Origin of the sequence: Corallococcus sp. AB018, from assembly GCF_003986945.1 — a bacterium.
GTDB lineage: Bacteria > Myxococcota > Myxococcia > Myxococcales > Myxococcaceae > Corallococcus > Corallococcus exiguus.
Window position 1 is genome coordinate 1 of the sequence record NZ_RAWR01000066.1, and the last position, 43959, is coordinate 43959.

At 70.0% G+C, this 43959-nt stretch carries 37 protein-coding genes; 25 read left to right on the forward strand and 12 right to left on the reverse strand.

Annotated features, from left to right (window positions below; all coding sequences use genetic code 11):
* Positions 1 to 137: 137 nt before the first annotated feature.
* The 3 genes from D7Y11_RS15880 to D7Y11_RS15890 are packed head-to-tail and all read left to right on the forward strand — an operon-like array spanning position 138 to position 2733.
* Positions 138 to 1655 carry an acetyl/propionyl/methylcrotonyl-CoA carboxylase subunit alpha gene (locus tag D7Y11_RS15880; RefSeq protein ID WP_126934121.1) on the forward strand — a complete coding sequence of 506 codons (1518 nt, stop codon included), beginning with the start codon at positions 138 to 140 and terminating at the stop codon, positions 1653 to 1655.
* 39 nt (positions 1656 to 1694) lie between these two features.
* Positions 1695 to 2204: a biotin/lipoyl-containing protein gene (locus D7Y11_RS15885; protein WP_120580372.1), complete on the forward strand. Its 510-nt coding sequence runs from the start codon at positions 1695 to 1697 to the stop codon at positions 2202 to 2204.
* 7 nt (positions 2205 to 2211) lie between these two features.
* Positions 2212 to 2733: a YfbM family protein gene (locus D7Y11_RS15890; protein WP_121753129.1), complete on the forward strand. Its 522-nt coding sequence runs from the start codon at positions 2212 to 2214 to the stop codon at positions 2731 to 2733.
* Position 2734: 1 nt separating this feature from the next.
* Here the strand turns inward: D7Y11_RS15890 and D7Y11_RS15895 are convergent, their stop codons facing one another.
* On the reverse strand, positions 2735 to 3514 hold the full coding sequence (locus D7Y11_RS15895; protein ID WP_172811028.1) for a TSUP family transporter: 780 nt from the start codon (positions 3512 to 3514) through the stop codon (positions 2735 to 2737).
* Positions 3515 to 3582: 68 nt separating this feature from the next.
* Between D7Y11_RS15895 and D7Y11_RS15900 the strand changes: the two genes are divergently transcribed.
* From D7Y11_RS15900 to D7Y11_RS15930, 7 genes are all read left to right on the forward strand, one after another.
* Positions 3583 to 4395 carry a hypothetical protein gene (locus tag D7Y11_RS15900; RefSeq protein WP_126934123.1) on the forward strand — a complete coding sequence of 271 codons (813 nt, stop codon included), beginning with the start codon at positions 3583 to 3585 and terminating at the stop codon, positions 4393 to 4395.
* A 106-nt stretch (positions 4396 to 4501) separates the two neighbouring features.
* The gene (locus tag D7Y11_RS15905; protein WP_121753128.1) at positions 4502 to 7057 is read left to right on the forward strand and encodes a DnaJ domain-containing protein; all 2556 of its coding nucleotides are present in this window, start codon (positions 4502 to 4504) and stop codon (positions 7055 to 7057) included.
* A gap of 30 nt (positions 7058 to 7087) precedes the next feature.
* Complete coding sequence (yhbY, locus tag D7Y11_RS15910; RefSeq protein ID WP_120580376.1) at positions 7088 to 7444, forward strand: ribosome assembly RNA-binding protein YhbY; 357 nt, start codon at positions 7088 to 7090, stop codon at positions 7442 to 7444.
* A gap of 132 nt (positions 7445 to 7576) precedes the next feature.
* Positions 7577 to 7849, forward strand: a complete 273-nt coding sequence (locus D7Y11_RS15915; protein WP_233597397.1) for a hypothetical protein — start codon at positions 7577 to 7579, stop codon at positions 7847 to 7849.
* On the forward strand, positions 7846 to 8736 hold the full coding sequence (locus D7Y11_RS15920; protein WP_120580378.1) for a hypothetical protein: 891 nt from the start codon (positions 7846 to 7848) through the stop codon (positions 8734 to 8736). Before D7Y11_RS15915 ends, D7Y11_RS15920 begins: the two co-directional genes overlap by 4 nt.
* Before the next feature lie 139 nt (positions 8737 to 8875).
* Positions 8876 to 9733, forward strand: a complete 858-nt coding sequence (locus tag D7Y11_RS15925) for a hypothetical protein (protein WP_126934124.1) — start codon at positions 8876 to 8878, stop codon at positions 9731 to 9733.
* A 113-nt stretch (positions 9734 to 9846) separates the two neighbouring features.
* Entirely contained in the window at positions 9847 to 10965 is a 1119-nt protein-coding gene (locus tag D7Y11_RS15930; RefSeq protein ID WP_233607300.1) for an alpha/beta fold hydrolase, read from the forward strand.
* Here D7Y11_RS15930 and D7Y11_RS15935 read toward each other — a convergent pair.
* Complete coding sequence (locus D7Y11_RS15935; protein ID WP_199753739.1) at positions 10943 to 12112, reverse strand: metallophosphoesterase; 1170 nt, start codon at positions 12110 to 12112, stop codon at positions 10943 to 10945. The two genes, D7Y11_RS15930 and D7Y11_RS15935, sit on opposite strands and share 23 nt — an antisense overlap.
* A gap of 96 nt (positions 12113 to 12208) precedes the next feature.
* The gene (locus tag D7Y11_RS15940; RefSeq protein ID WP_120577857.1) at positions 12209 to 12766 is read right to left on the reverse strand and encodes a Uma2 family endonuclease; all 558 of its coding nucleotides are present in this window, start codon (positions 12764 to 12766) and stop codon (positions 12209 to 12211) included.
* A gap of 197 nt (positions 12767 to 12963) precedes the next feature.
* Here D7Y11_RS15940 and D7Y11_RS15945 point away from each other — a divergent pair, with 197 nt between their 5' ends.
* The gene (locus D7Y11_RS15945) at positions 12964 to 13986 is read left to right on the forward strand and encodes an NADP-dependent oxidoreductase (RefSeq protein ID WP_120577834.1); all 1023 of its coding nucleotides are present in this window, start codon (positions 12964 to 12966) and stop codon (positions 13984 to 13986) included.
* 141 nt (positions 13987 to 14127) lie between these two features.
* Complete coding sequence (locus tag D7Y11_RS15950) at positions 14128 to 16242, forward strand: catalase (RefSeq protein WP_120577835.1); 2115 nt, start codon at positions 14128 to 14130, stop codon at positions 16240 to 16242.
* Positions 16243 to 16260: 18 nt separating this feature from the next.
* Here the strand turns inward: D7Y11_RS15950 and D7Y11_RS15955 are convergent, their stop codons facing one another.
* Together D7Y11_RS15955 and D7Y11_RS15960 are read right to left on the reverse strand one after the other, a co-directional pair.
* Positions 16261 to 16974, reverse strand: a complete 714-nt coding sequence (locus D7Y11_RS15955; protein ID WP_120577836.1) for a S8/S53 family peptidase — start codon at positions 16972 to 16974, stop codon at positions 16261 to 16263.
* A gap of 23 nt (positions 16975 to 16997) precedes the next feature.
* The gene (locus D7Y11_RS15960) at positions 16998 to 17189 is read right to left on the reverse strand and encodes a hypothetical protein (protein ID WP_120577837.1); all 192 of its coding nucleotides are present in this window, start codon (positions 17187 to 17189) and stop codon (positions 16998 to 17000) included.
* Positions 17190 to 17351: 162 nt separating this feature from the next.
* On the opposite strand from D7Y11_RS15960, the gene D7Y11_RS15965 reads away from it, so the two are divergent.
* On the forward strand, positions 17352 to 18629 hold the full coding sequence (locus D7Y11_RS15965) for a dicarboxylate/amino acid:cation symporter (protein WP_120577838.1): 1278 nt from the start codon (positions 17352 to 17354) through the stop codon (positions 18627 to 18629).
* 17 nt (positions 18630 to 18646) lie between these two features.
* Here the strand turns inward: D7Y11_RS15965 and D7Y11_RS15970 are convergent, their stop codons facing one another.
* Together D7Y11_RS15970 and D7Y11_RS15975 are read right to left on the reverse strand one after the other, a co-directional pair.
* Positions 18647 to 19867 carry an SO2930 family diheme c-type cytochrome gene (locus tag D7Y11_RS15970; RefSeq protein ID WP_233597115.1) on the reverse strand — a complete coding sequence of 407 codons (1221 nt, stop codon included), beginning with the start codon at positions 19865 to 19867 and terminating at the stop codon, positions 18647 to 18649.
* 39 nt (positions 19868 to 19906) lie between these two features.
* Complete coding sequence (locus D7Y11_RS15975; protein ID WP_120577840.1) at positions 19907 to 21454, reverse strand: parallel beta-helix domain-containing protein; 1548 nt, start codon at positions 21452 to 21454, stop codon at positions 19907 to 19909.
* Between the two features lie 352 nt (positions 21455 to 21806).
* Between D7Y11_RS15975 and D7Y11_RS15980 the strand changes: the two genes are divergently transcribed.
* Positions 21807 to 22256: a hypothetical protein gene (locus tag D7Y11_RS15980; protein WP_126934126.1), complete on the forward strand. Its 450-nt coding sequence runs from the start codon at positions 21807 to 21809 to the stop codon at positions 22254 to 22256.
* 14 nt (positions 22257 to 22270) lie between these two features.
* Here D7Y11_RS15980 and D7Y11_RS15985 read toward each other — a convergent pair whose 3' ends face one another.
* The gene (locus tag D7Y11_RS15985; RefSeq protein ID WP_120577842.1) at positions 22271 to 23128 is read right to left on the reverse strand and encodes a neutral zinc metallopeptidase; all 858 of its coding nucleotides are present in this window, start codon (positions 23126 to 23128) and stop codon (positions 22271 to 22273) included.
* Positions 23129 to 23257: 129 nt separating this feature from the next.
* On the reverse strand, positions 23258 to 24574 hold the full coding sequence (locus D7Y11_RS15990; protein WP_120577843.1) for a neutral/alkaline non-lysosomal ceramidase N-terminal domain-containing protein: 1317 nt from the start codon (positions 24572 to 24574) through the stop codon (positions 23258 to 23260).
* A 166-nt stretch (positions 24575 to 24740) separates the two neighbouring features.
* On the opposite strand from D7Y11_RS15990, the gene purF reads away from it, so the two are divergent.
* The 7 genes from purF to D7Y11_RS16025 all read left to right on the forward strand — a co-directional run bounded on the left by purF (position 24741) and on the right by D7Y11_RS16025 (position 35933).
* Positions 24741 to 26123, forward strand: coding sequence for an amidophosphoribosyltransferase (purF, locus tag D7Y11_RS15995; RefSeq protein WP_233597116.1), 1383 nt, complete (start codon positions 24741 to 24743; stop codon positions 26121 to 26123).
* A 1-nt stretch (position 26124) separates the two neighbouring features.
* Positions 26125 to 27759: a sensor histidine kinase gene (locus D7Y11_RS16000; protein ID WP_211486912.1), complete on the forward strand. Its 1635-nt coding sequence runs from the start codon at positions 26125 to 26127 to the stop codon at positions 27757 to 27759.
* Positions 27756 to 29123: a sigma-54 dependent transcriptional regulator gene (locus D7Y11_RS16005; protein ID WP_126934127.1), complete on the forward strand. Its 1368-nt coding sequence runs from the start codon at positions 27756 to 27758 to the stop codon at positions 29121 to 29123. Before D7Y11_RS16000 ends, D7Y11_RS16005 begins: the two co-directional genes overlap by 4 nt.
* Before the next feature lie 157 nt (positions 29124 to 29280).
* Positions 29281 to 30606, forward strand: coding sequence for a TolC family protein (locus D7Y11_RS16010; protein ID WP_120577847.1), 1326 nt, complete (start codon positions 29281 to 29283; stop codon positions 30604 to 30606).
* Between the two features lie 132 nt (positions 30607 to 30738).
* Positions 30739 to 31932 carry an efflux RND transporter periplasmic adaptor subunit gene (locus D7Y11_RS16015; protein ID WP_126934128.1) on the forward strand — a complete coding sequence of 398 codons (1194 nt, stop codon included), beginning with the start codon at positions 30739 to 30741 and terminating at the stop codon, positions 31930 to 31932.
* A gap of 28 nt (positions 31933 to 31960) precedes the next feature.
* Positions 31961 to 35095, forward strand: a complete 3135-nt coding sequence (locus D7Y11_RS16020; protein ID WP_120598893.1) for an efflux RND transporter permease subunit — start codon at positions 31961 to 31963, stop codon at positions 35093 to 35095.
* 19 nt (positions 35096 to 35114) lie between these two features.
* A complete protein-coding gene (locus D7Y11_RS16025) occupies positions 35115 to 35933 on the forward strand; it encodes an alpha/beta fold hydrolase (RefSeq protein ID WP_121753117.1) in 819 nt (272 codons plus the stop codon).
* Here the strand turns inward: D7Y11_RS16025 and D7Y11_RS16030 are convergent.
* Positions 35917 to 36894, reverse strand: coding sequence for an RluA family pseudouridine synthase (locus D7Y11_RS16030; protein ID WP_121779805.1), 978 nt, complete (start codon positions 36892 to 36894; stop codon positions 35917 to 35919). The genes D7Y11_RS16025 and D7Y11_RS16030 overlap by 17 nt on opposite strands.
* Positions 36895 to 36999: 105 nt before the next feature.
* Positions 37000 to 38121 carry a non-hydrolyzing UDP-N-acetylglucosamine 2-epimerase gene (gene wecB, locus D7Y11_RS16035; protein WP_120577852.1) on the reverse strand — a complete coding sequence of 374 codons (1122 nt, stop codon included), beginning with the start codon at positions 38119 to 38121 and terminating at the stop codon, positions 37000 to 37002.
* 105 nt (positions 38122 to 38226) lie between these two features.
* On the opposite strand from wecB, the gene kdsB reads away from it, so the two are divergent.
* Positions 38227 to 38973, forward strand: a complete 747-nt coding sequence (gene kdsB / locus D7Y11_RS16040; RefSeq protein ID WP_121753115.1) for a 3-deoxy-manno-octulosonate cytidylyltransferase — start codon at positions 38227 to 38229, stop codon at positions 38971 to 38973.
* Here kdsB and D7Y11_RS16045 read toward each other — a convergent pair.
* A complete protein-coding gene (locus D7Y11_RS16045) occupies positions 38966 to 39814 on the reverse strand; it encodes an aldo/keto reductase (protein WP_121753114.1) in 849 nt (282 codons plus the stop codon). The genes kdsB and D7Y11_RS16045 overlap by 8 nt on opposite strands.
* Positions 39815 to 39930: 116 nt before the next feature.
* Here D7Y11_RS16045 and D7Y11_RS16050 point away from each other — a divergent pair, with 116 nt between their 5' ends.
* The 3 genes from D7Y11_RS16050 to D7Y11_RS16060 form a co-directional block, all read left to right on the forward strand.
* Positions 39931 to 41700 carry an ABC transporter ATP-binding protein gene (locus D7Y11_RS16050; RefSeq protein ID WP_120577855.1) on the forward strand — a complete coding sequence of 590 codons (1770 nt, stop codon included), beginning with the start codon at positions 39931 to 39933 and terminating at the stop codon, positions 41698 to 41700.
* Positions 41701 to 42028: 328 nt separating this feature from the next.
* A complete protein-coding gene (locus D7Y11_RS16055) occupies positions 42029 to 42262 on the forward strand; it encodes a hypothetical protein (protein WP_014393887.1) in 234 nt (77 codons plus the stop codon).
* 87 nt (positions 42263 to 42349) lie between these two features.
* Positions 42350 to 43959 (forward strand): CTP synthase (locus D7Y11_RS16060; RefSeq protein ID WP_126934129.1); only part of this gene is annotated, 1610 nt, incomplete at its 3' end.

Consider the following 43959-nt stretch of genomic DNA (forward strand, 5'->3'; position numbering starts at 1 on the left):
CCGAAGGCCCGTTATCGCGGCACGCGCCGCAACCTCTTTGACCTCAGGCGACTCGCGGTCGTCCAAAACCTCGAGGTCGCCGCGCGCTATCAGCTCGCGGCGTGACCTAACCTGTTCGGCGCTCTAGACGGGCGCCCATGCCCAAGATCCGCAAAGTGCTCGTCGCCAACCGCGGCGAGATCGCCATCCGGGTAATGCGCACCTGCAAGGACCTCGGCATCGCCACCGTGGCGGTGTACTCCGAAGCAGACCGCTCCGCGCTGCACGTGCGCACCGCCGACCAGGCCTACTTCGTCGGCCCCCCGCCCTCGCGCGAGAGCTACCTCGTGCAGGAGCGCATCCTGGAGGTCGCGAAGGAGTCCGGCGCGGACGCCATCCACCCCGGCTACGGCTTCCTCTCCGAGAACGCGTCCTTCGTGCGCGCCTGCGAGAAGGCCGGCATCATCTTCATCGGCCCGCCGGCCGCCGCCATGGACGCCATGGGCGAGAAGACCCGCGCCCGCGCCAACATGATCAAGGCGGGCGTGCCCGTCGTCCCCGGCACCACCGAGCCCATCGCCACCATCGAGGAAGCGCGCGAGTACGCGCAGCAGATTGGCTTCCCCATCATGCTCAAGGCCGCCGGCGGCGGCGGTGGCAAGGGCATGCGCCGCGTGGAGGGCCTGGCCGACTTCGATTCCGCGTGGCGCTCCGCCAAGAGCGAGGCGCTCAACGCCTTCGGCAACGACGCGGTCTACATCGAGAAGTACCTGGAGAAGCCTCACCACGTCGAGATCCAGGTCTTCGCCGACCAGTACGGCAACACCATCCACCTGAACGAGCGCGAGTGCTCCGCGCAGCGCCGTCACCAGAAGGTGGTGGAGGAGACGCCCAGCCCCATCCTCACGCCGGAGATGCGCGCGAAGATGGGCGAGGTCGCGGTGAAGGCGGCCAAGGCCGTCAACTACGTGGGCGCCGGGACGGTGGAGTTCCTGGTGGACGTGCACCGCAACTTCTACTTCCTGGAGATGAACACCCGCCTCCAGGTGGAGCACCCCGTCACCGAGTGGGTCACCGGCCTGGACCTGGTGGCCATGCAGATTCGCGCCGCGGAAGGGGAGAAGCTCCCCCTCTTCGAGGCCCCCACCCCGCGCGGTCACGCCATCGAAGTGCGCGTGTACGCGGAGGACCCGGCGCGCAACTTCATGCCCAGCCCCGGCAAGATTCACGCGCTGCGCGTGCCGAGCGGCCCGAACGTGCGCGACGACTCGGGCGTGTTCGCGGGCTTCACGGTGCCCAACTACTACGACCCCATGATTTCGAAGCTGTCCGTGTGGGGCGCCACGCGCGAGGAGGCCATCGCGCGGGCGAAGCGTGCGCTGTCCGAGTACGTGGTGAAGGGCATCACCACCAACATCCGCTACCTGCACGGCATCCTGTCCCACCCGGAGTTCGTGGGCGGGGACTACGACACCAGCTTCCTCACCCGCCATCACACGGCGCTGCTGGGCGAGGAGGACACCAAGCTCAGCGAGGTGGCGCTGCTCGCGAGCACGCTGCACGCGTTCCAGCGCGACCAGAAGCGCGCGAAGACGCTGCCGTCGCGCGCCGGTGGCGGTGACGCCCCTGGCCGCATCAGCCCGTGGCGTCTGGCGTTGAAGAGCCGCCGCCGCTGACCTGCTTCCTCCCGCAAGCCTCCGGAAGGACCTTTCCTCATGCGTTACTTCACGAAGCAGCAGGGCCAGAAGGAAGCGGTGCCGGTGGACCTGGAGTCACTGGGCCAGGACCGCTACCGGCTCACGGTGAACGGCCAGACGTTCCAGGTGGACGCGCTGTCCGTGGACCAGGGCACGCTGTCGCTCCTGGTGGACGGCCAGTCCTACAACGTCGAGTTCGAGGAGAACGGCGACGAGATTGGAACGTTGGTGCGCGGACAGGTGAACCGCACCGACGTCGCGGATGAGCGCAAGCTGCGCATGCGCGCCGCGGCCGGTAGCTTCTCCGTGGAGGGCCGTCAGGTCATCCTCGCGCCCATGCCCGGCAAGGTGGTGAAGGTGCTGGTCGCGGTCGGTGAGGAAGTGAAGGAGGGCCAGGGGCTCGTGGTCGTGGAGGCCATGAAGATGGAGAACGAGCTCAAGAGCCCCAAGGCCGGCAAGGTCACGGAGGTGTTCGCCAAGGAAGGCACCGCCGTGGAGAACAACGCCAAGCTCGTCGTCGTGGAGTAGCCGCCCCATGGAGATGCTCTGCACGCTGCGCAGCACCACCGAGTCGCAGCGCCAGTCCCTGCACCAGGCGCCCGAAGCGCTGGAGCCCTTCCTGGAGGACGAGGAGGACTTCGGCGACGCGAAGGGCGCATCGTTCCTGGAGCTGGACATCGGCGAGGCGTGGCACGGCCTCCAGTACCTGCTCACCGGCACGGCCTGGGAGGGCACGCCGCCCCTGGACTTCCTGGTCCGCGGCGGCGAGGACGTGGGCGACATCCCGTCGGATGAAGGCACCGCGCGCGTGTTCGACGTGGCCGCCGTGAAGTCGCTGGCGGAGGCGCTGAAGAAGGCTTCCGTGGAGGACCTGCGCAAGCGCTTCGACCCCGCGACGCTCCAGGCGGAGGACATCTACCCCGGCACCTGGGACGAGGAGGAGCCCGCGGAGGATGTGGATCCGCTGGAGGAGCTGCTCTCCTACTTCGTGGAGCTCCAGAAGTTCACCGCCGCCGTGGCGAAGCGCGGCCTGTGCCTGCTCGTGCACATCGGCTGAGTCAGGCCGCCCAGCCCCGCCACACGTCGTACCCCAGCTTCAGCACCAGCGCGGCCACCACGCCGAGCACCACGACGCGCACCACCCGGTCGCCGCCCTTCACCGCCACGTGCGCGCCCAGCCACGCGCCGGTGAACTGCGCGGCGGCCATGGGCAGCGCCACCTTCCACAGCACCACGCCCCGGAGCGTGAAGAGCGCCACCGACGCCAGGTTGGAGGCGAAGTTCACCACCTTCGCGTCCGCGGACGCGCGCGCCAGGCCGTGGCCCAGCAGTGACGAGAACGCCACGATGAGGAAGGTGCCCGTGCCCGGACCGAAGAAGCCGTCATAGGTGCCAAGACAGAGCGCGATGAGCGCGCCGATGGCCTGCGCGCGCGGCCGGGGTGAGGGCTCCACGCCGTCCTTCTTCGGCGGCGCGCGGCGGAAGGCGAGGAACACCGCCACCGCGATGAGCAGCACCAGCACCAGCGGCTTGAGCACCTCCGGCTTGAGCAGCAGCACCAGCGCCGCGCCGCCGAACGCGCCCATCAGGCCGAAGGGGAACGTCGCCCGGGCCAGCTTCCAATCCACCAGCCCCGCGCGCGCGAAGCGCACCATCGCCGCCCCCGAGCCGAACACGGACTGCCCCTTGTTGGTGCCCAGCGCCACGTGCGCGGGCAGGCCCGCCGCCAGGAGCGCGGGCAGGCTGATGAGCCCGCCGCCCCCCGCGATGGCGTCCACGAAGCCCGCGCTCAGCGCGGCGACACACAACAGCACCAGCTGCACTGCGCTGACGTCCATGTCCACGATGGCGCCCCGCTTATCACCCTTACTTGCGCGGGGTCGAAGCTTGGGGGTCAATGGGGTCCATGCTCGCGACCCTGATGACCGTGCTGGCGCTGACGCTCGCCGCGCCGCCCTCGACGCCTGACGCGACCACCGCCACGTGCCGCTCCATCGACGGGCACGTGTCCTGTGGCTACGCGTGCAAGTCGGATGGACAGCGCGTGCGGTGCGCCCAGACGCTCCAGGGCAAATGTACCGTCATCGACGGACAGGCCACCTGTTTCGACCCGCCGGCCTACGTGGTGAAGGCGTACGGCGCCGCGCTGCCGGACTCGGAGTGCAAGACCATCGACGGGGTGGTGGGCTGCGGGTACGGGTGCGCCACGGACTTCGGCAAGGTGCAGTGCGCGAAGACGCCCGCGGGCGCGTGCCGCAGCCAGGGTGGCAACGTGATGTGCTTCGACCCGCCCGCCGCGGTGTTCGCGGTGTTCGGCCGGCAGGTGCCGCGCGCGCAGTGCGTCAGCAACGGCGTGCAGATGGCGTGCGGCTACAACTGCGTGAACGCCTCCGAAGGGGTGCGCTGCGCGAAGTCGCCCCTGGGCGTGTGCAAGGCGCAGAACGGCCACCTCACCTGCTTCGACCCGTCGCCCGCGGCGCTCTGCGCGTGGGGCAAGGGCCTGCCGGCGCCCCAGTGCAAGCTGAGCGAGGTGGGCCCGGTGTGCGGCTTCAACTGCACCACGGCGTACGGAAAGGTGGCGTGCGCGGGGACCCCGGCGGGCATCTGCAAGGTCTTCGACAGCGAGGTGTACTGCTTCGACCCGCCCGCCGAGCAGCAGGCCGACGCGGCGTGTCTGGCCAACGTGGGGCTGGCGGCGATGGAGGGCGCCACGCCCTGAAACGCCCGTCCGGCCGCTCGTGTGACGTCGTCTGCTTGGACGCGGGCACGGGCGGCGATAAAATTCCAACTTCTCGGCGATCCAGGGACTGGGAGCAGGACGGCACATGGCGGAGGGCGAGGTCCGGCAGTACTGGGTGCGGAACGATCGGGGCACCACCTGGGGGCCCCTGACGGGCGCGACCATCGAGCTGCTCATCGACAGCGGCTCCATCCAGGGCAAGATCCAGGTCTCCATCGATGGCCTGCAGTTCGCCTTCCCGTGGCGCTTCCCGGAGGTGCGGGACTCGTTCCCCCGGGAGCTGTGGGGCGACGGCGCACCCGCGTCGCTGCTGCAATCCACGCCCGCGGCCATCGCTCCGCCCCCACCCGGCCCTGCCGCGCCCGTCGCGGGTCCGGCCGCCGTGCCCATGGCGGGCCCTGGAATGGCCCCTGTCGCGGGTCCTGGCACCCGGCCGCCCATGGCGGGCCCTGGCGCGATGCGGCCCGGGCCTGGAGCCGTGCGTCCGCCCGTCGACGCGGCGGGACGCCCTGTCGCGGCCGCGCGGCCTCCGGGTCCTCCGGTCGCGGCGGCCCGTCCGGCGGGAGCACCTGGCGCGGGAGCGGCTCCGGCGGCGGCTCCGCAGGCACCGCAGAGTCCGGCGGATGACGGGACCAACACGGTGCCGCCGCAGGGGCAGCTCCAGCAGTGCTCACCCCTGCAGCTGTATGGGCGCATCGCCGCGGGCGAGCAGACGGGCCTGCTGACGTTGGGGCTTTCGGACCGCACGCTGTCCGTCCACTTCCGCAAGGGCAGCCCGGAGTACGTGGACTCGTCGCACGCGGAGGACGCGCTGGGCGTGTCGCTGATGGGCGCGAGGCTCCTGACGGCGGAGCAGCTCCAGCAGGCGGAGGGTTCCAAGGAGCGCTTCGGAGGCGACCTGCTCGCGGCGCTGTTCGGGTTGGGGCTGCTCCAGCCGGCGACGGCGTTCACGCAGCTGTCGCAGCGGGCGCTGGGCATCCTGGGCAAGGCGCTGCGTGCGGAGTCCGGCACGTTCACCTTCGAGGCGCGGGACCTGCCCGCGCAGAAGGCGATGCCGCTGGGCAACCGCTGGGCGCTGATCAGCGACCAGGTGCGGCGCATGCCGACGGCGGACCTCAAGCGGCGGCTGGCCTTCGTGCTGCCCATGCCCATCATGAAGTCCGGGGGCCGGGTGGCCTCCAGCGAGCTGCGCCTGACGCCGCACGAGGTCCGCGCGCTCTCCTTCATCGACGGGGTGCGCTCGCTGGGGCAGCTGCTCCAGGACGTGCCGCAGGACACGGATCACCTGCTGCGCGTGGCGTTCCTGCTGAAGGAGCTGAACGGCGTCTCCTTCGCGTCGGCCTCGCGCGCGCAGACGGCGGCCTCCGGCCCCACGGCGGGCCCGGGCAACCCGACCCGTCCGTCCGGCACCGTCCCCACCGTGGGTGCGGGGAATCCGACCCGTCCATCCGGCACCGTGCCCACCGTGGGACCTGGAGCCACCGGCCCGGGTGCCGCGCCCGGAGCACCTGCCGCCGCGAACACCGGAGCCAGACCCGGTGCGCCCGTCGCGGGCCCTGGAGTCGCCGGAGCCGGTGCGGCCGTCGCGAGCCCGGGTGCCGCGCCCGGAGCACCTGCCGCCGCGAGCGCTGGAGCCAGACCCGGAGCGCCCGTCGCGGGTCCGGGTGCCGCGCCCGGTGCGCCTGTCGCCGGTCCAGGTGCCGCGCCCCGCCCCGCCGGTGCCGCCCCCGTGGCGGGTCCCGGTGCCGCGCGTCCAGCCGCCGCGCCCACGGCGGGCCCGGGTGCGGCGCCCCGTCCTCCTCCGGGTGCCCCCGCCGGAGCCGCCCCTGCCGCGGGCCCGGGTGCGCGTCCCCCGGGTGCCCCTGCTGGAGCCGCTCCCATGGCGGGTCCCGGTGCCGCCCGGCCCGCTCCGCCCGTCGTCGCCGCTCCGGCGGCCCCGGCCGCCTCGGGTCCCGCGCCCGGTTCGGACGAACTGCCCGCGCTGCGCCAGCTCGCCGCGACCCTGAAGGGCCAGAACCACTTCCAGCGGCTGGGCCTCACCGAACAGACCGAAGGCAGCGCGGTGAAGATCGCCTACTTCCGCCTGGCCAAGCTCTACCACCCGGACACCCTGCCCCAGGGCGCCCCCCCGGAGCTGGAGAAGCTCAAGGCGGAGGTGTTCGCGTACATCGGTGACGCCTACCGCGCCCTCTCCGACGACAAGAGCCGCGCGGCCTACATCGAGGAGCTCAAGAGCGGCGGCGGCGACGGCGTGGACATCCAGGCCATCCTCCAGGCGGAAGAGCTCTTCCAGAAGGCCTGCATCCTGGTGAAGGCGCGCAAGTACCCGGAGGCCGTGAAGATGCTCAACGAGGCCATCTCCCTCAACGCGGAAGAGCCCGAGTTCTTCGCCTGGCGGGGCTATGCGCGCTTCCTCGTCGCCCCGGACAAGAAGGCCGCCCAGCCGGAGGCCTTCCGCGAAATCCAGGCCGCCCTTAAACGCAACGAGCGGTGCGCCCCCGCCCACTACTTCCTGGGCGTCATCGCCAAGCTGTGCGGCGACGCGGCCGGGGCCCTCAAGCACTTCAAGCGGACGGTCGAGCTGCAACCGGACCACATCGATGCGATGCGAGAGGTCCGCATGGCGTCGCAAAAGAAGTAGGGTGCGCGCCTTTTCAAGGAGACACCCCCCATGCCCCTCACCGGGAAAGAACGCCGCCACCTGCGGGCCCTCGGCCACCACCTGGAGCCGGTGGTCATCGTCGGCTCGTCCGGCGTCACCGAGGGCGTCATCGCCGCCATCGAGCAGGCGCTGAACGACCACGAGCTCATCAAGGTGAAGATCAACGAAGGCCCGGAAGGCCGCCACGAAGGCGCCGACAGCATCGCCGAGGCCACCGGCTCGGAGCTCGCACAGCTCCTGGGCCGCACCGCCCTCTTCTTCAAGCGCCGCAAGCAGAAGTCCCACTTCGAGGACATCCTCAAGGGCCCACATGAGCCCCGTCCGGCCCCCAAGGCGGACGAAGAGAAGAAGCCGCGCCGCCGTTAGCCGCACCGTTTTCCAGAGGTCGCGGGGAATCCAGACTCATCCCCGCACTTTCTGCGGGTTCGAGGGCAGTCGGACCCTCGTACCGGGTTCGAAATGTCCCTACGCTGGGGGTCTTCCCCCCGCGGAGGTGACGTGCAGACTTCCTCGTCCTCCCCTTCAGCCTCCCCCGGCTGGCACGACGTGCTGATGCATCACCTGGAGCCGCTCCTGGGTGACTTCACCGCGAAGATGGCCATCCACACCGCTGCGTTGCGGGCCCTCAAGCGTCCACCGGAGCAGGTGGGCGTTCAGGACGTGCCGCAGGTGCTGGAGGGCCTCAAGCCCATGCTCAACGTCTTCATCGGCGCGGTGCGCACGACGAACACCCTCACGGAGATTTCGAAGGCCATGGAGAAGCTGCGATGAACGCCCCCCGTTCTTCCTCGGGTCGCGCCTTCAAGCGGATGGCGCCGTGGCTGGGCGCCGTCGTGGTGCTCCAGCTGGTGCACCTGGCCGCGGTGGCCACGTCGTTCCAGGACGCGCCCCGGCTGGCGCTCGTGGGTGACGTGGCGGGCTGGACGGTGGGACTGCTCGCGGTGGCGGGAACGGCGGCGGCGGCGCTGTCGTTCGGCGCGGGGGACTACCTGCGCCGCGTGTGGGGCCTGCTGACGGCGGGAGCGGTGCTGTCGCTGGTCAGCACGGCCCTGCGCAGCTACTGGATGCACGCGGTGCCGGACGTGCCCTTCACGGAGTCACCGCTGCTGCCCGTGCGCATGGGCGTGGTGGTGCTGGCGAACGTGTGCACGACGTTCGCGCTGGTGCTGCTGTCTCGGACCTACAAGCAGTCCGGTCTGCAGCCGCCGCCCAGCTCCCGCGCGTCGCTGCTGTGGGCGGTGGCGGCGGTGGCGGCGCTGGCGGTGGGTGGGCCGGCGCTCGTCACTGCGGTGGGCCACCTGGGCCAGGGCTTCGCGGCCACGTGCACGGCGGTCATCGCGCTGGCGTCCACGCTGGCGGACATGACGACCATCCTGCTCGTCGCGCCCATCCTCCGCGTCGCGTACATGCTGCGCGGTGGGCGGCTCGCGTGGGTGTGGTGGGCCATGGGCGTGTCCGGCGCGGTGTGGCTCTTCTACGACGCGCGCGAGTGGCTGGCGCCGCTGTTGCCCGGCAATCCCGCGGAGGCGGTGGAGCTGCTGCGCACGCTGCGCACCTCGGGGCTCGCGATGCTGGGGCTCGCAGGGTGGTTGCAGCGCTCGGCGCTCATGTCGGCCCAGCGCCAGTCCAGCCCGGGCGTCGTCGTCCCCACCGCCTGACACGGCCCGTCGCGTCGAGCTGACGCACGAGGCCACCACCGGCCCGCTCCGTCTTCCGGGGCGGGCCGTCGTGTTTCCAGGGGCACGGGGCTGGAGGAGACTGGGACTTCCCGTTCTCCTCACTGGAGGCTCCCCGCCCATGCGCTCTTTCCCGACGTCCCTGCTGTTGGCCACCTGTCTTCTGGCGGGATGCCGGACGGCGAGAGAAGCACCGGCGGCACAGGCGAAGGCGGACTGCGGCCCGGTGATTCCCGGCATGGAGGCGGTGCTCAAGCCCGCGGCCTTCGTCGTGTTGGGAGAGATTCACGGTACGCAGGAGGCTCCGGCCTTCGCGGCGCGGCTGGCGTGTCACGCGGCGGCGGCGGGACAGCCGGTGCGGCTGGCGTTGGAGCTGCCGGTGGAGGAGCAGGCGCGCCTGGACGCGTTCGTCTCGGGCGAGTCCGAGGGGCCTCCCGACAGCGCCTTCTGGCGCCGCGAGGTGCAGGACGGCCGCAGCAGCGAAGCCATGCGGAGCCTGCTGGAGCGCGCGAGGGAGTTGAGGCACGCGGGGCTGCCGCTGCGGGTGGTGGCGTTCGACGCGGGTGGCAAGGACCGCGATGACACGATGGCGGCGCAGCTCCGTCAGGCGCGGAGCGAGGCGCGTGGAGACACCTTCATCGTGCTCGTGGGCAACCTGCACGCGCGCCGCGACGTGGGCGCGCCCTGGAACGAGAAGCTCCAGTTCATGACGCACCGGTTGCTCGAAGCGGAGCCCGGTCTGGTGTCGCTCGACCTGGCGAACACCGGGGGCTCCGCGTGGATCTGCCGGGGCATGACGGCGGACACCTGTGGCCAGCAGTCCCTGCGAAGCCGGGGCGAAGCGCAGGCCCCGGGCATCACGCTCCAGAAGAACGCGGAGGACCCGGACGGCTACGACGGCACCTACGCCGTGGGAGCACTGAACGCCTCACCGCCCGCGTTCGGCGCCACGAGCACCGCGACGCCCGAGCCTCGCTGAGGCTCCGAACCAGGTGTCGTCCCGCCCACGCCCGGGCCATCGAGGAGTGGCCGACCTCCCACCGGGCGCGCTACATGCGCGGCTCCATTCTTTTTGGGTACGAGGAACCTGGAATGCTCGCACGCACCTGGCGCGGGGTGACGAAGGCGGAGGACGCCGACGCCTACCTCGCCTATCTCCACCAGACGGGCCTCACGCACTACCGGCGCACGCCGGGCAACCTGGCCGCGTACTGCCTGCGCAAGGTGGCGGACGGACGCGCGGAGTTCCTCCTCGTCACGTTGTGGGAGTCCATGGACGCGGTGAAGCGCTTCGCGGGGGACTCGCCGGAGCGCGCCATCTTCTTCCCGGAGGACGACCGCTACCTCATCGACCGGGACGTGCACGTCACCCACTACGAGGTCCCCTTCGCGGAAGGCCAGGCCTTCGAGCCCCAGCGGATCCGCTTCGACGACTTCCGGGTGGCGGGGCCCGCGGGCGACCTGCGGTTGGTGGACACCGGCGGTGACGGGAAGGCATTGCCTGTCGTCTTCGTGCACGGACTCGCGGGCAACGCGTCCCACTGGCAGGCGCAGTTGGAGCACCTGGCCCGTCAGGGCCGCCGGGGCATCGCGCTGGAGCTGCGCGGCCACGGGGGCTCTACCGTGCCGGAGCCGGAGGACTACACGCTGGAGTCGCTCGCCGGGGACATCGCCGCCGTCGTGCGCGCGCTGGGGCTGCGCCGCTTCGTGCTGGTGGGGCACAGCATCAGCGGGGGCGTGACGCTGGCGTACGCGGGGGAGAACCCGCGGCAGGTGGCAGGCCTGTTCCTGGTGGATCCGATGACGGACTCGCGCCAGTACCCCGAGGAGCAGGTGGCCGCATACATCGCCTCGCTGGACGCGCCGGACGTGGCGCAGGCGGTGCGGCAGGACTGGGCGCAGATGGCGGGGCCGCGCGCGGACGTGCGCGAGCGGCTGCTGGCGGACCTGGACGCGACGCCGTTGTCCGCCGTGACGGCCGTGCAGCGCTCCAGCCTGCGCTTCGACCTGACGGCGGCGCTCGCGCGCTACCCGGGGCCAAAGTTCTCGCTCGTCGCGCCGGACAACGACGCGCCGCACAGCCTCCACCGGCTGGGGGAAGGCGTGGCGCACCAGGTGGTGGAGGGCGCCGGCCACTGGATCCAACTGGACCATCCGGACGAGGTGAACGCCGCGCTGGACGCGTTCCTCACGAAGTCAGCACCAGCTTGACGAGCTCCGGGGGGCTGCCCAGCCGCATGGGGGGCCCCCAGAAGCCGCAGCCCCGGCTGACGTAGATGTGTGAATCGCCGTGCCGGTAGTGGCCAGAGGAGTGTTCCCAGCTCAACCCGATGAGCGCTGTCATGGGGAAGAGCTGGCCGCCATGGGTGTGGCCGGAGATCTGGAGGTCCACGCCGCGCTCCGCGGCCACCTTGAAGTTGGCGGGCTGGTGCGCGAGCAGCACCGCGGCGCGCTCGGGGTCGCGGTCCGCGAGCGCCAGGTCCAGGTCATAGCCCTTCTGTCCCAGGCGCCGGCCGCCGTGCCAGTCGTCCACGCCGACCAGGTCGAACGCGCCGCCCGCGTCGCCAATGCGCACGTGCCGGTTGCGCAGCGAAGGAATGCCCATGGAGCCCAGGTGGGCCACCCAGTCCTCCGCGCCGGACGAATAGTCATGGTTGCCGGTGACGAAGAAGCTCCCGTAGCGAGCATGGAGGTTGCCGAGCGCCGCGACGAAGCCGCCCAGCCGGGCCACGGTGCCATCCACCAGGTCACCGGTGATGGCGACCAGGTCTGGCTTGAGCGCATTGGCCCGCCGCACGAGCTCATCCATGAAGCGCCGCTGGATGAAGGGGCCCACGTGCAGGTCGGTGAGCTGCACGATGCTGAAGCCGTCCAGCGAGCGGGGCAGCTTCGGAATGCGAACCACCACCTCCGTGACCTCCGGAGCAGTGAACGCGCGCCAGCTCCCATACCCCGCCAGTCCCCCACCCAGAGCGAGAGCCCCACCCGCGGTCGCCTGCGACAGGAAGCGCCGCCGTTCGGCATCCACGGAGGGAGCGGCGGGAGCAGGACGAAGCCGGCGCCCCAGAGCGAGCACGGCCCGTCCCAGGTCGACGCCCGCGAGAGCAAGCACCAGACACAGCGCCACGCCCATCCACGAATAGGACACCAGCTCCACGACGTCGCCAGGAGCCTCCGGAAGCGTGCGTTGCAGATACCGCCGCGCAATCAGCACGAGCGTCATGATGCCCAGCACGAGCGCGGCAACGAGCCGGGGCCCACGGCGGGACGTGAGGTTCCACACAAGCCGCCGGAACAGGTACAGGTGCCCGAGCGCGGCACCCAGCGCGATGAGGAGTGAGAACGGAGACAGCGGCATGGGCACAAGCCTCCCGCGCCTCGTGCCCGGGCGCACCTGAATCCGTGCTCGGCCGGCCGCCCGCCGTGAGTCGCTGCCCGGAAGCGGACGACTCCGTCAGCTGTGCTCGTCCCACAGGAAAAAGAGCTCCAGCGCCAGAACCTCGAAGGGCTCGACGTGGACGGTTGCACTTCCGGAATGGAAGCCCACCTGCCTGTAGCCTTCCGCCTCCAACCGGAGCACCTCCAACGTGCGGGGCACCGGATCCAGGAACCAGACATGGCGCACGCCTTCGCGTGCATACACTGGCAGTTTTGCCTGGCGGTCCAGCTTCCGGGTGGACGGCGACAGCACTTCGCAGACCCAATCCGGCGCGAGGCGGGAGGCAGCCCCCCGAGGCGTTTCTGGCAGCCGCTCGCGCCGCCAGCCCGCGATGTCCGGAATCAGGACATCCGTTCCAAAGTGGAGCTCGGGCTCATCCAGGATGAGCCATCCACCGGGCCCGCCGCGCCCCCGGTCGAAGGGACCCGTGAGTTCCGCGCCCAGGTGCGACGCCACGATGAGATGGGGAGCCGCAGGCCGGGGGCTCGCATACAACTCCCCCGCGACAATCTCCCCCACGACCCCCTCCGGGAGCGCCTCCAGGTCCGCATAGGTCGCGGGTTTCTTTCCCATGGATTCCCTCCAGTCCTCGCCGCCCATCACTCTATCCATGACGGGGAGAGGTAGCACGCCCGTCCGACATGACAGGGCACACGTCCGGCGCCCTACCCTACACATCTCCCACGGATTCCCCGTCCAATTCCCTGCCGCGCCTCCACGCGGTGGTTAAGAGGCCCGCGCTTCCTTCCATCTTCACGAAAGGCCCCCTCATGGCCACGCCGCTCCAGGGACGTGAAATCCGCCTGAAGTCCCGCCCGCACGGTGAGCCCACGCCGGACAACTTCGAGTTCGCCACGGTCACCGTCCCGGAACCCGCCGAGGGCCAGGTCCTCGTGCGCAACCACTTCATGTCCGTGGATCCGTACATGCGCGGCCGCATGAACGACGCGAAGTCCTACGTCCCGCCCTTCAAGCTGGGCGAAGTCATGGACGGCGGCAGCGTGGGCCAGGTGATCCGCTCGCGCTCGCCTGACTTCAAGGAAGGCGACTTCGTCGTCGCCGGCACCGGCGGCTGGCGCGAATACGCCGTCGCTCCCGCGAAGCACTACCAGAAGGCCGACCCGTCCGTGGGCCCGCTCTCCGCGTACCTCGGGGTGCTCGGCATGCCGGGCATGACCGCGTACGTGGGCCTGCTCGACATCGGCAAGCCGAAGGCCGGCGACACCGTCTTCGTGTCCGCCGCCGCAGGCGCCGTGGGCGGCGTCGTGGGCCAGATTGCCCGCATCAAAGGCTGCCGCGTGGTGGGCAGCGTCGGCTCGGACGCGAAGGTGAAGCACCTCCGCGATGACCTGAAGTTCGACGCCGCCATCAACTACAAGTCCGCGCCCATCGCCGAGTCCCTGGCCAAGGCCTGCCCGGACGGCATCGACGTCTACTTCGACAACGTGGGCGGCGACCACCTGGAGGCCGCCATCGGCCTGATGAAGAACCACGGCCGCATCGTCCTGTGCGGCGCCATCTCTGTTTACAACGCCACCGCCCCCACGCCCGGTCCGCGCAACCTGGGACTCGCCGTGGGCAAGCGCCTCACCCTCCAGGGCTACATCGTCATGGACCACGCGGACCGCCGGGCGGACTTCCTGCGCGACGTGGGTCAGTGGCTGCGCGAGGGCAAGGTCCAGGACGTCTCCACCATCGTGGACGGCCTGGACAAGGCCCCCGACGCCTTCATCGGCCTGCTGCGCGGCGACAACACCGGCAAGATGCTGGTGCGCCTGGCGAAGGACGCCTGACGCTCGCTGGCCAACGTCGCGAACGAACGCCACCGGACACAGCCGCCGTCTTGCGTCCTGCACCTCTCAGACGCGGGACACAAGACGTGCGGCCTCCGCCGCGTCCGGCACCCTGCACGCCCTTTCGCAGGAGGCAGTGCGGTGACCTCACAGAAGCATCCGGACGCGGTTCGCGTCGACGAGAAGAGCAAGGACCAGCAGCTCGCGAAGGACCGCGCGGAGCCCACGGGCAACTTCCTCACCACGGACCAGGGCATCCGCGTCGAGCACACCGACGACTCGCTCAAGATTGGCGCGCGCGGACCCACGCTCCTGGAGGACTTCCACTTCCGCGAGAAGATGACCCGCTTCGACCACGAGCGGATCCCCGAGCGCGTCGTCCACGCGCGCGGCGCGGGCGCCCACGGCTACTTCCAGGTCTACGAATCCCAGGCGAAGTACACCCGCGCGAAGTTCCTCCAGGACCCGTCCAAGAAGACGCCCGTGTTCGTGCGCTTCTCCACCGTCGCGGGCTCGCGCGGCTCCGCGGACACCGCGCGTGACGTGCGCGGCTTCGCGGTGAAGTTCTACACGGAAGAGGGCAACTGGGACCTGGTGGGCAACAACATCCCCGTCTTCTTCATCCAGGACGGCATCAAGTTCCCGGACATCATCCACGCCGCCAAGCCGGAACCCCACCACGAGATTCCCCAGGCGCAGACGGCGCATGACTCCTTCTGGGACTTCGTGTCGCTCGTCCCGGAAACGATGCACATGATCATGTGGATCATGTCCGACCGCGCCATCCCGCGCAGCTTCCGGATGATGCAGGGCTTCGGCGTCCACACCTTCCGCTTCATCGACGAAAAGAACACCGCGCGCTTCGTGAAGTTCCACTGGAAGCCGCTGCTGGGCACGCACTCGCTCGTCTGGGATGAAGCGCAGAAGCTCGGCGGCAAGGACCCGGACTTCCACCGCCGCGACCTCTTCGAGGCCATCGAGCAGGGCGACTTCCCCGAGTACGAGCTGGGCGTTCAAATCCTGGAGGAGAAGGACGCGCAGGCGCTGGGCGTGGACCTGCTGGACGCGACGAAGCTCATCCCGGAGGAGGTGGCGCCGGTGCAGCCCGTGGGCAAGCTCACGCTCAACCGCAACCCGACCAACTTCTTCGCGGAGACGGAGCAGGTCGCCTTCTGCGTGGCCAACATCGTGCCGGGCATCGACTTCACGGATGATCCGCTGATGCAGGCGCGGCTCTTCTCGTACCTCGACACGCAGCTGACGCGCCTGGGCGGGCCGAACTTCGCGGAGATCCCCATCAACCGCCCGGTGGCGCCGGTGCACAACCACCAGCAGGACGGCTTCGGCCGGCACACGAGCAACGTGGGCCGCGCCAACTACTTCCCCAACTCGCTGGGCGGTGGCTGCCCGTTCCTCGCGGCCCAGCAGCAGGGCGGCTACGTGCACCACCCGGAGCAGGTGAGCGGGAAGAAGGTGCGCGAGCGCGCCGCCTCCTTCAACGACCACTACAGCCAGGCGGCCCTCTTCTTCCGCAGCCTGTCCGAACCGGAGCAGCAGCACCTCATCGACGCGTGCCGCTTCGAGCTGGGCAAAGTCGAGACGAAGGCCATCCAGGAGCGCGTGCTGGAGCACTTCGCGAAGATCGACGCCCTCCTGGTGTCGGCCGTGGCGGAAGGACTGGGCCTGCCCGCGCCCAAGGCCACGCCCGTCACGCCCAAGGGCCCTCCCGCGTCCAAGGCCCTGAGCATGGAGGCCATGAAGCTGGCCACGCCGCCGTCCATCAAGACGCGGAAGATTGGCGTGCTCGTCGCGGACGGCGTGGACGCGGACGAACTGATGGCCCTGCGCAAGGAGTTGGAGTCCCAAGGTGCCCAGCTGAAGGTCATCGCCAAGCGCCTGGGCACGGTGAAGGCCTCCAACGGCAAGGACGTGCCGGTGGACAAGAGCGCCATGACCACCGCCTCCGTGGAGTACGACGGCGTCTTCATCCCCGGCGGCGCCGCGAGCGTGGCCACGTTGAAGAAGGACGGCGAGTCGCGCCACTTCGTGCAGGAGGCCTACCTGCACTGCAAGACGGTGGGCGCGTCCAAGGACGCGGAGGAGCTGCTCAAGGCCTGTGAAATCGACCCGGCCGCGCCCGGCGTCGTCGCGGGCTCCAAGGCAGGGGCCGGCGCGGCGCTGGCCACCGCGTTCGCGAAGGCGCTCGCGAAGCACCGGCACTGGGACCGCAAGGACAACGACCGCGTCCCGGCCTGAGGTCCACTGAGGCGAAGGTCACCGCGTCCGCTGTGACGCGGTGACGCGCCGCCACCCGGCAGGACAGCCCTCGCGCAGCACCCGCGCCGCCGCGAGGGCACAGGCATAGCTGCTCGTGATGGGGCGCTCGCACCAGGCGCCGTCCGCGTACAGCCGCACCGTGGCCGCGTCCTCGACGTGGTCCACGATGTCTCCCTTCCTCAGCGCGTGGGCCATGGCCGCGTCCGCCACCGTCACCACCGACGGCAACCCGGACGGCAGACCCGATACAGGACCCGCGGAGCAGAGCACCAGGCTGCCCTGCTCCACCGCGCGGTCCAGCAGCGCGGTGAGGGGCGCCTCGAAGGCGCGGCCCACGGTGCCCAGGCTCAGGTTGATGAGGTCCGGCCGCACGTCCTGCGTGAGCCACTCCAGCGCTTCCAGCAGGCCCAGCGAATCGCCGCGCATCCGCCCATCCAGCACGCGCGCGACGTACCACTCCACGTCGGCACCGGGACGGCCCTGCTCCATCAGGATGCTCAGCACCGCGGTGCCGTGGCCGTGCGCGTCCTCCAGGTCCTCCAACACGGAGTCGCCGCCGCGCCAGGCCGCCAGCTCCTCACGCGAGTGGACACGGGACTCCAGGCGCCGCGCCTCCCGGTCCACCGTGAAGCTCGCGGCTCCGGCGAGCGACAGCCCCGCCCCGCGAAGGAAGCCTGCCGACACTCCACTGTCCACGATGGCGACCTTCATGGGGGCAGGGCCTTGCGACACGCCTAGCAGGAGCTGCTCGAGTCCTCGCCCACCGGGTACTTGAGCACCGGGAAGTAGGTGCCCACCCACTGGGTACCGCTCCAGGTGTAGTGCTGGCCGTTGAGGTACGACGTCGCGCAGGCGTGGCCCATCAGGTCCTCGGACCCGCTGACTTCCTCCAGCAGCTTCGACACGTCCTTGCTCGTGAACTTCATGGCAACACTCCCGGCGTTGAATTGGGGGGAAAAGCGGGAAGGAGCCTAGGGGGCCAGTGAGCGGGTCGCAATGATGTGGGGCGTCCCTCGCAGGGGAACGCGGCGCCGGACTCGCGAGGGGGTTAGGGTCTGCCGGTCCACCGGTGTGAGAGGTGTCTCGCGATGAAGCTCTGGGCCCGCTGGTTCCGCATTCCCTTCTGGCAGCGAGTGCTGGGCGCCTTCGTGCTGGGAGCGCTCGCCGGATGGGCGCTGGGCGACCGCGCCGGCACGTGGCTCCAGCCGCTGGGCACACTCTACGTCCAGCTGATCCGGATGATCGCTACACCGCTGGTGTTCTTCGCCGTCATCCACGCGGTGTCCGCGCTGCGCGGCCAGAAGAGCGTGGCGGCGCTGGGCGGCCGCACCTTCCTCTGGTTCGCCGTCACCGCCGCGCTCGCCGTGGGCGTGGGCCTGGGCACCGCGGCCCTCACGAAGCCGGGCCTGGGCGTGGGCACGCTCCAGGTGGCCAGCGACTTCAAGCCGCGCCAGGTGCCCGGCCCGGTACAGGTCCTGCTGGACGTGGTGCCCACCAACCCCTTCGCCGCGCTGGCGGAGGGCAAGATGCTCCAGGTCATCTTCTTCGCGGGCCTGCTGGGCTTCGCGCTGGTGAAGCTGGGAGACCGCACCGCGCGTCTGCGGCAGCTCGTGGGCGAGGCCAGCGACGCGATGATTCAGGTCACCCGCTTCGTGCTGGAGCTGACGCCGCTGGGCACCTTCGGCCTCATCGCCGCGCTGGTGGGCACCTACGGCTTCGAGCGCCTGCTGCCCCTGGGCACCTTCGTCCTCACGCTGTACCTCGCGTGCGCGGTGCACGTCGTCTTCGTGTACGGCGGGCTGCTCGCGGCGCACGGGCTCAACCCGCTGCGCTTCTTCCGGGGCGCCGCGCCGGGCATGCAGGTGGCGTTCGTCAGCTCCTCCAGCTTCGCGTCCATGCCGGTGGCCCTGCGCAGCGTCACCCACAACCTGGGCGTCGACCGGGACTACGCGGCGTTCGCGGTGCCCCTGGGAGCATCCATCAAGATGGACGGCTGCGGCGCCATCTATCCGGCGATGACGTCGCTCTTCATCGCCCAATACTTCGGCCTGACGCTGTCCGCGCCCCAGCTCTTCATCATCCTGCTGGCGTCCGTGCTGGGCAGCTTCGGCACCGCCGGCGTGCCCGGTACGGCGGTGGTGATGACCACCGTCGTCCTCAGCTCCGCGGGGTTGCCCCTGGAGGGGCTGGGCTACCTGCTGGCCATCGACCGGGTGCTGGACATGATGCGCACCCTCACCAACGTCACCGGCCAGATGCTGGTGCCCGTCCTGGTGGCCCGCGAGGAGGGCCTCCTGGACCTGGCCGTCTACAACCGCGCGTCCAGCAACGTGGGGCTGGAGGAGCCCCCGTCGCCGGCCGCCTGAGCGCTACTTGCAGGTCGTCACTTGCAGGTCTTCGGCGGCATCGAGTCGATCCAATCCGCGACGAGCTGCGCGCCCTCCGCGTGGTGAATCGTGCGGCCAATCTGCGGCATCATCTTGCCGGACTCCTCAGTGTGCAGCCGGTACCAGAGGATGGACTCCGCGTGGTTGCCGGGGACGATGTCGAACTCGCCGCCCACGCCCGCGCCCGCTGAGCCCGGGCGCTTGCACTCGCCCAGTGAGAACAGGCTGGTGTTGTCGAAGTTGAGGAACAGCTGGCTGGTGATGCCCGCCGTCCCGTTCGGGTTGTGGCAATGCGCGCAGTTGATGTCCAGGTACGTGCGCGCCCGCGTGTCCAGGTTCGCCGACTGCGGGTCGAACGCGTCCGGCGCCTTCGGCAGCTCCGCCTGGGCGGGCAGCCCGTCCAGCTTGCCCAGCGACGCCAGGTACTCCAGCTGGTCGCGCTCCACGCCTCCGTAGGTGTTCGTGCGGTGCAGGTAGCGCGCCTTCACACCAATGGGGTGCATCACCTGGTCGCCCTTCTCATCCACCAGGTGGTGGCACTGCTGGCACTGGTTCTTCTGTGGCACCGAGTACCGGAACGACCGGGTCTCCCCCTCCAGGTCGATGAACGTCACGTCGCGCACGCGGCCGCCGGGGACCATCGTGGCCTCCGTCTGCTCCGCGTTCCAGACGTACGGCCACGCCTCCCAGCCGGAGGGCTGGCGCACCAGGACGCGCGTCTCGATGACCCGCACGTCCTGGTCCGGTTTCCGCAAGTCCGCCGGGAAGGCGAACGTCTTCGTGATGAGCGTCCCCACCGGCAGGTCCAGCGCGTCCACAGGCGCGTAGTGCGCCGTCTTGCCGGGGGGGATGTAGAGGGTGCGTGACTTGACCGCGTAGTCGGAGAACAGCGGGGTGGACAGGGTGTAGGGCACGTTGCCCTCCACCGGGATGAGCCCCCCGTCCGCCGGGCTTCCGGTGAACAGCCCGAAGCCCGACAGCACGCTGGGGATGGCCAGCGGCGGCCCCGCGTCCACGGGCCCCGCGTCCGGAACGCCCGCATCGAGCGTTCCGGCATCCATCCCCGCGTCAGGTTCACCCGCGTCCGGAACCCCCGCGTCCCCCGTTCCGGCATCCACGGTCCCCGAGTCGGGTGTGGGCCCGGGGCCTTCCGGGTCGGAGGAACCGCAGGCCGCCAGCGTCAACGCCAGCAGCACCACGGAGAGACGAGGGCTCACGAACGACGTCCACATGGGTGTCACGCTCCCTGACCTCGGTTACGGCTTGATGAAGTCGCCAATCGTCAGCGCGGGGCTGAAGCCCGAGCAGTTGAACTCCGCCTTCGTGGCCGGGTAGTGCCGCGTGAGGGCCCACCCGCCCGCGAAGTTGCCCGTGGCCGCGGCCGCACCCGCCGCCACCAGGTCCAGGTCCGCGATGGCGTTGACGGTGCCCGAGGGCAGCGTGTTGTCGGCGAAGCAGATGTTGATGGGGTTCAGCTCCGTGCGGGCATGGCCGTAGGGGTCCACGCCGTCCCACACCAGGTGCTCCACGCCCTTCGCGCCCTGCGTCTCGCCGTAGGTGTAGAGCGCCGCCAGGGCCGCGCCCAGGGGCCGCAGCTGCGGGCTCAGGTTGCCGTTGTCCACGTTGTCGCCGCTGCCACCCTGGAAGGTGTTGCCGTGGATGTAGACGTCCGAGCTCGCGAAGTTGAAGCCGCCCGCTTCCCACAGCGCGACGTCGTCCTCGATGGTGAGGCCGCTCAGCACCGCCACGTCCACCGTGTTGTTGTTGCCCCAGGTGTTGCCCGTCAGCTCCACGCGGCGCGACGCCAGCATGAACGTGCCCGTGCCCGCCGGCACCTGCGACACCGTGCTGCTGCTGGCCGCGACGGAGGCGAAGTTGTGCCGGTTGTTGCCGGTGATGATGTTGTTCTTCACCCGGATGTCCGTCCCCATGATGGGGTTGCCCGGCAGGTCGAACACCACCAGGCCCGTGGTGTTGTCCTGGGCCGTGTTGCCCAGCACGTAGGCGTACTTCGTGTTCTCGATCTCGATGCCCGCCACGTTCTGCTTCGCCACGCTGTTGCGCACGACGGCGTATTCCGTCTGGCCCACGTAGATGCCCGCGTCCGCGGCGTTGTACGCCTCGCATTCATCGATGAGGACGTACTTGGACTTCACCGGGTACAGGCCGTACTTGCCGTTGCTCTCCTTGTCGGCCTCCGCCCACTCCGTGCGCACGCGGCGCATGATGACGTCGATGGAGGACTCCACGCGGATGGCGTCCTTCTTCGCGTTCCACACCGCCAGGTCGCTCACCGTGAAGAGATTGCCCACCACGTCCAGGCCGTTGGAGTTCGCCGCGGCGTTGGTGAACACCAGCACCGTGCTGCTCGCCCCGCCGGTGCCCTCGCCCTTCGTGCCCTTGCCCGCACCCACCAGCGTGATGCCGTTCTGGCGGATGGTGATGGCGTTGTCGAAGGTGTACGTGCCCGCCGCCAGATTGATGGTGGTGCACTCGGCCATGGTGTTCACCTGGTCCTGGAGCGCCTCCTCCTGGCCCGGTGCGAAGTTCAGCGTCGCCTGGGCCTTGCCCTCGCAGGAGAAGGTCCCCGCGCTGCCGCCGTCCCAGGGGATGCCCGTGTCCACGCTTCCCGCGTCGCTGCCGGCGTCCGTGTTCGTGCCCGCGTCCGTGTTCGTACCCGCGTCCACTTTCACGCCCGAATCCGGCGTCTTGTCGTCGTCATCCGAGCAGGCGGTCAACGAGAGGGCCCCCACCAGGGCCAGAACGGTCGCGCGCGTAGCGCGGGTCCACTGCAAACGGGGCATGTCGTTCCTCCGCGAGGCCGCTCCGCATGGGCCACGGGGAAGCGCCCGCGGCCCGCGAAGCAGCGGGAAGGCGGCATGCTCGGAGCAAAGACACACTGGCGACAAGCACAAGTTTCACGTTTGTGTTTTGACGCGGCGCCCCTTCAGTCACGCTCAAAAAAGCACGCGCACGCGGTAAGCCTATCGTCCGCAATGTGTCCGGAATGCGAATGACGCACGGCCCCATGACAGGCGCGCGGTCAGGCCCGTGGGCGAGGACACCGCGCTCCCCGCAGCCGACCCGCGCGGTCATCTTGAGAAGGAGGTCGCGGCGCGGTTCCCCTCTCCCGCGACGGAAAGAACGAGGACGCCCATGCGCACTGGAACCCTGGTGACCCTGGTGGTGGCGCTCGCGTCAGGTCCGGCCCTGGCGCAGCAGGACGAAGCGATGACTGCCCCGGGAGGCAATGACTCGCAGAACCTGGATGACCGGCAATCACTGACAAGCGATTCCGGCGACGGCACCTTCTGGAACAATTACTGGTATCAGCCGCCCGCGGAGAGCGGGTTCCAGCAGCCCCTCGCCGGCTCGTATCAACTCGAGCAGCCGATGGCCGGCTCGTACCAACTGCAGCAGCCGCTCGTTGGCACGTACCAACTCCAGCAACCGCTCATCGGCACGTATCAACTCCAGCAACCGCTCAACGGGACGTACCAGCTCCAGCAGCCGCTGAATGGGACGTACCAGCTCCAGCAGCCGCTCATCGGCACGCAGCAGCAGCGCCCGCCGATGCATGGGCCGGGCGCCACGCGGGTGCGCTGAGCCCTTCGCGCCACCTACCGCCGGGCGTTGAAGGTGTCGCACGCCTCCAGCGTCCCCTGCTCCAGGCCGCGCTTGAACCAGGTCATGCGCTGCGCGGCGGAGCCATGGGTGAAGGACTCGGGGACGACGTAGCCCCGGGCGCGCTTCTGGAGGGTGTCGTCGCCCACGGCGCTGGCGGCGCCCAGGCCCTCCTCCACGTCCCCCTGCTCCAAGATGTTCCGCTCCTTCTGCGCGTGGTGGGCCCAGATGCCGGCGAAGCAGTCCGCCTGGAGTTCCGTCAGCACGGAGAGCTGGTTGGCCTGCTCCTCGCTCGTGCGGTTGCGCAGGGACTGCACCTTGCGGGAGACGCCCAGCAGGTTCTGCACGTGGTGCCCCACCTCGTGCGCGATGACGTACGCGCGGCCGAAGTCACCCGGCGCGCCGAAGCGGCTCTCCAGCTCGTCGAAGAAGCTCAGGTCCAGGTACACCTTCTGGTCGCCCGGACAATAGAAGGGCCCCACCGCGCTCTCCTGCATGCCGCACGCGGACTGCACCGCGTCCGAGAAGAGCACCAGCCGCGGCTGCACGTAGCGCACGCCCTGGGGCTCCAGCAGGCCGGGCCAGGTGTCCTCGGTGTCCGCGAGCACGACGGAGGCGAAGTCCTTCAGCTTCTCCTGCTGCGGATCCACGTTCCCGGAGCCGCCCGTGCCCGGTTGCGAATACGGGGAGGTGCGCGTGCCAATCTGCACGTCGGACGGGTCGCCGCCCAGCAGCATCACCAACAGGGCCACCACCAGTGACGCGGCGCCACCGCCCACCGCGAGCGGGCGTCCGAAGCCACCACCCCGCCGGTCCTCGATGTTCGAGCTGCGACGTCCGCCTTCCCACCTCATCCTGTTCCCCCTGTCGCGTGAAGACGCTTTCGAGGACCAAGGTAGGCAGCGGGCCCTCCGTCAGCGACGGTGCGGGCCCGGAGCAGCCAGATGCCAGGAGGTCCGCAGGGCAGGCGGGCGGACGAGCCCCTACTTGATGGGAGAGAAGCCGACCGCCCCAGAGGCCACGCGCGCGGCGGTGCCCAGGCGCTCCATCAAGGTGGGACCAAAGTACTGGCGCCGGGATTCGCCCTGCCCTTCGCGCACCTTCTCAGGCGTGTCCAGGTAGCCCACGTAGCCGTTGGCGAGCCCCAGCACGTGCGTCGCCCCGGTGAGGTCCGCCAGCGCGCGGCCCGCGCCCACGGTGGGCTCTCCCGGGATGGACAGCAGCTCCAGGGGCCCCAGCGCCAGCGCATCCACCTCCGCCTCGCGCGGTGACGAAGCGCACAGGAAGTTGTCCCCCGCCGCGCGGGTGAAGGCGGGCACCAGCCGCGAAGAGTCCGGCCGGGGCAGCGCCGTCTGGACTCGCGCGAACGCCAGCCGCACCGGCTCCGTCACGGACGCCGGGGCAGCGCCGTCCGCCAGCGCCGACAGCTTGCGAGCGAAGCCCAGGGCGCGCTCGGGGCCCTGGCCCTCGTTGAAGGCCACGGTCGCATTGCCCTCGCTGCCCTGCACGAACAGCGTGACGCCACTGCCCGCCTCCTCGCGCAGCGCGCTCAGCCGGCCCGGGAAGTCTGGATCCAACAGTGTCCGCTGCCGGCCCAAGAGCGTGGCGTGCCCGGCGAACACCAGCACCTCCGCCACGGGCCCCTCCGCTCCGCGCAACACGGCTCGCGTGAGCTGGCCGTCCGGGACATCCCCACCGGAGCGGGAATAGACGAGCTCCGCGTCCGCCGCGCCGCCCACCTCCAATGTCACGTCCTTCATGGAAGCCGCGGCCTTCTCCAGCGCCTCGCTCGCGCCTTCCACCACCGCGTTCGCGGACGCCTCCCGGTAGCGCCCCGTGCCGGAGAGCTGGGCCGCCCACCGCGCGTCGTAGCCTCCAAACGAGGAGTGCGTGTGCGTGGCCACCACCAACACCTCCTTCACCCCGGCCTTCGCCGCGCGCTCGCGCACCCGCGCCGTGATTTCCGGCGTCACCAGGAGCAGCTCCAGCGACACCACGCCCACGCGCGCGCCACCGGCCTCCAGCACCAGGGCCCTCGCATGGAGGGGGAGCTCGGCCTGGCTCGCCTCGGGCCGGGGTGGGACGTAGCCCGCCACCACCACCGGATAGGGCGGGGAGAGGGCCACCTTCGCCGCGCCCGCGCGCAGAGGACCTTCGCCACGCACCTGTGACAGCACCTCGGGCGTGCGCTCCTCCCACCTCCCACACCAGTTCCAGGAGGCGAGCGCGTAGGCGGCCCCGGCCGTTAGCAAGGCGAAGGGCAGCAAGGGGCGGAGGAAGGAGCGCCGGGAAGAGGACATGCCGGAGGCAGCGTAACCCCTCGGCGCTTCCAGGCGGCTCCTACCTTTCGGGCAACGGTGCCTTGCCTGGCCTACAAGGGCCGACGTCGGCTGATGGTGGAATACCCACCTTCAAGGCGTGCGTTCCTGTTCCGCTTCGCGGTCGAAAGGGGTAAGGCAGCGCGCCATGTGCGGCATCTTCGGAATCGTGGGTCACGGAGAGGCGTCCAACCTGACGTACCTGGGGTTGCACGCCCTGCAGCACCGCGGACAGGAGTCCGCCGGAATCGTCGCGTCCGACGGGCACGTCCTGCGCGCGCACCGGCAGATGGGCCTGGTCGCCGACATCTTCACCGCGCCGGTGATTGAAGGGCTCCCCGGCAAGGCGGCCATCGGCCACGTGCGCTACAGCACGGCGGGTGGCAGTGGCATCAAGAACGCCCAGCCCCTGTTCGTGAACTACGCGGGCGGCCAGTTCTCCATCGCGCACAACGGCAACCTCGTGAACGCGGTGGAGCTCAAGGCGGAGCTGGAGTCGGAGGGCGCGCTCTTCCAGTCGGACGCGGACACGGAGGTGGTGATGCACCTCCTCGCCCGCTCCAAGCAGCCCACCTTCGAGGCCCGCCTCGTGGAGGCGCTGCGCCGGGTGGAGGGCGCGTACAGCATCCTGCTCCTCACCGAGGACAAGCTCATCGCGGTGCGCGACCCCTACGGCTTCCGGCCGCTGGTGCTGGGCAAGATGAAGGAAGGCGCCTACGTGCTCGCCAGCGAGACGACGGCGTTGGATCTCATCGAAGCGGAGATCGTCCGCGAGCTGGAGCCGGGCGAGCTGGTCGTCATCGAGAACGGCGTGCTGCGCTCCAGCATGCCGTTCAAGCCCGCGCCCCGGCTGGGCCGCTGCATCTTCGAGCACGTCTACTTCGCCAAGCCGGACTCGGTGCTCTTCGGCAGCAGCGTCTATGAAGTCCGCAAGCGCCTGGGCGTGCAGCTGGCGCGCGAGCAGCCCGCGGAGGCGGACCTGGTCATCGCGGTGCCGGACTCCGGCGTGCCCGCGGCCATCGGCTTCTCGCAGGCGAGCGGCATCCCCTACGACGTGGGCCTCATCCGCAGCCACTACGTGGGCCGCACCTTCATCGAGCCGCAGCAGTCCATCCGCCACTTCGGCGTGAAGCTGAAGCTGTCCGCCGTGCGCCAGGTGCTCAAGGGCAAGCGCGTGGTGGTGGTGGACGACTCCATCGTGCGCGGCACCACCAGCCGCAAGATCGTGAAGATGCTCAAGGCCGCGGGCGCAGTGGAGGTGCACCTGCGCATCTCGTCGCCGCCCACGCAGTGGCCCTGCTACTACGGCATCGACACGCCCAGCCGCACGGAGCTCATCGCGGCCAGCCACACCACGGAGGAAATCGCGAAGTACGTGACGGCGGACTCCCTGGGCTACCTATCGCTGGAGGGCCTGGGCACCGCGGTGGACGACCCGAAGCGGAGCACCTACTGCACCGCGTGCTTCTCCGGGCAGTACCTCACCGACAAGCTGTCCCAGAGCGCGGGTGCCACCAAGCTCAGCGCCTGAGATGTCAGCCGCGCCTTCGGGCCGGCCCGGGCTCGCCCAGGCGGAGCGGCAGTTCGTCCGCTCCGTCGTCGCGGGCCTGGTGTTGTTGGGCGCGGTCGCCGTCGCGGGACCGCTGCTCTCCTACCGCGGTGACGTGGCCGTGGCCCGTGCGGAGTTCCAGTCCCGCATGACGCGCGAGGCCCGCGTCTACGCGGAGGCGCTGGGCCTGCACCTGAAGCTGCTCCAGACGGAGCTCCTGCGCGTGTCCGAGGGCGTGGGCCCGGACGTGAAGCGCGAGCTGCCCACGGAAGACCTCCAGGACCTCACCACGCCCCGCGCCGGCCTCTTCCACGCGGGCGTGATGGTGCTGGACGCGCAGGGCAAGCTGCGCTGGAGCGACCCGCCGCTCGACGAGGCGCAAGCCCAGGACGGCTTCGCCACGCGTCCCTGGTTCCAGCAGGTGCTCGCGCGCCAGACGTCGGTGGTGGACGCCATCGCGCCGGGCGCGTCCCTCTTCGTCGTCGCGGTGCCGGTGGTGCGCGCGGGACAGACGACCGCGGTGCTCGCGGGCCTGCTGGACACGGGGACGGCGCTGCCGGGCGGGCGGCCCCTGAGCAACGACCTGGAGCTGCTCGTCCTCAACGCCTCGGGAGACCTCTTCCTGCCGAGCGCGCCGCCCTCGTGGGCCAACGTGTCACGCGCGTCCGGAGAGCTGCGCGACTTCATCCGCGAGGGCGTCCGGCCCCCGTCGCTAGACGCGATGCCGGAGACCTTCCTCACCGCCACGCCCGTGCCCGGCACGGGGCTGCACCTGGTGCTCGCCGCGGACGAGACCGCGCTCCTGTCCGGCCTGCGCGACCGCTTCCTCGTGCAGCTGCTGGTGCTGGCGCTGCTCCAGGTAGGCACGCTGGTGCTCTTCACCGTCCACTGGCGCCGCGTCTACGGCCTGTTCCGCGAGGTGGAGACACGCTCCGCGCAGCAGGAGAAGATGGCCGCGCTGGGCAGCGCCGCCAGCCTCATCGCGCACGAGGTGAAGAACTCCCTCAACGGCCTCAAGGCCGCCACCGGCCTCGTCTCTACGGAAGGTGAGGGCGGGCTCGTGGTGCGCACGCTGCACGGGCAGATTGACCGGCTGGCGCACCTGGCCACGTCGCTGCTCAACTTCGGCAAGCCGCCCGTCGTGCGCCGCGTGGACGTGAACCTGTCCCAGTTGGTGCGTGACGTGGTGGAGGGCCTGCGCTCGCTGCCGGAGGCGGGGGAAGTGCGAGTGGACGTGGACGTGCCCCCGGACGCGGCGCCCCTGTCGTGCGACCCGTTGCTGCTCACCACCGCGCTGGACAACCTGGTGCGCAACGCGATGGAGGCCACGGTGGCGGCCAAGGACCTGGGCAAGGTGACAGAGCCCCAGGTGCGCGTGCGCGCCCACCTGGACGCGGACGCGGCGGTGGTGACGGTGGAGGACAACGGGGGCGGGCCACCGCCGGGCGTGCAGGAGCACCTCTTCGAGCCCTTCCACACCTCCAAGCCCAAGGGCATCGGCCTGGGGCTGGCCATGACGCGACAGGCGCTGGAGCATCAGGGCGGACAGCTCACCTTCGAGCGCCTTCCCGACGGCAGCCGCTTCCTCCTCCACCTTCCCCGAGTGCCCCGGCCATGAGCCTCCCCGTCCTCTTGGTGGATGACGACCGAGCCTTCTCCTCCATCGCGGCGGTGGCGCTTCAGCGCGAGGGCTTCAGCCTCACGGTGGCGCACTCGCTGCACGAGGCCCGCGCGTCGTTGGCGAAGACCACGCCCGTGCTGTTGGTGTTGGATCGCCGCCTGCCGGATGGAGACGGGCTCACGTTCCTGCCTGAGCTGAAGGCGCACGCGCCCGGCGTGGCGGTGGTGATGGTGACGGCGCACGGAGACATCGCCAGCGCGGTGGACGCGGTGCGAGCGGGCGCAGCGGACTACCTGGCCAAGCCCGTGGAGCTGGCCGACCTGGTGCTGCGAGCGCGCCGGGCCGTGGACACCAGCCGGTTGAGGGACCGGTTGGAGACGGCGGAGGCGGAGCTGTCCGGCCGCCGCCGGCTGGTGCCCCCCACGTCCGCCGCCATGCAGCGGGTGTTCGCGATGCTGGAGCGCATCGCCGCGTCGCCGCGAAGCCCGGTGCTGCTGCTGGGCGAGACGGGCGTGGGCAAGGAGCAGCTCGCGAGGCACCTGCATGCGCTCGCGTCGAAGGACGGCGGCGCGCCCTTCGTGCACATCAACTGCGCGGCCCTGCCCGAGCAGACGGTGGAGAGTGAGCTGTTCGGCCATGAGAAGGGCGCCTTCACGGACGCGCGCACCGCGAGGCGCGGGCTGGTGGAGGTGGCCCATGGAGGCGTGCTCTTCCTGGATGAAGTGGGCGAGCTGCCGCTGCCGCTCCAGGCGAAGCTGCTGACGTTCCTGGACTCGGGGAGGTTCCGCCGGCTGGGCGGCACCACGGAGCAGACGAGCACCGCGCGCATCGTGGCCGCCACCAACCGGGACCTGCCGAAGCAGATGTCGGGCGGCAACTTCCGCGAGGACCTCTGGTTCCGCCTGGGCGTGTTCCGTATCGATATCCCGCCGCTGCGAAAGCGGCGCGAGGACATCCTCCCGCTGGCGGAAGGGATGCTCGCGGACCTGGGCCGCGAGCTGGGCCGGCGCGACGTGAGCCTGGGCGTGAAGGCCCGCGCGAGGCTCGCGGCGTATGCGTTCCCGGGTAACGTGCGCGAGCTGCGCAACATCCTGGAGCGGGCGCTGGTGCTGGAGTCCGGACCGGAGCTGGAGCTGGAGGTGCTTGGCGGCACGCCCTCCGTGAGCGCCGCGGTGAAGGTGGAGGCACCCGCCGCGGTGGCGCCGGGAGCCTTCAGCGTGACGGAGCCCGTGCCCATGGAGGACCTGGAGCAGGCGTACGTGCGCTGGGTGCTGGAGCGGCTGGGCGGCCGGCGCATGGAGGCGGCGAAGGCGCTCGGGCTGTCCTATCCGACCTTCCTCAAGCGCCTGGGTGACACCTGAAGCGATTTGCAGTGCCCGCGATGAAAGGATTTTGAAGTCGCGGGCGCTGAAAGGATTTTGAAGTCGCGCGGCGTTGCATCCGCGCGGATTTGCTGGGGCCAGGCCGGGCACACGGCTTGCGATGGGGCTCCTCCGGATTCTCACCGGAGCCTGCCGCTTGCGCCGTTCCCTCCCCGCACTCATCGCCCTGGGCACCCTGCTCGGTCTCACCGCCGGTGCCGAGCAGCGCCCCACGTCCTCCTCCACGCTGCTGCTCTCCACCCTGCCGGACGACGACGGTCTGGCGGAGCTCCTCTGGGAGCACTCCGCCGACTTCGCGGACGACCGCGCCCGCCTCGCGGCGTCGCGAGCGGATCACCAGCGCACGCACCTGCTGCCCAATCCGGAGCTGGACGTGTCGATGAACACCATCCCCATCGGCGCCACGAACCCGCCGGGCCTGCGCCGCCTGGACGACGTGCCCAACTACGTCGTGGGACTGTCGGAGCTGGTGGAGCTGGGCAAGCGGGGCCCGCGTCAGGACGCGGCGAAGGCGGCGCTGTCCGCCACCACGTTGGACGTGCACGCCGCGCTGAGGGCTCGCACGTACGACGTCCTGGAGCGAGCAGCGGACGTGGCCACCCTGGAGGTGCGCATCGCGGAGCTGACGAAGCTCACCGACGACGCGCTGAAGCTCACGGACCTGCAACGCGCCAGGCAGCAGCACGGCGACGCCGCGGGTCTGGACGTGGACCGCTCCACGTTGGAGGCGCAGTCGTTGGAGACGTCGCTGGGAGAGGAGCGGGTGAAGCTCACGGACGCGCTGCTCGCCTGCGCGCAGCTCGCGGGCATTCCGTGTGAGCCGTTCGGAAACCACGAGCGGGCGATGTCCTTCCTCCAGGCAAGGCTCGACAAGGCGCCCGCCCCCGCCGCCATCGAAGCAAGGCCGGACCTGCGGGCCCTGAGCGCGCAGGAGGACTCCGCGCGGTCCTCGCTGACGTTGGCGCAGCGCCGCTGGATTCCGGATCCGACGGTGCGAGCTGGCTACACGCGAGACCAGTTCATGATCTCCGGCAACCAGAAGAACTCCCTCTTCGTGGGCCTGTCGATTCCGCTCCCCCTCTTCGACCACGGACAGGCGGACGCGCACGCCGCCAGCGCGAGCGCCCAGTCCGCCAGGACCGCGCGAGAGCTGCTCACGGCCCAGGCCTCGCGGGAGACGGACGTCCTGAACCAGCAATTGCGAGCGGTGCAGGAGCGCAGGCAGAAGCTCCACACGCAAACGCTGCCGCTGGCCGAAGGCGTGGTGCAGCGCCTGGACGCGGCGGTGAAGGCAGGAGGCGCGGCATTGCAGGACCTGCTCCTCGCGCGCCGGACCTACGGCGAGCTGGTGCTGCACGCGGCCGACCTGGATCAGACCGCCTACCGCCTCACCATCGCCATCGCGCGGACCAGCGCCGCCGGTCCGCGCGCACCGGACGCGATGACCAACCCCCGCTCCTGATGACGGCAGGCGCATTCCCCCGCTCCTGCCTCCGCTCCTCGAAGCACGAACACCGCCCTGCCCGCCCCTGACGAGCCGTCCCATTCCGCGTGAGCCCCACGCGATCCCTCCCGCTTTCCAGAAAGCCCCCGCATGAACACCCCCGACACCGCCGCTGCTCCGACGTCCAGCACCACTCCATCCCGCCGAACCACGGTCTGGATGGCCTTCGCGGGAGCGGGCCTGCTGGGCACCGGTGTGCTGCTCTACGTGCTGGCCCCCACCGACTCCATCGCGGAGAGCGAGACCGCCATCAGCGGCCCCACCGTGAAGGGCGAAACGGTGCACCTGCCGGACGGCGCACCGCAGTGGCACTACGTGCAGCTGGCCGTAGCCACCGAGGGCAGCGCCCTCACCCCACTCCCCTCACCCGCACGAGTGCAGTTCGACGAGGCGCGCACCGCGTCCGTAGGGGCCCCGCTCGCGGGCCGAGTGGAGGAAGTCCGCGTGCGTCCCGGAGACCGCGTGAAGCAGGGTGACGACCTCTTCAGCGTGCGCTCTGGAGCCTTCGCGGAGCTCGTACGCGAACAGCGCGGCGCGGAAGCCGAGCTCGCGGAGAAGCGCCGCAACGCGGACCGCCTCAAGGAGCTGGTGGCCCTGCGAGCCGCCCCGGAGAAGGAGCTCCTCGCCGCGCAGACGGAGCTGCGTCAGGCCGAACTCTCCCTGGAGGCCGCGAAGGCGAAGCAAGGCAGCCTCCGCGTGTCCTCGCGAGGCGAGAACCTCTTCTGGGTGACGGCGCCGCGCTCCGGCACGGTGGTGGACCTGGACATGGCCGCCAGCCAGGAGGTGACGCCGGACCGCGACAGGCCGCTCGTGCGCCTGTCGGACCTGGATCAAGTCATGGTCGTCGCGGACCTCCAGGAGGCGGACGCGATGGACATGTCCCCCGGCCAGGACGTCACGGTCACCACGCGAGACGGCATCGTCCGTGCCGGCAAGGTGGACCGCGTCGCCGAGGTGGTGGATCCGCTGCGCCGCACCGTGGAGGTGCGCGTGCGAGTCCCCAACAACGACCGCCGCTTCCGCCCCAACGCCTTCGTGGAGGTGACGCCCACGCCGCCCGAAGGCGTCAAGCGCGTGCGGGTCCCGGACAGCGCGGTGGTGACGGACGGAGCGCGCTCGGTGGTCTTCGTCGCCCGTGACTCGAACCGCCTGGAGCGGGTCGCCGTGACGCCGGGCCGCCGCCGCGACGGGGAGGTGGAGCTGCGCGGGGGCCTCGCCTCCGGAGACCGGTTCGTCGCCCGGGGCGCGCTGCTGCTGGAGAACCAGATCGAACTGGCGGACTGAAGTCCCCGCGACGGAACGAAAGACGCCCATGTTCGAAAAGCTCGTCGACTTCAGTCTGAAGAACCGCGCGGCGGTGGTGTTCCTCACGCTGCTCACCGCCATCTGGGGCTGGTTCTGCTTCACCGACCTCACCGTGGAAGCCTTCCCGGACCCCACCGACACCCAGGTCAACGTCATCACCCTCTACCCGGGCCAGCCGTCCGAAGAGGTGGAGCGCCAGATTGGCCTCCCGCTGGAGCGAGCCCTCAACGGCATCCCGGGCCTGACGCGCCTGCGCAACCTCTCCATGTTCGGCCTGTCGTTCGTGACGCTGAGCTTCAACGACAACACCGACGTGCTCTTCGCCCGAGCCCAGGTGCTGGAGCGCCTGCGTGACGCGGAGCTGCCGGAGGGCCTCACGCCCTCCCTGGGCCCGCTGGCCACGCCCATCGGAGAGATCTACCGCTACACGCTCAAGGGCGCGAAGGGCGACCCGATGAAGCTGCGCACGCTCCAGGACTGGGTGGTCCGGCCGGGCCTCCTGCGAGTGGACGGCGTCGCGGACGTCGTCAGCTACGGAGGCCTCCTCAAGGAGATCCACATCCAGCCGGATCCCGTGAAGCTCGCGGCGTTCGGCCTCACGTTGGATGACGTGGAGGACGCGCTGAAGGACGGCTCGGAGAACGCGAGCGGCGGCGTGCTGGAGCGAGGCTCCGAACAGTTCGTCATCCGCAGCGAGGGCCTCTTCCGCTCGCTGGACGACATCCGCGACGTGCGGGTGGCCACGCACGAAGGCACGCCCGTGTTCCTCAAGGACGTGGCGGACGTGAACGAGGGCTGGTCTCCCCGCCAGGGCGTGGTCAGCCGGGATGGCGACGGTGACGTGGTGCAGGGCATCGTGCTGATGCGCCGGGGAGAGAACCCCTCCGTGGTGCTCTCCCGCGTGCGCGACGCGGTGACCGCGGTGAACGGCCGCCTCCAGACGGACGACGCTCACATTGATCCGTTCTACGACCGCACGGACCTGGTGAACACGACGTTGCGCACGGTGGGCCACAACCTGCTGGAGGGCGCGCTGCTCGTCACGCTGGTCCTCTTCATCTTCCTCTTGGACCTGCGGGCCGCCATCGTCGTGGGCGTCCTGATTCCCCTCTCGCTGCTGGCGTCGTTCATCTACCTGAAGATGCGAGGCATGTCGGCGAACCTGCTGTCCATGGGCGCGGTGGACTTCGGCGTCATCGTGGACGGAGGCGTGGTCATCATCGAGAGCATCCTGGCGCGCATGTCCGGCCACCAGTACGAGGGGGAAACCCCGCTCGAACGCATCCAGCGCGCGACGAAGGCGGTGGTGCGCCCCACGGTGTTCTCGCTGCTCATCATCATCGCGGCGTACCTGCCCATCTTCATGTTGCAGCGGGTGGAGGGCCGCATCTTCGCGCCCATGGCGAACACGGTGGTGGCGGCGCTGCTGGGTGCGCTCGTCTTCTCCGTCACGCTCATCCCGGTGCTGGCATCGTTCGTCTACCGCAAGCCGGTGAAGCACAGGGAATCACCGGTGCTGCGAGCCGCGGACAAGGCCTATGGCCCCGTGCTGACCTGGAGCCTCAAGCACCCGGGCACCGTGGTCGCGGTGTGCACGGCGGGCCTGCTCTTCGCGGGAGCGCTCGTCCCGCGCATGGGCAGCGAGTTCCTCCCGGCGCTCAACGAAGGCAGCCTCTACCTGACCTTCACGATGCCCTCGAACATCTCCCTGTCGGAGGGCCGCAAGCTGGTGCCGCGAATCGAAGGCCTGCTGCGCGCGGCGCCGCAGGTGGACGGAGTGCTCAGCCAGTTGGGCCGCCCGGAGGACGGCACCGACGCGAAGCTCACCAACAACCTGGAGTTCTTCGTGAAGCTCAAGCCACCCGCCGAGTGGCCCAAGAGCACACCAAAGTTGGACGACGTGCTGGAGGTCCTCCAGCGCTCCGTATCTGAGGTCCCGGGCATGGAGGTGAGCTTCAGCCAGCCCATTGGCGACAACGTGAACGAGAGCATCAGCGGCCAGCAGGGCCAGCTCGCGGTGAAGCTCTTCGGCGACGACCTCCAGGTGCTCCAGGAGTATTCGCAGAAGGTGAAGCGCACGCTGTCGAAGGTGGACGGCGTCGCGGACCTGGGCATCGTGAAGAGCGGTGAGGTGCCCAGCATCCAGGTGACCCCGGACCGTGTAGCGCTGGCCCGCCACGGCATGTCACTGGGAGACTTCCAGCACGTCTTCCAGACGGCGGTGGGCGGCCGGCCGCTCAGCGAGTTCTGGGAGGGCGAGCGCCGCTTCGACGTGGTGATGCGCCTGCCCATGTCCAGCCGGGACGACGTGGAGAAGATCTCCCACCTGCGAGTGCCCGTGGAGGGAGGCGTGCTGGTGCCGCTGAACGAGCTGGCCAAGGTGAAGACGGGCTTCGGCCGGGCCTCCATCAACCGCGAGAACGGCCGGCGCTACATCGGAGTGCGCATGAACGTGCGAGGCCGGGACCTGGGCTCCTTCGTGAAGGACGCACAAGCGCTGCTCCAGAAGGAAGCCCCGCCCCCCGTGGGGATGAGCGTCGAGTGGGGCGGCGAGTTCGAGAGCAAGGAGCGCGCGATGGACCGGCTCCTCACCGTGCTGCCGGTGGCGCTGGTGCTCACGCTGCTGCTGCTCTTCAAGGCGTTCAACTCCTTCGGCCGCGCGGTGGTGACGCTGCTCAACGTGCCCTTCGCGCTGATGGGAGGCGTGTTCGGCCTGTACTGGGCGGGCATGCCACTGAGCGTGGCGGCGGCGGTGGGCTTCATCGCGCTCATCGGCCAGGCGGCGCTCAACGGAGTGTTGGTGATGAGCGCCATCGCGGAGCGGAGGGAGGCGGGAGAGTCGCTGGACGACGCCATCCTCCACGGAAGCCGCGAACGCCTGCGCCCTGTGCTGATGACGGCAGCGCTGGCGGCGCTGGGCCTCGTGCCGGCGTGCTTGAGCAACGGCATCGGCTCGGAGATGCAGAAGCCCCTGGCCATCGTCATCGTGTCCGGAACCATCTCCGCCTGCGCACTGACGCTGGTGCTGTTGCCGGTGCTCTTCCGCATCTTCGCCCGCTTCACGGAGCAGGTCGTGGACCGGATGCCCGAGCAACTGTTGCGCGTGGTGCCCGGAGCGAAGAACCTCCGCAAGGCAGGCTGATGGAGGTTCACGGAGTCCCATGACGACCTGGAAGAGTGGAGTCTGTGAAGCAAACGGCATCGACCTCCACTATCTCCGGACGGGAGGCGCCAGACCTCCCGTCGTCCTGCTCCATGGATTGATCGGGAGCGGCGCCTGCTGGACTTCCGTGGCGCGCGGGCTCGAAGGTGAATTCGATGTCGTCATGCCCGACGCCCGAGGGCACGGCGGTTCGAGCGCGCCGCGCCACGGCTACCAGTACGACGAACACGCAAGCGACGTCGTGGGACTCATCCAAGGCCTGGAGCTCTCGCGTCCGGTGCTGCTGGGCCACTCGATGGGTGGGATGACCGCCGCGGTGGTCGCAAGTCGAGGGACGGCGGGCCTCCGCGGCGTCATCCTGGTCGACCCGACGTTCTTGAGCCCCGAGCGCCAACGCGAGGTGCACGCCAGCGACGTCGCCGAACAACACCGCCGGACCCTCGGCTTCAGCAAACCTGAGCTCGTTGCCCAGGCCCGAGCCCGGCAGCCGCATCGTTCGCCCGAGCTCATCGAGCATCTCGCCGAGGCGAGACTGAAGACCCGCACGGAAGCCTTCGACGTCCTCACGCCGCCCAACCCCGAGTATCGCGAAGTGGTGAGCGCGATTGACGTCCCCATTCTCCTCGTCATCGGGGACAGCAGCCCCGTCGTCACGCTCGAGATGGCAACGGAGCTGCGGAGCCTCAACCCACGCCTGCGAATCGAACAGATACAGGACGCCGGCCACGGCCTCCCGTATGACCAACCCGAGCGCCTGGCGGAGGTGGTCGCGTCGTTCCTGCGTGAACTGGCCGGGCCGATCAACTCCCGGCGATGAAGTCCTTCAAGTCATCGGGAAGCGGCGACGCGAAGGTGACGGACTCCCCGGTGCCCGGGTGCGGGAACGTGATGCGCTCCGCGTGAAGCGCATGGCGCGGCAACCGCAGCCGGGCCCACGCCTCCGGCTCCAGCGAGTGCTTGCTGAACCGGTCGAAGTAGCCGGGGTCCGGCCCGTACATCTTGTCGCCCACCAGAGGAAAACCCGCCTCGCGCAGGTGGATGCGAATCTGATGCTGCCGTCCCGTCTCCGGAAAGCAGCGCAGCAGCGCGAACGGCGCGCCGCCATGAGTGAAGCGCTGAAGCACCTGGAAGCGCGTACGACTGGGCTTGCCCACCACCGGGTCGATGCGCACGGCGATGCGGATCAGGTCCGTGCCTTCCGCGATGGGCGCATCCACGACGAAGGTGTCCTCGGAAGGCTGGCCCTCGCACAGCGCCAGGTACTCCTTGTGCACATCGCGCGACAGGAACAGTCCACCCAGCACACGGCAGGACTCGGTGGTGCGGCCACACACCACCAGCCCGCTCGTCTCGCGGTCCAGCCGGTGCGCGGGCTCCGCGAAGCGCTCACCGAAGCGCTCACGCAGGAGCGTCACCAGCGTGCCCTTGTGGTAGCGCGCGGTGGGGTGGATGGGCAGCCCCGCCGGCTTGTCCAACACCAGCAGCCAGTCATCGGAGAAGACGACGGGCAGCTCCGTGGGCGTCACGGGCTCCTGGCTCGCGGGGCGGCGGATGCGGAAGGTGAGCCCCGGGTACACGGGCGTGGAGGGCTTGAGCCGGTACTCGTCGCACAGGACGCCGCGCAGGATGATGCCCCGCACGCGCTCCAGGTCCATGCGGCGGATCTTCTCGCAGAGGTACCGGTCCAACCGCCACCCCGCGTAGTTCGGCTCCACGACGAACGGGATGTCGACGTAGCCGTCGGGCACGGCCGGAGCGCTCTCGGAGTCTTCACGCATGGCGGACCCGACGCTCTACCACGCTTTGAAACACGAAGGCCGCCCGGCCCCCGCGCACGAAGACGCGAGCACCCGGCGGCCTGATTGCTTCACGAACGCGTCAGCTCACCCGAAGGCGCGCTTCGTCTCCACGCCCAGGAAGCGCGAGTACAGGTCCGCGATGCGCTCGCCCGTGCGGCCGTCCCACAGCTCCGGCACGCGGCCCTTCTTGTAGTCGCCGGACAGCACGCGGTTCGCGGCCTCGCGGATGCGCGCGGGGTCGGTGCCCACCACCTCGTTGGAGCCCACCTCCACGGTGATGGGGCGCTCGGTCTGCTCGCGCATGGTGAGGCACGGCACGTTCAGCGCGGTGGTCTCCTCCTGCAGACCGCCCGAGTCCGTCATCACCAGCTTCGCCTGCGACGTGACGGACAGGAACTCCAGGTAGCCCATGGGGTCCACCAGCTTGAGCCCCGGCGTCTGCTCCAGCTTGGAAGCCAGCCCCTGCTCCGAAATCATCTTCCGCGTGCGAGGGTGCACCGGGAACACGACGGGCAGCTCCTTCGCCACGTCCATCAGCACGCCCAGCAGGCCCGCCAGCAGCTTCGGGTTGTCCACGTTGGACGGCCGGTGCAGCGTCGCCACCACGTAGCCCTTCGGCGTCAGGCCCAGGTTCTTCAGCGTGGGCAGCTGGTCGGCCTTCTCCTTGGACGACAGGAGCGAGTCGATCATCACGTTGCCCACCAGGTGGATGTGCTTCGGGTCGATGCCCTCCTTCAAGAGGTTCGCGTCCGCGTCGCGCGACGGCGTGAGCAGCAGGTCGGAGAGCCGGTCGGTGACGACGCGGTTGATCTCCTCCGGCTGGTGCCGCTCGAAGCTGCGCAGGCCCGCTTCCACGTGGGACAGCGGAATCGCCAGCTTGGACGTGACGAGCGCCGCGGCGATGGTGCTGTTCACGTCGCCCACCACGGAGACCAGGTCCGGCTTCTCCTGGAGGAAGACCTTCTCCATCTCCACCATCATCTTCGCCGTCTGCTCGGCGTGGCTGCCGGAGCCGATGCCCAGGTGGATTTCGGGCGGAGGCAAGCCCAGGTCCGCGAAGAAGACGTCACTCATCTTCGCGTCGTAGTGCTGGCCGGTGTGGATGACGAGCTGCCGCAGGGACGTACGCGCGGAGATGGCCCGGTGAATGGGTGCCACCTTCATGAAATTGGGACGCGCGCCAACGATGTGGATGACCTTCTTCATGTCGCCCCGGAAGCTAGGCATGGCGCCAGTTCTGGCCAGTGGTGGGCGCCAGTCAGCCCCTCCCCAAGCGCGGCGGGACGTCCTGAATCTGATAGATGCCGCCCCATGCCCGCCTCCTACACCGTGGCCGTCATCCCCGCCCGCCATGCCAGCACCCGCTTCCCTGGCAAGCCGCTCGCCCTCATCGCCGGCCGTCCGATGATCGAACACGTCTGGCGCCGCTGTCAGGAAGCCAGCGCCTTCGACGAGGTGTGGGTGGCCACCGACGACACGCGGATCCGCGACGTCGTGGAGTCCTTCGGCGGCAAGGCGGTGATGACCAGCCCCACCTGCCCCACCGGCACGGACCGCATCGCGGAGGTCGCCCGCGCCCGTCCGGACGTGGAGGTGTGGGTGAACGTGCAGGGGGATGAGCCGCTCGTGGACCCCGCCGCCCTCAAGGTGCTCGCGGAGCTCTTCCAGGACGAAGCCGTGAACATGGCCACGCTGGTGCGCCCCCTGGAGCCGGAGGAGGTGGACAACCCCAACGTGGTGAAGGCCGTGCTCGCCCTCAACGGCGACGCGCTCTACTTCAGCCGAGCCACGGTGCCGCACGCCCGCGAGCCCGGCACACCCGTGCGCCGCTGGGCCCACCTGGGCCTCTATGGCTACCGGCGGGACACGCTGCTCCAACTCGCCGAACTCAGCCCCACCCCACTGGAGGAGGCGGAGAAGCTGGAGCAACTGCGCGCCCTGGAGCACGGCCTGCGCATCCGCTGCGCCAGCGTGAACTGGCGCAGCGTGGCGGTGGACGTGCCGGAGGATGTAGCCCGAGTGGAAGCGGTGATGCGCGAGCGCGCTGCCGTCAGATGACGGGCAGCTCGTCCGGCTCGTCGCCCTTCGGGAAGGCCGCGTCGATGCGCTGGAGCTCGTCCTCCGTGAGCTTCAGCGAAGCCGCGCTCGCGTTGTCTCGCACGTGCGCCGCGTTGCTCGCCTTGGGGATGGCGAACACCGACGGCCGCCGCACCAGGAACTGGAGCGCCACCTGGAAGGGCGTCACGCCGTGCGCCTTCGCGATGGACGCCAGCACCTTGCCGCCCGCGCTGGTGGGTGACGGGAACTGCCCGTTGCCGAAGGGGCTGTAGGCCACCACCGCCACGCCCTGCGCCTCGCACCACGGGATGACCGCGTGCTCGATGGCGCGCTCCTCCAGGTGGTACAGCACCTGGTTGCACGCGATGCGCCCCTTGCCCGCGAGTGCCAGCACCTCCTCCAGGTCCTCCACCCCGAAGTTGCTCACACCCCAGGAGCGGATCTTCCCCGCCGCGACCAGCTCCTCGAAGGCCTCCACCGTGCCCTCCAGCGGGTGCGAACCGGGCCAGTGCAACAGGTAGCAGTCCAGGTGGTCCGTGCCCAGGCGCTTCAGGCTGCGCTCGCAGGCGGCCACCGTGCCCCTCCGCGTCGCGTTGGACGGCATCACCTTGGAGACGAGGTACACCTCCTCGCGCCGGCCCTCGATGGCCTTCGCCACCAGGGCCTCCTCCACCTGCCCCTGGCCGTAGAGCTCCGCGGTGTCCAGGTGCGTGAGCCCCAGGTCCAGCCCGGCGCGCAGGGCTCGGACGGCTGCTTCCGCGTTGTCTTCCTCCATCTGCCAGGTGCCCTGTCCGATGACCGGCACCGCCACCCCGGTGTTGCCAAAGACGCGCTTCTCCATGGCCCCTCCTCGCATGGAACGTGCCTTGGAATACCACCCAGGCCACCCGCCTGCATCCCGGCCCTGCGGACACCGTCCGGGCTGCACGTCCCCCGACAGTCCGGTAGGCTCCGCCGGTGCCTCCCTCCGTTACCGCTTCGACACCGCACCTCTCCTCCGGGGTCACCGGGCGCCGCCTGCTGGCGCTCGCCCGCCCTGAGCTGGGCACGCTGCTGGTCGCCACCGTCTTCCTGTTCATCAGCAGCGGCGCCAGCCTGGTCTACCCCCAGGGCGTCCGCATCCTCATCGACGAGGCCCTCAACGCGAAGAACCGCGGCCTCATCGACAAGGCCGCGCTCGTCATGCTGGCCGTCTTCCTGGTCCAGGGCGTGGCCACCGCCGTGCGCTTCTACCTCTTCACCAACGCCGGCGAGCGCGTGGTCATGCGCCTGCGCCATGACTTCTTCCGGCGCCTCATGGACCAGGAGGTGGCCTTCTTCGACACGCACCGCACCGGAGAGCTCACCAGCCGGCTCGCCTCCGACACCACGGTGCTCCAGAACACGGTGAGCGCGAACATCTCCATGGGGCTGCGCAACGCCGTGCAGGCCCTGGGCGGCATCGTGCTGCTCTTCTACACTTCGCCCTCGCTCACCTTCCTGATGCTCGCCATCGTGCCCGTCGTCGCCGTGGGCGGCATGGTCTACGGCCGGCGCGTGCGCGGGCTGTCGCGCAACGTGCAGGACGCGCTCGCCAAGGCCAGCGAGGTCGCCGAGGAGAGCCTGTCCGGCATGCGCACCGTGCGCTCCTTCGCGGCGGAACCCTCGGAGGTGGCGCGCTACGGCAACTCCGTGCGCAACGCCTACGAGGTCGCCCGCAACCGCGCGCGCCAGTCCGCCGCCTTCATGGGGGGCGCCTCCAGCGCGGGCTACATCGCCGCGGTGGTGGTGTTCTGGTACGGCGGCCGGCTGGTGGTGGACGGCGAGCTCTCCGTGGGCGCCCTCACCTCGTTCCTCATCTACACGATGCTCGTGGCCGTCTCCCTGGGCTCCCTGGCGGACCTCTGGGCGGACTTCATGCGCGCCTCCGGCGCCGCCGAGCGCGTCTTCGAGCTGATGGACCGCGCGCCCTCCATCCCCGCCAACGAGGGCGAGCGCCCCGCCACCGTCGAAGGCCGCGTGGAGCTGCACGGCGTGCACTTCGCCTACCCCACGCGTCCGGACGTGCCGGTGCTCCAGGGCATCGACCTCACCGTCAACGCGGGCGAGGTCGTCGCCGTGGTGGGCTCCTCCGGCGCCGGCAAGTCCACCCTCGCCGCCCTCCTGTCGCGCTTCTATGATCCGCTCCAGGGCGAGCTGCGCCTGGACGGCCGCCCCCTGAAGTCCCTGGACCCCAGCTGGCTGCGGCGCCACGTGGGCATGGTCGCCCAGGAGCCCCTGCTCTTCTCCTGCTCCATCGCGGACAACATCCGCTACGGCCGCCCGGACGCCACCGACGCGGAGGTGGAGGCCGCCGCCCGCGCCGCGAACGCGCACGACTTCATCCAGCGCTTCCCTGACGGCTACCGCACGGAGGTGGGCGAGCGCGGCGTGCAGCTGTCCGGCGGCCAGAAGCAGCGCGTGGCCATCGCGCGGGCCGTGCTCAAGGACCCGCGCATCCTCATCCTGGATGAGGCGACGTCCGCCCTGGATTCAGAGAGCGAGCACCTGGTGAAGGACGCCCTGGACCGGCTGATGCAGGGCCGCACCACGCTCATCATCGCCCACCGCCTGTCCACCGTGGCCAACGCCCAGCGCGTGCTGGTGATGGAGCACGGCCGCGTGGTGCAGAGCGGCACCCACTCCACCCTCATGACGCAGGACGGCTTGTACCGCCGCCTCGTGGAGCGCCAGGTCGTCGCCGCCTGAACGCTCGTTCCTCGGACGACCCCCGCCCACCTCGCGGTCTTCATGGCGGGAAATGAGGGCGCGCATTATCTCTGCTGCCGCAAGAAAGGAGGTGATGCCTTGAACGACAGCAAGATCAAGGCGTCCACCTCCGTCGCGGTGGCCTGCTAACGCGGGTTGTCCCCGGCGGAAGTGACGCCTGCGGTAACGAGTCGCCCCCGTCCTTGCCGACGGGGGCGACTTTTTTCGTCCCCCTCCCTACCGGGAATGTCCTGTCCACCCACCGGTTCGTGGCCGCCGGGGGGAAGTGCCATCCACGACCGTAGGGGTCGCCTGCCGGAGAACTTCCGTGTCCATCACGCCATGTCCCATCCCGCTGCCCTCTGCCCTCCGTGACGAGGAGACGGTGGATGACCAGCGCAATCTTTTTTGTCCCAACTACGATGCCTGCCTGCACCAGGTCGTGAAGAAAGGCTGGGAAGGCTGGAGTTGCCGGGGGTGCGACCTGCGCCATTTCCGCGTCGGCCAGCCCACCGCCCAGCAGTTCGCTGTCGCCCGACCCGGGGGTTGGGACGCGCAGTGAAGGGCTGCCCCTGCGGGTCGGGGCCAGCCGGCCGTCCGTGCGTCAGAGAATATTTGACGCCCCCTGGCCCTCTTGGCAGGAAGGGACATGCGCTCCAAGAAAACCAAGTTCATCTTCGTGACGGGCGGCGTGGTCAGCTCGCTGGGGAAGGGACTGGCCTCCGCATCCATTGGCGCCCTCCTTGAGAACCGCGGGCTGGACATCACGCTCATCAAGCTGGATCCCTACATCAACGTGGATCCGGGCACGATGAGCCCCTTCCAGCACGGCGAAGTGTTCGTCACCGAGGACGGTGGCGAGACCGACATGGACCTGGGCCACTACGAGCGGTTCACCCACGCCCGGATGAGCCGCCTCAACAACTTCACCTCCGGCCGCATCTACAACGCGGTCATCACCAAGGAACGCCGTGGCGAGTACCTGGGCAAGACCGTCCAGGTGATTCCGCACATCACGGATGAGATCAAGGCCAGCATCCGCCAGGCCGCCCAGGACGTGGACGTCGTCATCGTGGAGGTCGGCGGAACGGTGGGCGACATCGAGTCCCTGCCCTTCCTCGAGGCCATCCGCCAGATGCGCTACGACGTGGGCAGCCAGAACGCCGTCTACATCCACCTGACGCTGCTGCCGTACATCGGCGCCGCGGGTGAGGTGAAGACCAAGCCCACGCAGCACTCGGTGATGAAGCTGCGCGAAATCGGCATCCAGCCGGACTTCCTCCTGTGCCGCACGGACCGGGAGATTTCGCGCGAGCTGAAGGACAAGATCGCCATGTTCTGCAACGTGGACAACGGCAACGTGTTCACGTCCCCGGACGTGCGCAGCATCTACGAGCTGCCCCTGGAGCTGCACCGCCAGGGCCTGGATGAGCGGCTGGCGGAGGTGCTCAACATCTGGAGCCGCGCCCCCCACCTGGAGAAGTGGGAGACCATCGTCCGCAAAATCTACGAGCCCGCGCGCGGTGAAGTCACCGTCGGCATCGTGGGCAAGTACGTGAACCTCACGGAGAGCTACAAGAGCCTCAACGAGTCCCTGCTCCACGGCGGCATCGCCAACGACGTGCGCGTGAAGCTGCGCTTCGTGGACAGCCAGGACGTGGAGGCTCAAGGGCCGGAGAAGACGCTCGAGGGCGTGGACGCGGTGCTCGTGCCCGGCGGCTTCGGCGTGCGCGGCACCGAAGGGAAGATCGCCGCGGTCCGCTACGCGCGTGAGAACAAGCTCCCCTTCTTCGGCATCTGCCTGGGCCTCCAGATGGCCGTGGTGGAGTTCAGCCGCACCGTGCTGGGCTTGAAGGGCGCCAACAGCCTGGAGTTCGACGAGCACACCGCGCACCCCGTGGTGACGCTCATGGAGAGCCAGGTGAAGGTGCAGGACAAGGGCGGCACCATGCGCCTGGGCAGCTACGCGTGCGCGCTCAAGCCCGGCAGCGTCGCGCACAAGCTCTACGGCCAGGAGGCCATCCAGGAGCGCCACCGCCACCGCTACGAGGTCAACAACTCCTACCGCGGCCGGCTCCAGGAGGCCGGGCTCGTCATCTCCGGCCACAACCCGGAGCTGAACCTGGTGGAGATGATTGAGCTCGCGGACCACCCGTACTTCGTGGGCTGCCAGTTCCACCCTGAGTTCAAGAGCAAGCCCTTCGCCCCCCACCCCCTGTTCTCCGGCTTCATCGGCGCGGCGCTCGCCCAGCGGGACGC

Bases quoted from the DNA above. Each gene is read 5' to 3' on its own strand.
- D7Y11_RS15880 (WP_126934121.1), top strand. From the start codon at position 138: ATGCCCAAGATCCGCAAAGTGCTCGTCGCCAACCGCGGCGAGATCGCC.
- D7Y11_RS15885 (WP_120580372.1), top strand. From the start codon at position 1,695: ATGCGTTACTTCACGAAGCAGCAGGGCCAGAAGGAAGCGGTGCCGGTG.
- D7Y11_RS15890 (WP_121753129.1), top strand. From the start codon at position 2,212: ATGGAGATGCTCTGCACGCTGCGCAGCACCACCGAGTCGCAGCGCCAG.
- D7Y11_RS15895 (WP_172811028.1), bottom strand. From the start codon at position 3,514: ATGGACGTCAGCGCAGTGCAGCTGGTGCTGTTGTGTGTCGCCGCGCTG.
- D7Y11_RS15900 (WP_126934123.1), top strand. From the start codon at position 3,583: ATGCTCGCGACCCTGATGACCGTGCTGGCGCTGACGCTCGCCGCGCCG.
- D7Y11_RS15905 (WP_121753128.1), top strand. From the start codon at position 4,502: ATGGCGGAGGGCGAGGTCCGGCAGTACTGGGTGCGGAACGATCGGGGC.
- yhbY (WP_120580376.1), top strand. From the start codon at position 7,088: ATGCCCCTCACCGGGAAAGAACGCCGCCACCTGCGGGCCCTCGGCCAC.
- D7Y11_RS15920 (WP_120580378.1), top strand. From the start codon at position 7,846: ATGAACGCCCCCCGTTCTTCCTCGGGTCGCGCCTTCAAGCGGATGGCG.
- D7Y11_RS15925 (WP_126934124.1), top strand. From the start codon at position 8,876: ATGCGCTCTTTCCCGACGTCCCTGCTGTTGGCCACCTGTCTTCTGGCG.
- D7Y11_RS15930 (WP_233607300.1), top strand. From the start codon at position 9,847: ATGCTCGCACGCACCTGGCGCGGGGTGACGAAGGCGGAGGACGCCGAC.
- D7Y11_RS15935 (WP_199753739.1), bottom strand. From the start codon at position 12,112: ATGCCGCTGTCTCCGTTCTCACTCCTCATCGCGCTGGGTGCCGCGCTC.
- D7Y11_RS15940 (WP_120577857.1), bottom strand. From the start codon at position 12,766: ATGGGAAAGAAACCCGCGACCTATGCGGACCTGGAGGCGCTCCCGGAG.
- D7Y11_RS15945 (WP_120577834.1), top strand. From the start codon at position 12,964: ATGGCCACGCCGCTCCAGGGACGTGAAATCCGCCTGAAGTCCCGCCCG.
- D7Y11_RS15955 (WP_120577836.1), bottom strand. From the start codon at position 16,974: ATGAAGGTCGCCATCGTGGACAGTGGAGTGTCGGCAGGCTTCCTTCGC.
- D7Y11_RS15960 (WP_120577837.1), bottom strand. From the start codon at position 17,189: ATGAAGTTCACGAGCAAGGACGTGTCGAAGCTGCTGGAGGAAGTCAGC.
- D7Y11_RS15965 (WP_120577838.1), top strand. From the start codon at position 17,352: ATGAAGCTCTGGGCCCGCTGGTTCCGCATTCCCTTCTGGCAGCGAGTG.
- D7Y11_RS15975 (WP_120577840.1), bottom strand. From the start codon at position 21,454: ATGCCCCGTTTGCAGTGGACCCGCGCTACGCGCGCGACCGTTCTGGCC.
- D7Y11_RS15980 (WP_126934126.1), top strand. From the start codon at position 21,807: ATGCGCACTGGAACCCTGGTGACCCTGGTGGTGGCGCTCGCGTCAGGT.
- D7Y11_RS15985 (WP_120577842.1), bottom strand. From the start codon at position 23,128: ATGAGGTGGGAAGGCGGACGTCGCAGCTCGAACATCGAGGACCGGCGG.
- D7Y11_RS15990 (WP_120577843.1), bottom strand. From the start codon at position 24,574: ATGTCCTCTTCCCGGCGCTCCTTCCTCCGCCCCTTGCTGCCCTTCGCC.
- purF (WP_233597116.1), top strand. From the start codon at position 24,741: ATGTGCGGCATCTTCGGAATCGTGGGTCACGGAGAGGCGTCCAACCTG.
- D7Y11_RS16000 (WP_211486912.1), top strand. From the start codon at position 26,125: ATGTCAGCCGCGCCTTCGGGCCGGCCCGGGCTCGCCCAGGCGGAGCGG.
- D7Y11_RS16005 (WP_126934127.1), top strand. From the start codon at position 27,756: ATGAGCCTCCCCGTCCTCTTGGTGGATGACGACCGAGCCTTCTCCTCC.
- D7Y11_RS16015 (WP_126934128.1), top strand. From the start codon at position 30,739: ATGAACACCCCCGACACCGCCGCTGCTCCGACGTCCAGCACCACTCCA.
- D7Y11_RS16020 (WP_120598893.1), top strand. From the start codon at position 31,961: ATGTTCGAAAAGCTCGTCGACTTCAGTCTGAAGAACCGCGCGGCGGTG.
- D7Y11_RS16025 (WP_121753117.1), top strand. From the start codon at position 35,115: ATGACGACCTGGAAGAGTGGAGTCTGTGAAGCAAACGGCATCGACCTC.
- D7Y11_RS16030 (WP_121779805.1), bottom strand. From the start codon at position 36,894: ATGCGTGAAGACTCCGAGAGCGCTCCGGCCGTGCCCGACGGCTACGTC.
- wecB (WP_120577852.1), bottom strand. From the start codon at position 38,121: ATGAAGAAGGTCATCCACATCGTTGGCGCGCGTCCCAATTTCATGAAG.
- kdsB (WP_121753115.1), top strand. From the start codon at position 38,227: ATGCCCGCCTCCTACACCGTGGCCGTCATCCCCGCCCGCCATGCCAGC.
- D7Y11_RS16045 (WP_121753114.1), bottom strand. From the start codon at position 39,814: ATGGAGAAGCGCGTCTTTGGCAACACCGGGGTGGCGGTGCCGGTCATC.